Source organism: Streptomyces sp. NPDC022552 (assembly GCF_055561875.1).
This window is the reverse complement of the sequence record NZ_JBVHGJ010000012.1, coordinates 149,472-206,464: the sequence shown is the minus strand read 5'-3', so window position 1 is coordinate 206,464 and position 56,993 is coordinate 149,472. Positions and strand designations below refer to the sequence as shown.

Below are 56,993 nucleotides of genomic sequence, written 5' to 3'. Positions count from 1 at the left end.
TGGTCCTGCGGGCCCCCTTCCTGGTCGTCGTGGCCGCGGCTGTACTCGTGACGGCGGGGGTACGGGCGCTGGGCGGGTGACGGGGTGACGGGGTGACGGGGTGACGGGGTGACGGGCGGCCGGCCTCGCCGGACCGCTGGGCGGGTGACCGGCCGCCCGTCTCGCCGGACCGCTGTCCGGCGCCTGCGGGCGCGGCGGACCGGCCCTCCTGACGGCTGCGGCCCGGGCCGGTGGTCCGGTCCGGTGAGCCCGGCGCGGTGCCCCCGGCCCGGTGAGCCCGGCGCGGTGACCCCGACCCGGTGAGCCCGGCGCGGTGACCCCGACCCGGTGGCCCGGTCCGGCGGCCCTGTCCCGGCGAACCCCGTCCGGCGAGCCGTCCCGCCCCGTGGGGCCCGGCTGCCGCCTTCAGGCGATCGCGCGGCCGTGGGCGCGCAGGGTTCGTAGCGCTTCGATCGTTGCGATCGGGCGCGCCTCAAGGGCCGTGCCCGGGGCCCACTGCCGCCAGGTGATCGGCCAGCCGCCGTCCTCCTGCTGAGCGGCCGCCAGGTGGTCGAGGGAGCGCGCCATCTCCTCGTCCGTGAACCAGCGGCGGGCCAGCGAATCCGGCACGCGCGCGTAGTCGTACGGGAAGTGGTGCTCGCCCGGCGCGTACCCCGGCGCGACCGGGAACTCGTCGAGCCGCTCGGGATCCAGGGCCGCGAGCCCCTGCTCCCGCACCATACGCCCCAGTCGGTCGGCCACCGCCTGCGCGCGGGCCCGGTCGGGGACCCCGTCCAGGAAGGCGACGGCGGCCTCGATCTCGTACGGATGCGACTTCTCCAGCGACTCGACCGCAGACCAGCAGAACTCGGTCGCCCGGAACAGCCAGGCGTGCCAGACCTGGTTGCGGTGGAGCAGGCCGACCACGGGGCCCGTGGACAGCAGCGCGCTCGGCGGGTCGTCGACGACCGGCACGAACGGCGCGCTGGGATAGCCCCGCTGCGACGGGTGGATCGCAGGCAGTGCCCCGTCGAGCGTGGACACCTCGGTGAGGTAGCGGCAGATCCGTTCGATCCGCAGCCCGCCGCAGCGGCCGACGGAGTCCAGGACCCGCAGCGCGTGCCCGGTGTGCAGCGGCTGGCTGACCGGGCCGCGCAGATCCGGTTCGAGCGCGTGGCCGTAGCCGCCGTCCTCGTTGAGGTACGCCGCGAGCGCGACCTCGACGGGTTCCGCGCCGCCGCGGAGGAAGTGGTACGCGAACCGGCGCTGTTCGAGCACGCGGGCCGTCAGCCAGACGAACTGTTCGGCGCGCGCGAGCGGCGTGGGGTGCGGAGCCGCGAGAGGAGTTCCAGCCATGGTCCGACCGTAGGCCGCCCAGGGCGTGTGACAAGGCATACCGGCCCGGCTGCACTCTTGGGGGCGGGATACTGGGGTCATGCGGTTGACGATTTTCTGGGAGCGGATGGCGGACCACTTCGGTGGGTCCTACGCCGAGTCCTTCGCTCGGGACCACGTGATGTCCGAACTGGGCGGACGCACGGTGCACGAGGCACTGGACGCCGGCTGGGAGGCGAAGGACGTGTGGCGGGCGGTCTGCGCGGCCATGGACGTCCCGGCGGACAAACGCTGACGGGCCCCGGCGGGCAGGGAATGTCCGCGCGGTGAGCGAGACTGGCGGGGTGGCTCCGACAGACGAAACCGACGCGACCGGCAAGACGACCCCCGACGGGACCTTCGGCCGGGGCGTGACCGGGAGACCTCCGAAGGCGCGGTCGGCCGAGGACAGCCCCTCCGCGGCGTCCGGCGACGCGCCGTCCCGGGACGCCGCGACGAAGAAGAACGACGCCGCGACGAGGAAGAACACGGGCACGACCGCGTCGACGGGGCAGACCGCGTCTGCGCCGTCCGAGTCCGAGTCCGCGCCCGAGCCCGCGACCGCGGGGGGAGCGGGTGCCGCGGGCGGAGCGGGTACCCCAGGGGCGGGCACGACCGCGCCGGCAGCCCGGATGCCGCGCTGGCTGCCGCGGGCCCTGGTGCTGGCCCTCGCGCTCTACGCCTGCTTCCAGCTGGGCAGCTGGGCCTTCCACCAGCTCGTCGGGCTCCTCGTCAACATCCTGGTCGCCTTCTTCCTGGCCCTCGCCATCGAACCGGCCGTCGGGCGGATGGCCGCCCGCGGCATGCGGCGAGGACTCGCCACGTTCCTCGTGTCCCTGGCCGTCCTGGTCTTCGGCGTCGGCTTCGTCGTCCTGCTGGGCTCCATGCTCGCGAGCCAGATCGTCGACATGGTCGAGAACTTCCCGAAGTACCTCGACTCGCTCATCAACTGGACCAACCAGCACTTCCACACCGAGCTGTCCCGGGTCGAGGTGCAGGACAGCCTGCTGCGCTCGGACTGGCTGCAGAAGTACGTGCAGAACAGCGCCGCCGGTGTCCTGGACGTCTCCGCCACCCTCCTCGGGGGGCTGTTCAAGCTCCTGACGATCTTCCTGTTCGCGTTCTACTTCGCGGCCGACGGACCCCGGCTGCGCCGCGCGCTGTGCTCCGTCCTGCCGCCGGCCAAGCAGACCGAGGTGCTGCGGGCCTGGGAGATCGCCGTCGACAAGACCGGCGGCTATCTGTACTCGCGCGGCCTGATGGCGCTGATCTCCGGCGTGGCGCACTTCGTGCTCTTCGAGACCCTGGACGTGCCGTACGCGCCCGCGCTCGCCGTGTGGGTCGGCCTCGTGTCGCAGTTCATCCCGACCATCGGCACCTACCTCGCGGGCGCGCTGCCGATGCTGATCGCCTTCACCGTCGACCCCTGGTACGCGCTGTGGGTGCTGATCTTCGTCGTGATCTACCAGCAGTTCGAGAACTACATCCTCCAGCCGAAGCTGACGTCCAAGACCGTCGACATCCATCCGGCGGTGGCTTTCGGCTCGGTGATCGCGGGAACGGCGCTGCTCGGCGCCGTCGGCGCGCTGATCGCGATTCCGGCGATCGCCACGCTCCAGGCCTTCCTCGGCGCCTACGTGAAGCGCTACGCCGTGACCGACGACCCGCGCGTCCACGGCCACCGGCGGTACGGGGAGGCCGTCGTGGCCCGGCTCCAGAAGGCGCTCCACAAGAAGAAGCAGGGGCAGGCGTCGTCGGAGGATGACGACACCTGACCCTGCCCGCCCGCGTCTACGCGCGCATGCGCTCCGTCAGTGGTGCTCCAGCTGCACCTTCGGCAGCATCCGCTCCAGCGGGGCCGGCAGCCACCACGCGCGCCGCCCGAGCAGCTGCATGACGGCGGGCACGATCAGACAGCGGATGACCACCGCGTCCAGCAGGATCGCGACGGCGAGGCCGAGGCCGAACTGCTGGAGCATCCGGTCGGGGCTGAGGACGAAGGCCGAGAACACCACGATCATGATCGCCGCGGCGGCCGTGATGACCTTCCCCGTCGCCGCGAGGCCCTCCCGTACCGCGCCCTGCGGGTCCTTGGTGCGCTCCCATTCCTCGTGGATCCGGGAGAGCAGGAAGACCTCGTAGTCCATCGAGAGTCCGAAGACGATCGCGAAGATCATCACGGGGATGAACGCCTCGATCGGGCCGGGCTGCACGCCGAACCAGCCGTGCTGGAAGACCAGGGTGATCACCCCGAGGGCCGCTCCGATGCTCACCAGATTGAGCAGCGCCGCCTTGACCGGGATGAGTACGGACCGGAAGACGAGCAGCAGCAGGAGTGCGGAGAGTCCGACGACGATCGCGACGAAGAGCGGCATCCGGTCCGCGACGGTGGCGGCGAAGTCCTCCGTCGCCGCCGTCGGCCCACCGACAAGCAGATCGGCGCCCGTCGACCGCTCCACCGGCGGCAAGACCTCGGACCGCAGCCGGTCGACGAGTTCCGAGGTCGCCTCGGCCTGGGGAGCCGACTCGGGGAAGGCAATGACGGTCGAGACCGCGGCGTCCTTCGTCCGGATGGGCCCGCTCGCCGCCGCGATGCCCTCCGTGTTCTCCAGGGCCTGGCGCAGGGCGTCCGCGGCCCGCTCGCCGCCGCCGTCCACGACCACGATCAGCGGCCCGTTGAAGCCCGGTCCGAAGCCCTCGGCCAGCAGGTCGTACGCCTGCCTGCTGGACTTCGCCGGTGCGTCGTTGCCCGCGTCGGCGAAGCCGAGCCGCATGTCGAGCGCGGGCGCGGCGAGAGCGCCGAGCGCCGCGACCGAGACCAGCAGCGCCGCCCACGGCCGCTTCTGCACCGCCGTCGCCCAGCCGCGCCAGCGGGCGCCCTCCTCGCGCGTCGCCTTCGCGGCGCGCCTGGCGACCTGCCGCTGGATGCGCCGGCCGAAGATCCCGAGCAGCGCCGGGAGCAGGGTGAGCGAGGCGGCCATCGTGACGAGGACGGTCAGGGCGACGGCGAGCGCCACGCCCTGCAGCGAGCCCAGTCCGAGCGCGACCAGACCCATCAGCGCGATGATCACCGTGCAGCCCGCGAAGAAGACCGTGCGCCCCGCCGCGTCCAGCGCGGTCCGGGCCGCCCGCTCGGGCTCCGCGCCGTGCAGCAGCTCGCCGCGATAGCGGGAGAAGATCAGCAGCGCGTAGTCGATGCCGACGCCCAGACCGACCAGCATCATGATCGGCGGGGTGAAGTCCGCGACGTCCGCGAGATGTGAGGCGAGGGCGATCAGCCCGATCGAGCTGCCGACGGCGAAGATCGCGGTGACCACGGGCAGGCTCGCCGCGACCAGGGAGCCGAAGAGGAAGACCAGGATCACCAGCGCCCCCAGCATGCCCGCGCCCTCGGCCGCACCGCCGCCGCCCTCCTCGGCGCCGCGTGCCGCGTCACCGCCGACGGCGGCGGTCAGCCCGTCGCCCTGCGCCGCCCGTACGCTGTCGATGATCTTCAGGACCTCGGTGCGGTCGGTGTTCTCCGCCGCTCCGTCGAGGGTGACGGTCGCGTAGCCGACGGTTCCGTCCTCGGAGACCGCCGCCCCCTCCTCGTACGGACCACGCACGTCTGTCACGCCCGGGAGACCCTCGACCGTGTCGAGCAGTCCCTCCACGCGCGCGTGGACCGTCTTTTCGCGGACTCCCCGCTCGTCCTTGACGACGATCTGCAGGGTGGCGTCCGTGGCCTGGGCGGAGCCGTGCCGCTCCAGGACGGTCCGTGCGGCCTGGGAATCGGTGCCGGGCAGAGAGAAGTCGTTGTGGTACGCGCTGCCGACGGCCGTCGAGGCACCGGTCGCGGCGACCACGACCACGATCCACAGCAGCACGGCGGACCAGCGGTGGCGGTACGAGAAGGTGGCCAGGCGCTCGAAGACGCTGCCCCGCCGGGTCGGCGACTGCGGCGGGCTCACCGGGTTCGTCGTGGGACCTGTGTCCCGCGTGGTGGTCATGATCGTTTCTCCTTCTGGAAGTTACAGGTACGAGGGACGGGTCACCCGGTGCCGGAAGGTGCGCCAGGTCCACACCTGGGCGGCGACGATGAGCGGGGTGACGACGAGCAGTGCGGGGACGAGCAGCGCGAGCGTGGCGCCGTCGGCGGCCCGCTCGGTCAGCGGAAGGGCGATCCCGGCGAGGAGCGGAAGCGCCCCGAGGAGGACCGCGGTGAGGGCGAACGACTGCCAGGGCCCGGTCCGCCCCACCAGCAGCCGGGCGCGTTCGTACGGCTTCCCCGTCAGCCGGAGCGTGGCGAAGCCGAGCCCGTGCGCGGCGAACAGGGCGGCCACGGCGAGGGCGACGAGGACGGCGGTGGGGCCGGTGGCCCGCTCGTACGGCAGACCGGCCAGCGGCGCGGCCAGCAGCCACCCCCAGGCCAGCGCGACCGTCCAGCTGCCGCACACCACCGCCCCGTCGCAGACCGCCCGCCACCGTGGTCCCGGCCCGCGTCCGCGCGACCACAGCCCGACGTCACGGACGATCCAGCCGGTCAGAAGGGGTACGAGCACCGCGAACTGGCCGGTCAGCAGCTCCCCTTCGAGGTCGGGGAAGCAGCCGACGAGGACGCCCGCGGTGGCGATCAGCCACACCTCGTTGCCGAGGAAGAAGGGCGCGAAGGAGGTGATGACCAGGCGGCGCTCGTGGTCGGTGCGGCCGAGGTACGGGGTGAGCATCCCGGTCCCGATGTCCGCGCCCGCGAGCACGAAGTAACCGGTGGCGAAGAAGGCGAGCAGGGCGATGGCGAGGGTTTCCACGGCCGGGCTCCTCAGTAGCTGGTGGCGGGCAGGGAGTCGGCGGGGTCCTCGGGGCGGTCCCGCTCGTCGTGGCCGAGGCCGGATTCGACGGGGCCCCGGCGGGCGTGGCGGGCGAGCAGCCAGGCGTTGAGGACGACGAGCAGGCCGAAGAGGGTGGTGAAGACGATCAGGGAGGCGCGCATGGCGCCGGGGGAGAGGTCGGAGACCGCGTCCTCGGTCTTCAGCAGCCCGTACACGACCCAGGGCTGGCGGCCCGCCTCCCGGAACACCCAGCCGCTGATCATCGCGAGATAGGGCAGCGGCACGGTGGCCATCAGGGCCAGATGCCAGAGGCGGAAGCGGAAGACGACGGTCTTGAAGCAGGCGAGGATCACGCCGGCGAAGGTGAAGTACATCATCAGCGCGAAGCTGAGGAGCATGACCAGACCGCTGCCGCGGGTCCACGCCTCGGAGGGGACGTAGTCGCCCGGGCCGAAGCGGGCGACCATGTCCGCCTGGATCTGCGCGATTTCGGCTGTCTTCTGGCTGAATACGGCCGATTTCATGGGCTGCAGGGTCCTCAGCGCGGCCAGCTGGACGCCTCCGAAGACCGCTGTGACCATCAGCGCGGGGAAGGAGAGGAAGACTCCGATCCGCAGGCTCCGGCCGAAGAACTCCCCCTCGGACGACCTCCGGAACAGGTGGTACGCGCTGACGCCGGCCACGAAGAACCCGGCCGTGAGCAGCGCCCCGGCGAGGATGTGGCCGAAGGCGAGGAGTGCCGAAGGATTGGTCAGCACGGCGATCGGATCGTCCAGGACGAGCTTCCCGCCCTCGGTCCGGTACCCGACCGGATGGTTGAGGAAGCCGTTGGAGACGAGGATCCAGTACGCCGAGAGGTAGGCGGTCAGCGTGACGATCCAGATCATCGCCAGGTGGACCCAGCGGTTGAAGCGATGCCAGCCGAAGATCCACAGACCGAGGAAGGTCGATTCGACGAAGAACGCCACGATCGTCTCGACCGCGAGCGAGGCGCCGAAGACATTGCCCGCGTAGTGCGTCAGCCCGCTCCAGCTCATCCCGAACTGGAACTCCATCACGATGCCGGTGACGATCCCGACCGCGTAATTGATCACGTACAGCCGGCCCCAGTAGCGGACCATGCGCGCGTGCAGCGGCTTCCGCCCGATGGTCGCCACCGTCTGGACGACGGCGACCACGGTCGCGAGCCCCAGCGTCAGGGCGACGAAGAGGAAGTGGCCGCCCGCCGTGAGGGCGAACTGCAGCCGGGCGAGATCGAGGACGTCTGGATTCACGCTGCCAGCGTCGGCGTACGGCTCCGGGGCCCGCGTCGCCCGGCGGTGGTCAGTGGGTCTACCCCCGCGGTTGCGCCGCCCCACGCGCGCGTACCCCAGGAGTTGCGCCCACGCGCGTGTGCCCCCTAGGGGACGCCGGGTGTCACCCCAGCCAGCCGGGCGTGATCATCCCCGACTCGTACGCCAGGATCACCAGCTGAGCCCGGTCGCGCACGTCCAGCTTGGTCATGATCCGGCTGACATGTGTCTTGGCGGTGGCCGGGGAGAGCACGAGGCGCCGGGCGATCTCGTCGTTGGAGAGACCGGCCCCCACCAGGCCCATCACCTCGCGTTCCCGCTCCGTGAGGGCGTTCAGGCGCGGGCTGGGGTCCGGCTGCTTGGAGCGGCCGGCGAACTCCGCGATCAGACGGCGGGTGATCGCCGGGGCGATCAGCGCGTCGCCGCGGGCCACCACCCGAACGCCGTGGAGCAGCTCCATCGGCTCGGTGTCCTTCACGAGGAAGCCGCTCGCCCCGGCGCGCAGCGCGCCGTAGACGTAGTCGTCGACGTCGAAGGTGGTCAGGATGACCACCCGGACGCCTTCGAGCCGGGCGTCGGCGGTGATCCGGCGGGTGGCCTCCAGACCGTCGAGCCCCGGCATCCTGATGTCCATCAGGACCACGTCCGGGCGCAGTTCGCGGGCGAGGGCGATCGCCTGCTCGCCGTCCGCGGCCTCCCCGACCACCTCGATGTCGTCCTCGTCGGCCAGGATCGAGCGGAACCCGGCCCGTACCAGTGTCTGGTCGTCGGCGAGTACGACGCGGATCATCAGGAGTCCCCCTCGGACGTGGTGGCCGTGGACGCGGGTGCGTCGATCGGCAGCCGGGCGTCGACCCGGAAGCCCTCGGTGGTGCTGTGGGCGGTCAGTTCGCCGCCGAACGCCCGGGCGCGTTCGGCCATGCCCCGGATGCCGCTGCCCAGCGGCCGCTCCTCCGGAGCACCCTCGCCGTCGTCCTCGATCCGCAGGCGCAGCTCGTCCGCGCGCCAGTCGAGCGCGACCGTGGCCGTACGCGCACCGGAGTGCCGGGTCACATTGGTCAGCGACTCCTGCACGATCCGGTACGCGGCGAGGTCGACCGGCGGCGCCAGCGGTACGGGGGCACCCGTCTGCTCCGTGCGGACGTCGAGGCCCGTGCCCCTGGCCCGCTCCACCAGATCCCCCAGCAGGGCGAGGCCGGAGGTCGGCCCGGTGGGCGCGGCCTCGTCGGCCTGGCGCAGCACCCCGAGAGTGGCGCGCAGCTCGCGCAGGGCGTCCTTGCTGGTGGCCTTCACCGCTTCGAGGGCCTCCTCGGCGGCGGCCAGCGCGACCTGCGGCTCCGGCTTCTTGCTCAGCCGGTGCAGCACGGCCCCCGACTGCACGTTGATCAGCGAGATGCTGTGGCCCAGCACGTCGTGCAGCTCCCGGGCGATCCGCAGCCGCTCCGCCGTGGCGCTCTGCAGGGCCCGCGCCTCCTGCTCCCGCTCGGCGGCGTGCGCCCGCTGCTCCACTTCGTGGAGATAGGCGAGCCGGGTCCGCTGGGCGCGGCCCACGGCGACGAGGCTGATCAGCCAGCCGGCCAGCATCGCGAGAGAGGTGTCGTCGATCTGCCGGTGGCCTTCGTCCTGCCGGATCTCGCCGAGCCCGACGGCGAGCAGCGTGACCGAGGCGAGCGCGACGGCGGCGACGAACCGTCCCTCCGCCGCCGTGGTGTACAGCGCGAGGGCGAAGGTGATCATCAGCGGACCGTCCTGCGCGGACAGCGGGTAGTAGACCGCGCAGGCGAGGAGGGTGACGGCGGCGACGACGACGGGTGCCCGCCGCCGGAAGCAGAGCGCCCCGCAGCCGACCGCGATCAGTGACCAGGCCGCGACCGTACGGCCCGCGGACTCGCCCTCGTACCCCGCGGAGAGCAGCGTCCAGACGGCCACGACGAGGGCCACGACGAGTGCCACGACGGCATCGGCGACCCGCGGGGACACGCGGCCGCCACGGTCGCGGGAGGGGAGGGCCATGCGAGGAAGGATAGGCGGGCGCGGGGCGGCGGGCGCCCGTCGACCGGTGACCGCGGCACCGCGTGGTGCGCTTGACACTAAAATCGAACATCCATTCTTATGGGGTTCCGGCCCTTGGAATCGCGGGGTTGTGGGCGAGTTATCCACAGGTCGGAGGGACGCCGGGGCCCATTGTCAGTGGCAGGGGTTAGCGTCTTTCACATGAAGCGATCGACTCAAGCAAACCGGGTGGAACCCATGGCAGGTACCGACCGCGAGAAGGCACTCGAAGCCGCGCTCGCGCAGATTGAACGGCAATTCGGCAAGGGTGCCGTGATGCGCATGGGCGACCGCACCCAGGAGCCGATCGAGGTGATCTCCACCGGCTCGACCGCCCTCGACGTCGCGCTCGGCGTCGGCGGACTGCCCCGCGGCCGTGTCGTGGAGATCTACGGTCCGGAGTCCTCCGGTAAGACGACCCTGACGCTGCACGCCGTGGCGAACGCCCAGAAGGCCGGCGGTCAGGTCGCCTTCGTCGACGCCGAGCACGCCCTCGACCCCGAGTACGCGAAGAAGCTCGGTGTCGACATCGACAACCTCATCCTGTCCCAGCCGGACAACGGCGAGCAGGCCCTCGAGATCGTCGACATGCTGGTCCGCTCCGGCGCCCTCGACCTCATCGTCATCGACTCCGTCGCGGCGCTCGTCCCGCGCGCGGAGATCGAGGGCGAGATGGGCGACTCGCACGTGGGTCTCCAGGCCCGCCTGATGAGCCAGGCGCTCCGGAAGATCACCAGCGCGCTGAACCAGTCCAAGACCACCGCGATCTTCATCAACCAGCTCCGCGAGAAGATCGGCGTGATGTTCGGCTCGCCGGAGACCACGACCGGTGGCCGTGCCCTGAAGTTCTACGCCTCGGTGCGCCTCGACATCCGCCGTATCGAGACCCTCAAGGACGGCACGGACGCGGTCGGCAACCGCACCCGCGTCAAGGTCGTCAAGAACAAGGTCGCGCCGCCCTTCAAGCAGGCCGAGTTCGACATCCTCTACGGCCAGGGCATCAGCCGCGAGGGCGGTCTGATCGACATGGGCGTGGAGCACGGCTTCGTCCGCAAGGCCGGCGCCTGGTACACGTACGAGGGCGACCAGCTCGGCCAGGGCAAGGAGAACGCCCGCAACTTCCTGAAGGACAACCCCGATCTCGCCAACGAGATCGAGCGGAAGATCAAGGAGAAGCTGGGCGTCGGCGTCCGGCCGGGAGCCGCGACGGCCGAGGCGGGCACGGACGCCGCGGGCACCACGGAGCCGGCCGCCGCGGACGACACGGCCAAGTCCGCCCCGGCGGCCAAGGCCACCAAGGCGACCAAGGCCCCGGCGGCCAAGAGCTGAGCCAGTGACCGGTCGCACCGAATGGCCGGGCGACAGCGCCGACTCGTCGAGGGCCGAGAAGGAGCTGTCGCCCCAGGATCCGGCTGAGCGGGCGCGGGCGATCTGCCTGCGCCTGCTCACCGGGACCCCCCGCACGCGTAAGCAGCTCGCCGACGCCCTCCGCAAGCGCGAGATCCCCGACGACATCGCCGAAGAGGTCCTCTCGCGCTTCGAGGACGTCGGGCTGATCGACGACGCCGCCTTCGCCGACGCGTGGGTGGAGTCCCGGCATCACGGGCGCGGACTCGCCCGCCGCGCCCTCGCCCGCGAACTGCGCACCAAGGGCGTCGACGCCTCGCTCATCCAGGAGGCGGTGGGGCAACTGGACTCCGAGCAGGAGGAGATCACCGCGCGCGAGCTCGTCGATCGCAAGCTCCGCGCCACCCGCGGCCTCGACAGGGACCGCCGGCTGCGACGGCTCGCTGGGATGCTCGCCCGCAAGGGCTATCCGGAGGGCATGGCGCTACGGGTCGTCCGCCAAGCCCTTGAGACCGAGGGCGAGGACACCGACGGCCTGGAGGAACCCTTCTAGCCGGGGCAGCGGATGGAGGCGGGGTGCGGCGCGCGCCGCTGTCCTCGCCCCGCGCCGTACCGCTAGGTCGTCGTGCCCGGCGGGACGACCGGGAGGCCCGCCGCCTTCCACGCCTGGAAGCCGCCGATCACGTCCGTAGCCCGGTGCAGCCCCAGCTGCCGCAGCGAGGCCGCCGCCAGCGAGGACGCGTACCCCTCGTTGCAGAACACCACCACCCGCAGGTCATGGCCGACCGCCTCCGGCGCGCGGTGGCTGCCCCACGGGTCGAGCCGCCACTCCAGCTCGTTGCGCTCCACGATCAACGCGCCGGGAATCAGCCCGTCCCGCTCCCGCAGCGCCGCGTACCGGGTGTCGACCAGAAGCGCGTCACCCGCCTCGTACGCCTCATGGGCCGCGCGCGGCTCGATCCGGTCCAGGCCGGACCTGACCCGCTCGAGAAGCTCGTCGATTCCCACCCGTTCGGCCGCCTCGTACGCGCTCACTGCCAGTCCTCCGGACGCTCGACCTGCTCAAGACGGAGCACCGCGCCCGACCGGCTGAAGCGCCGGATCAGTGGGAGCGGCGGATAGTACGCGTGGACCGACACCGCGTGCGTGTCGCCGGACCCGTTGAGCACCTCGTGCACATGGTGCTGCCCGAACGCACGCCCCTTGCCCGCCGGCAGCCGCCGCTCACGGTCGACGCCGTCGGCCAGTTCCAGGGTCTTCCAGCCACCCGAAGGAAGCCGGACCGTGAGGGAGTTCTCCGTCAGGGTGCCGCGCGCCGTGGTGAACGCGCCCTGGGACTCGGCGTGGTCGTGCCACCCCGTGCCCGTGCCGGGCGGCCAGCCGATGAGCCAGGCCTCGCTGCCGCCGGGGCCCTCCAGCCGTACCCAGGTCCGGCCCTCGGGGTCGAGCGGCAACGAGTCGATCAGTTCGGTGTCCGCTGCCGTCCGACGGACGAAGTCCAGAAGGTCGGCGGCGGTGGGCGCGGCGGTGGACGCGGAGGCGGACACGCCGGATGGCGCGGGGACATGCTGGGGCACGGAGGACCGTCCTGAGGTTCGCGGGAGAAGCGCGAGACGGCGCACCGACCTGGTCGGCGGCGGAGTTCACGCGAAGGAGGGCGAATTCAGCAGGACGGGCGACACACGCAGCCCGCGAAACGGAGGAGATCCATATGGACCCTCCGCCACAGGCGCACATCGGTGTCGGTCACGCTCCGGAGTACACCATGCGCGCCCGCGAGGGTCAATCGATGTCCGCGGTACGGTCGCTCTTCGCCACCCCAGAAGCGACCCCGCTCGCCGCGGTCTCCGCCTTCCCTCCCCGGGTCGCGTCCGCCGCCGCGTACAGCTCGTCGGGCCGGACCCCGGGGAACGAGGCGACCAGATGCCCGTCCGGACGTACGAGCAGGACCGTGTGGGCCACGGCCCCCGGATACGCCTCCGTGACCAGCAGCTCCGCCTTCACCGGCAGGGCCCGGACCGCCTCCACGAGCCGTGGCATCACGCCCGCGCTCATCCAGTGCCGCCGGTCCCACACACCCGTGCCGGGCGCGACGAGCACCACCAGGAGCCGCCCCCGGCCGAGCCGGTCCCGGAGCCGTACCGTCGTGCCGTCCGGCGCCGTCACGCGGACGTCCTCGACCGGCGCGCCGGCCCCCGTGCCCACCGCGTTCCGTGACGCCCCGGCGTCCTGGGGTGCGAGGGGGGAGTGCGGGTACGCGGGGGGCGCGCCCAGTGGGCCGCGCCCCAGATGGCCATCCGTCAGCAGGGTGTCGTGACCACGTGAGCCACCGGGCAGATACGTCCGCAGCCCGCCACCCCCGCGCAGCACCGGCAGCGACTGGTCGGCGGCCCGCAGTCGGGAGGCGACGGCGGCCCGCCGCTCGCTCTGGTAGCTGTCGAGGAGCGTGTCCGAGGCGCCGTGGTGCCAGGCGTAGGCGAGCTTCCACGCCAGGTTGTCGGCGTCCCGCAGCCCCTCGTCGAGGCCCTGCGTCCCGACCGCGCCGAGGAGATGGGCCGCGTCGCCCGCCAGGAAGACCCGGTCCACGCGCCAGCGCCGCGCGAGCCGGTGGTGCAGCGTGTGGACACCGGTGTCGATCAACTCGTACGGGGGTGTCTCGCCGCCGCACCAGCCGGCCAGGGTCTCGCGGATCTTGGAGACGAGCGCATCCGGGGTGACGAGATCGCCGCGCGGCGGCAGCAGCCAGTCGATCCGCCAGACCCCGTCCGGCAACGGGCGGGCCGTGACCTCTTCGCCGCCTCCTCGCCATGGCGGCTGACGGTGCAGCAGGGCCTCGCCCGGCCAGGGGAGTTCCACGCGCAGCGCCGCCACCGCGTGCCGCTCCACCGCCGTACGGCCGGGGAAGCGGATCGAGAGCAGTTTGCGCACCGTGGAGCGGGCGCCGTCGCAGCCGACCAGATGGCTGCCGCGCCACCACGTCCCGTTGGCCCCGGTGCCGGAACCACGGGTGTGCGCCGTGACACCGCTCGCGTCCTGCTCGATCGTGTCGAGGCGGGCGTCGCCGACGAGCTGGATCAGCTCCTGCCCGGCGATCGCGTCGCGCAGTCCCCGGGCGAGGGCGTGCTGGGGGATGTGGAGCGGAGCCGCCGGGCCCTCGTCGTCACTCTCCGTACCGCCGAGGCCGAGACTCAGCTCGATGTGCCTCATCTGTTGCTTGCGGCGCAGAGAGCGCCACCCGACCCAGCGGACCCCCTCGTCACGCAGAGTGGCGCAGCCCAGCCGCTCCACCATCGCGGCCATGTCGGCCCGCAGCACGACGGTTCGTGCGGGCCGCGGTTCCTCCTTGCCGGGGCCCTCGTCGAGCACGACGGTGGGCACACCCTGCGAGGCCAGGGCAAGGGAGAGCGCGAGGCCCACGGGCCCCGCGCCGACGATGATCACCGGGTCCACGGCGCGGCTCCTGAAGGCCGTTCGGTCATGCGGGTAGCACAGCGAAGTGTGGCGCGAGCCCGGTGCGTGATCACAGAACGTATGCAACCCATTGCGGGTGCTTGCGTCAAGCGACGGGGGCAGCGGCGCGACCGCCACTGCCCCCGGATGATGTCACATACTGTCAGTTCTTCGTGATACCGGGCCCGTCGGCCCCGTCGCCGCGGTGCGACCCGTCTCCGCCGGGCGCCACACCGTCGAAGCCTCCCGGGGCCTCGGTGCGGGTCGGCGGGATCAGCACGGCCTCGTTGCCCTGGGCGACCCCCGTAACGCCGGCTTCGGAGACGGCGATCCCGGTCTTCGCCCGGCGGCCCCGCTTCTCGATCCATGTGGCGAGCGCGGAGAGCGCCAGGCAGAGCGCGATGTAGATGGCGCCGAAGACCACGATGGTGGAGACGTACGGGTACTGGCCGTTGACCTGCGTGTTGGAGGCGATCAGCCGGGCCGAGTAGAGCAGCTCGGGGTAGAGGATGACGAAGCCGAGCGAGGTGTCCTTCAGCGTGACCACCAGCTGGCTGATGATCGTCGGCAGCATGGCCCGGACGGCCTGCGGCATCAGGACGGTCGTCATGACCTGCGTCTTGCTCATGCCCAGGGCGTACGCGGCCTCGCGCTGCCCCTTCGGCACGGAGTTCACGCCGGCGCGCAGGACCTCGGCCTGGACACAGCCGTTGTAGATCGACAGGCCGATGGCCAGGGCCCACATCGAGTAGTCGGTGAGGAAGGCGACCCAGACGGCGTAGATCGTGATCAGCAGCGGGATCGACCGGAACAGCTCGATGAAGCCGGTGGCCACGACGCGGATCGGCGCGTGGTCGGAGAGCCGGGCGACGGCGAGCAGGACACCGAGCACGAGCGAGCCGACCGCCGCGAGGCCGAAGGCCTTGAGGGTGGCGAGGAGGGCGTCGGCGATGTTCTGCCGGATGCCCGCGTAGTTGAAGATGTCCCACATCGCGGGGTCGAGATGACCCTTGTCGGCCAGCCGGAGCACGCTCACGGCGAGCAGCGCGACGATGGCGACGGTGCCCACGACGGCGAAGATCCGGTTGCGGACACGCGCCTTGGGGCCCGGGGAGTCGTAGAGAACGCTGGCACTCATCGGGCGACCTCCATGCGGCGCTCAAGGAGACGGAAGATCCCGCTGATGGTGAAGGTGACGACCAGGTACGCGGCGGCCACCCAGGCGAAGATGGGGCCGATGGCGTAGCCCTGCTCGCTCATCAGCGTCTGCCAGCCGAAGAGCTCGGTGACGCTGAAGGCGCCCGCGATGGCCGAGTTCTTGGTGAGCGCGATGAAGATCGAGCTCAGCGGCGGCAGCACGGTCCGGGTGGCCTGCGGCAGCACGATCATCCGGAGCGTCTGCGAGAAGGTCATGCCCAGCGAGCGGGCGGCCTCCGCCTGACCGATCGGCACCGTGCTGATGCCGGAGCGGACGGCCTCGCAGATGAACGCGGAGGTGTAGAACCCGAGCGCCAGCGAGCCGAGCACGAAGGGGCTCATGCCCGGGAACAGGATCTCGGGGATGACGAAGAACGAGACGAGGAAGAGCAGCGTCAGCGGGGTGTTGCGCAGAAGCGTGACCCAGGCGGTCCCGAAGAAGCGCAGCGGCGGGACGGGCGAGACCCGGAAGCCGGCGACGACGACGCCGAGGACCAGCGCGATGACCGAGCTGACGGCGGTGATCGACACGGTTCCTATGAAGCCGTCGCGGAACTCCGGGAAATGGTCGAGCAGTACGTTCATGAGGTCTCCGCGTCGGCTGTCAGCGGCTTACGGGCAGGAGGAGGGGCGCCCCGTACTCCCGTACGGGGCGCTCGACTTCGGGCGAAGGATCAGTAGCGGACGAGCGCCGGCGGCTCGACGTACGCGGAGCCCGAGAGACCCAGGGTCGCCTCGTAGATCTTCTTGTACGTGCCGTCCTTGATGTGCGCGTCGAGGATGTCGCTGATCTTGTCGCGCAGGACCTTGTCGTCCTTGTTCATGCCGACGCCGTAGGGCTCCTCGGTGAAGGGCTTGCCGACGACCTTGAGCTTGCCGGCGTTGGCGGCGGCGTAGCCCTTGAGGATCGCGTCGTCGGTGGTGACCGCGTCGACCTGCTTGGTGAGCAGCTGCTGCACGCAGTCCGAGTACTTCGCCAGCTCGGTGGTCTGGGCGCCGTACTGGGGCTTCTTGATCTCCTGCAGCGGGGTCGAGCCCGTGATGGAGCAGACCTTCTTGCCCTTGAGGGTCTCCGGACCGGTGATCGCGGTCTCGTCCTTGCGGACCAGGAGGTCGGCGCCGGCCTTGTAGTACGGACCCGCGAAGCCGACCTGCGCCTTGCGCTTGTCGTTGATCGTGTACGTGCCGACGTAGTAGTCGACCTGGCCCGTCGAGATCGCCGTCTCACGGAGCTTGGAGTCGACGGTCTTCCACTCGATCTTGTCCTCGGTGAAGCCGAGGTCGGCCGCGATCATCTTCGCGATCTCGATGTCGAAGCCGGACCGCTCCTTGGTGGCCTGGTCCTCGAAGCCGAGGTACGGCTGGTCGGCCTTGGAGCCGATGATCAGCTTGCCGCGCTTCTGCGCCTCCTTGAAGGTGGGCGACTCCAGCTTCACATCGGTGGCGACGATGTACTTGGGGAGCTGGGGGGCGCTCGAGTCGCCGGGCTTCACGGCGGGCTTGTCGCCGGCGGAGCCCTCCTTGCCACCACAGGCGGTCGCGGTGAGAGCCAGAACGGCGACGGCCACGGCCGCGGACTTGCGGAGCTTCATGGTGAACATCCCTTGGTTCGTGGGTTGTTGGTCGGCAGGGTGAATCATGAGGGCTGACCGTCGTCAGTGGTGCAGGATTTTCGAGAGGAAGTCCTTCGCCCGGTCGCTTCGCGGGTTGCTGAAGAACTGGTCGGGCGTGGCCTGTTCGACGATCTTGCCGTCCGCCATGAACACCACGCGGTTGGCGGCGGAACGCGCGAAACCCATCTCATGGGTGACGACGACCATCGTCATGCCGTCACGCGCCAGCTGCTGCATGACCTCGAGAACCTCGTTGATCATCTCGGGGTCGAGGGCCGACGTCGGCTCGTCGAACAGCATGACCTTGGGGTCCATCGCCAACGCCCGCGCGATCGCGACACGTTGCTGCTGACCCCCGGAGAGCTGAGCCGGGTACTTGTCCGCCTGGGTGCCGACACCCACGCGGTCCAGCAGGGCGCGGGCCTTGGCCTCGGCGGCGCCCTTCGTGCTCTTGCGAACCTTGATCTGGCCCAGCATCACGTTCTCGAGCACGGTCTTGTGCGCGAAGAGATTGAAGGACTGGAACACCATGCCGACGTCGGCGCGCAGCCGGGCCAGCTCCTTGCCCTCCTGGGGCAGCGGCCGGCTGTCGATCGTGATGGTGCCGGAGTCGATCGTCTCCAGGCGGTTGATGGTGCGGCACAGTGTGGACTTACCGGAACCCGAAGGCCCGATGACGACCACGACTTCGCCCCGGGCGATCGTCAGGTCGATGTCCTGGAGCACATGCAACGCGCCGAAGTGCTTGTTCACGTTGGACAGCACGACCAGGTCGCCCGCCGCCGCAACGGCGTCTTCCGAGCCCTTGGTCACTGACACTCCGCTCATCGGCTTTTTGCTCCGTCCTCCTCGGTTGGGGAGGACACTAGGCACGCGGTGCGACGAGCGTCATTACATCTGAGCGGAAATTGAGGATAACGATACGGCCTCAACCGGACACACTGCGTGAACGGGGCGTGCGACGGCGTACCGGGTGCATAACAGAAACCCCCTCGTCACAGGGGGAGACTTGACTGTGACACCGACCATCGGCGTTCATGCCCTGGTACACCGATAGCCATCACGCGATCACGAAGCCACCGGAGGGGGGCCATGAGACTCCTGCTCGTCGAAGACGACGATCATGTCGCTGCGGCCCTGTCCGCCGTACTGGCGAAGCACGGGTTCGCGGTCACGCACGCCCGGAACGGCGAGGAGGCGCTCCAGGCGGTGCTGCCCGCCGCGCACGGCGAGCGCCCCTCGTACGGGGTGATCCTGCTCGACCTCGGTCTGCCCGACCAGGACGGCTACCAGGTCTGCGGCCGGATCCGTAAGCTCACCGCGACCCCCGTGATCATGGTGACCGCGCGCGCCGACGTACGGTCCCGGATACACGGCCTCAACCTCGGGGCCGACGACTACGTGGTCAAGCCGTACGACACCGGGGAACTGCTCGCCCGGATCCACGCCGTCAGCCGGCGCAACGCGGGCGGCGACGAGGCCGGCACGGCAGGCGACGACGCGGCGCTGCGGCTCGGCTCCGTCGTCATCGAGCTGCCCACCCGCCGCGTCAGCGTGGACGGCACGCCGGTCCAGCTCACCCGCAAGGAGTTCGACCTGCTGGCCCTGCTCGCGCAGCGCCCCGGTGTGGTGTTCCGGCGTGAGCAGATCATCAGCGAGGTCTGGCGCACCAACTGGGAGGGGACCGGCCGCACGCTCGAGGTGCATGTCGCCTCGCTGCGCTCCAAGCTGGCCATGCCCGCCCTCATCGAGACCGTGCGCGGCGTGGGCTACCGCCTGGTCCCCCCGGCCGCGTAGCAGCCCGGGCCCCGCGTGCGCACACGTCTCCTCCCGCTTCTCCTCGTCCTGATGGCCGGGGTGCTGCTCGCCCTCGGCTTCCCGCTCGCCGCGAGCCTCGCCGCGGCCGAGCAGCAGCGCGTGGTCGTCGACCGTCTCGACGACGCGGCGCGGTTCGCCGCGCTCGCCCAGTTCGTCAGCGAGTCCGAACCCACGGTGGACGAGCGCCGCACCACCCTCAGGGGTGAACTCGCCAGCTACCACGACGTGTACGGCATCAGGACCGGCATCTTCTACCGCGACAACCGGGCCATGGCTGCCGCGCCCCAGGACTGGGTCGTCCCGTACGAGGGCGAGGGCCGCCGCGCCTTCAACGAGGCGCTGCTCGGACGCCGCAGCCACGACCCGCCGCAGGTGTGGCCGTGGCAGCCGCACGCCCGTCTCACTATCGCCTCTCCGGTCGTACGGGACGGTGACGTCGTCGCCGTCGTGGTGACCGACTCGCCCACCGGACAGCTGCGTTCCCGCATCCTGAGCGGCTGGCTGATCATCGCGGCCGGGGAGTCGGCCGCGATGCTGCTCGCCGTCGGCGCCGCCTTCCGGCTCACCGGCTGGGTGCTGCGGCCGGTCCGCGTCCTGGACGCGGTCACCCACGACATCGCCACCGGCCGGATGAAGTCCCGGGTCGCCGCGGCCGGCGGACCGCCCGAACTGCGCCGTCTGGCCCGCTCGTTCAACGAGATGGCCGACAACGTCGAGGACGTTCTCGAGCAGCAGCGGGCCTTCGTCGCCGACGCCTCGCACCAGCTGCGCAACCCGCTCTCGGCGCTGCTGCTCCGTATCGAACTGCTCGCCCTGGAGCTCCCCGAGGGCAACGAGGAGATCGCCTCCGTCCGCACCGAGGGCAAGCGGCTCGCCCAGGTCCTCGACGATCTGCTGGGCCTCGCGCTCGCCGAGCACGCCGCCGCCGACCTGCGGCTCACCGACATCGGCGCGCTCGCGGCCGAGCGGGTGGCGGCGTGGCGTCCGCTCGCCGAGGAGAAGGGTGTACGGCTCGGGGGAGAGCGGCGGGCGGTGACGGCCTGGGCGGACCCGGTGGCGCTCTCCAGCGCGCTCGACGCGGTGATCGACAACGCGCTGAAGTTCACCCCGGAAGGGGAGGAGGTCACGGTCGCCGTGGCGTCCGAGGGCGACAGCTGCACGGTCGTGGTGGCGGACGCGGGGCCGGGGCTCACGCCGGAGGAGCTCGACCGGGTCGGCGACCGCTTCTGGCGCAGCAACCGCCACCAGAACATCAAGGGCTCGGGGCTCGGTCTGTCGATCGCCCAGGTCCTGCTCGCGGCGGGCGGCGGCTCGATCGCCTACGCGCCGAACGAGCCGCACGGGCTGCGCGTGACGGTCACGGTACCGAGGACGGGGCCGCAGGGGCGTTGAGGGTGCTCGGCGGGTGCTCGTCGGCGCCTGTCAGCCGCTCGGGGTGCCGTGAGGCAGAGGCGTTCGGGGGCTACGGCCGACGGGTATGCCTGACGGCTGCGGCTGCGGCTGCGGCTGCGGCTGCGGCTACGGCTTCACGGAGCGGTAGTAGCGGCGTGCGCCCTCGTGCAGGGACAGCGGTTCCGTGTAGATCGCGGTGCGCAGATCCACCAGCTGGGCGGGGTGGACCTGGCCGCCGATCCGGTCCCGGCTTCTGATCACCGTACGGGTCAAACCTTCCACCAGCGCCGAATCGGCCGTGTCCGTCGTCACGAGCAGGTTGGCCACGGCCACCGTCTCCACCGGCTGACCGTCCTGCGCCTGCTTGTACGCGTCCGCCGGGATGACCGCTGACCGGTAGTGACGGGTCGACTCGCCCACGTCGTGCAGCTTGTCCACCAAGGCCATGTCCATCGAGACCAGCCGCACCGGCATGCGCTCGGACAGCGCCTGGACGGCCTGTGTGGGCAGACCGCCCGACCAGAAGAACGCGTCCAGCTCCCCGCGCTCCAGCAGGTCCGGCATGGTGTCGATACCGGCCGACACCGGCTTGATGTCGGTGCCGGGGGCGAGTCCGCCCGCCGCGAGCACCCGATCCGCGATGAGCCGGACGCCGGATCCCTCCTGACCGACTCCGACGCGCAGCCCGCGCAGATCGGCGATGGACCGGACGGGCGATGTCTTGGGGACGACGAGCTGGACGTAGTCGTCGTAGAGGCGGGCGGAGCCCCGGAGCCGGTCGAAGCCGGGCTTCCGGTCGTGCTGGTACTGGGCCACGGCGTCGGCCGTCGCGATGGTGAAGTCCGCCTCGCCCGAGGCCAGCCGCGCGAGGTTCTGCTGGGAGCCCTCGCTGTTCTTGAGCGTTATCGAGACATCCGGCAGATCGGTGGCGAGGGCCTGCCGCAGCAGCTCGCCGTACCGCTGGTACACCCCGGTGGGCACGCCCGTACTGACGGTGACCCGGCCACTCGGCGCCGGGGGACCGAAAGGAACCAGCCACCACACCAGCAGCCCGCACACCACCAGAAGCGCCGCCGACACCTGGAACAGGCGGCGGCGGGCGGCACGGGAGAGGGCGGTGAGCATGGCGCGATCCTGCCAGTTCCCTCCCCGCTCTGGCCAGGCCCGCTTCCGAGCCGCCGGCCGTGAGGGCGGGTGGGCACGCGCGCGTGGGGGTGGGCTGTGCCGGTGCCCTGCCGGTGTTCCGCTCGTCAGAGGCCGGTCGCCTGGGTCCGCAGCCACGCGAGCAGCGCGGCGATCCGGGCGTCCCGCTCCGGCGGTCGCGGGCTGAGCAGGTGGTATCCCGTGCCGTCCTCGACCAGTCCGAAGGGCGCCACCAGCTGGCCGCGCACGAGGTCGTCATGGACGAGGGCGTACGGACCGATGGCCACGCCGACGCCGGCGACGGCCGCCTGGAGCGCCAGATAGAAGTGCTCGAAGGTCTGCTCGCCGGCGGGCTCGACGCTTCGACGCGTGATGCGCTGCCAGTCGGCCCACGCCCGGGGCCGTGTGCTCGTGTGCAGGATCGTCACTCCGGCGACCCCGGCCCCGTCCCCGAGCCGCTCCGCCAGGTCGGGGCTGCAGACCGGACCGATCCGTTCCAGAAAGAGGGGAGAGCGGCACACGTCCGCCGGTACGGGAAAGTCGTCGCGGCGCACGGCGACGTCGACGGGGTCCCGCTCGAAGGAGACGGGTCCCCCGCCCGCCGACAGATGCACCGTGAGGTCCGGCACCTGGCTCGCGAGGTCCGGCAGCCGGGGAATGAGCCAGCGCATGAGGAGCGTCGGTTCGCAGGACAGCGCGAGCGGCCCTCCGAGCTCGCGCCGCGCCACCTCTCGGGCCGCCGCGTCGACCTGGTCGAGGGCGTCATGGACGGCGGCCGCGAGGCTACGGGCCTGAGGGGTCGGCCGCAGGGAGCGGGTCCCACGCTCGAAGAGCGTGACACCCAGGGACTTCTCCAGGTTCTGGATCTGGCGGCTGACCGCGCCGTGGGTCACATGGAGCTCCTCGGCGGCCCGGGTCATGCTCGCGTGCCGCACCGTCGCCTCGAAGGGCAGCAGCGAGTTCAGCGGGGGGAGGTCCGGCCAGCGCATGTGTGAAATCTACTCACAGGTGGGGTGAGAAGGAATCGCTTGTCCAGCGGCTTTCCCGGCGTCAGGGTTGACGTCAGTGGCGATCGCGTCACGAGAACGACCTGAGGAGGACGAGGCATGAGGCGGCTACCCCCGGCGGATCCCGTGACGAGCGTCGCGGTCCTCGCGGACGACCTCACGAGCGCGGGCGACGCCGCGGCACCGTTTCGCGGGACCGGGCACCGGGCGCAGGTCCTGCTGCCGAGAGTCGGCGCGGACGTCGCGGCCCGGGACGGGGTCGTCGCCGTCGACCTCGGCAGCCGCCTGCTCGACGAGGCCACGGCCGTGGCCCTGACCTGGCGGGCCGCGGGCGCCTTCGCGGGTGCCGACCTGCTGATCAAGACCGTCGACTCCACGCTCCGGGGCCATGTGGCGGCCGAGATCCGCGCCGCCCACTCCGGATCCGGCCGACAGGCCGTCGTCGTCGCGCCCGCGTTCCCCGCCGAGGGCAGGACGACGGTCCACGGGATCCAGCACGTCCAGGGCGTGCCCGTGCACGATACGGAGTTCGCCCACGACCCGGTGCACCCGGTCCGCACCTCGGACCTGGCCCGTCTGCTGCCCGAAGCGGAGCTGCTCGGACCGGAGCAGTTCGGGAAGCTGCCCGAGCTGATCGAGGCGGGAGGCGTGTTCGTCTGCTCGGCGGCCACCGACGCCGACCTCGGCCTCCTGGTCTCCTCCGTGCCCCGACCGGACGACGTCCTCTGGGTGGGCTCCCCGGGCCTCGCCGCGGCACTGGCCGCCCGCCACACCCGTGACCCCGCGGTCCCCGCGGCCGAACTCCCGTCTTCCCGCCGTCCGTTGGTCGTGGTCGGCAGCGCGCACCCGGCCACGCGCCGCCAGCTGGACCGGTTGCGTACGCGCGGGGACGTGGGCACGGCCGATACCGGCAACGGCCCGGCCGCGGCCGTCGAGGTCCTGCGGCGATCGGCCGCGCCCATGCTCGCCGTCCACACGCCCGACGCCCGCCGTACGGCATCCGACGCGCTGACGGGCGATCTCGCCGCCGTCGTGAGCGCCTTGGTGGAGGAAGGCCTCGTCGACGGAGTCGTACTGACCGGCGGCGAGACCGCGGTCACCGCGCTCGAAGCCCTCGGGGCCGCCGGTGTCGACCTGGTGGACGAGCCCGAGCCGGGGGTTGCACGGGGCCTGCTGCTCGGCCGGCCCCGCATCCCCGTCCTGATCAAGGCGGGCGGCTTCGGCGACGACGGAACGCTCGACCGTCTCTGTCGCCTCCTCATGGAGGGCGGGCCGGTCTCATGACGCGACCCATCGCCATCACGATGGGCGACCCGAGCGGCGTCGGTCCCGAGATCACCGTCAAGGCGTACGCCGACCCCCGGCGCCGCCCTCCGGTCGTGGTCATCGGCGATCCGGACACCCTCGCCCGGGCCTGCCGCGTCACGGGTACCGAACTGACCCCGCGACCGATCTCCGCCGTCGCCGAAGCGGCCCACAGTCCGGGAGTGATGGACGTCCTCCCCGTAGGCGCGCTCCCCGCGGACCTACCGCTCGGCACGGTGGACGCCCGTTCCGGAGCCGCCTCGTTCCAGTACGTACGCCGAGGCATCGAGCTCGCCCTCGAAGGCGAGATCCGGGCGCTGACCACGGCACCGATCAACAAGGAGGCGCTCAGGCTGGCAGGGCTGCCCTACCCGGGCCACACCGAGATCCTCGCCGAGCTCTCGGGCACCGAGGACTACGCCATGATGATGGCCAACGACGAGCTCCGCGTGGTCCTGGTCACCGTCCACCGGTCACTGCGCTCGGCACTCGACTCCCTCACCACCGCCCGTGAGCTGGAGATCATCCGGATCACGCACCGGACGCTCCTGGCCGGCCGCGCCAAGGGCGCCCGTCCCCGCATCGCCGTCGCCGCCCTCAACCCCCATGCCGGTGAGAACGGGCTCTTCGGCCGAGAGGACCTCGACATCATCGAACCGGCCGTGCGCGCCGCTCGGCGGGAAGGCATCGACGCCAGCGGCCCCTGGGCCGCCGACACGGTCTTCATGCGCGCCCGTGCGGGCGAGTTCGACGTGGTGGTCGCGCAGTACCACGACCAGGGGCTCATACCGGTCAAGTACCTGGGCCTGGAGCACGGCGTCAACATCACCATCGGCCTGCCGTTCGTGCGGACCAGCGTCGACCACGGCACCGCCTTCGACCTCGTCGGTCAGGGCACCGCCGACCACACCAGCCTGCTGACCGCCCTGCACCAGGCGGACGAACTGGCCCAGCCACCCGCACCCGAGCCGGAGGACCCCCGTGGACTTCATCTTCATGCTCACCCGTGACGACAGGACCGTCACGGACTGCCTCGACGTCCTCGACACCGTCCGGGATCTCGGCATCGGCCACCTCGGTTTCAAGGACGTCGGAGTCGAAGCGGCCACCCTCGACCGGCTCCACCGGCAGATCAAGGACATGGGCGCCACCAGCTACCTCGAAGTGGTCAGCACCACCCGCGACGAAGCCCTCACCTCCGTCCGGCACGCCGTCGACCTCGGCGTCGACCGGCTCATGGGCGGCACCTGGATCGACGAGACGCTGGCACTCCTCGCCGGCACCGGCATCGAGTACCTCCCCTTCGCCGGTGAACCGGCCGGCCACCCCACCCGCCTCGCGGGTGGCCCCGACCGGGTCGCCGAGGACTGCCGCCGGGCCGAGGCCGCAGGCTGCGCCGGCGTCGACCTCCTCGCCTACCGGGCCACCGACGCGGACCCCCTCGACCTCGTCCGCGCCGCCCGAGCGGCCACCACGGGGCGCCTGGTCGTGGCCGGCAGCATCGCCACCAGGGCCCGGATACAGGACCTGGCGGCCGCCGGAGCCGACGCCTTCACCATCGGATCGGCCGCCTTCGACGGCTCCCTGCGCCCCGACGCGGGCACGCTCGCCGCCCAGCTCAGGGAGGCCCTCGAAGCCGCCGGGAGCGCCCCCGTACCGTCGCGATGGCAGCGTGGGCCGGGGCAATCCCCGGCACCGCATACCCTTGTTCCATGACCAGCAGCGACCGGAGCCAGGCAGTGGACGTCCAGCGAACCTACGAAGTACGCACCTATGGGTGCCAGATGAACGTCCACGACTCCGAGCGGCTCTCCGGTCTGCTGGAGGACGCCGGCTACGTCCGCGCCCCCGAGGGCTCGGACGGCGACGCCGACGTCGTCGTCTTCAACACCTGCGCGGTCCGTGAGAACGCCGACAACAAGCTCTACGGCAACCTGGGCCGGCTCGCCCCCAGGAAGACCTCGCGCCCGGGCATGCAGATCGCCGTGGGCGGCTGCCTGGCCCAGAAGGACCGCGACACCATCGTCAAGAAGGCCCCCTGGGTCGACGTCGTCTTCGGCACGCACAACATCGGCAAGCTGCCGGTCCTCCTGGAGCGCGCCCGCGTCCAGGAAGAGGCCCAGATCGAGATCGCGGAGTCGCTGGAGGCCTTCCCCTCCACGCTGCCGACCCGTCGCGAGTCCGCGTACGCCGCCTGGGTCTCGATCTCCGTCGGCTGCAACAACACGTGCACCTTCTGCATCGTCCCGGCGCTGCGCGGCAAGGAGGAGGACCGCCGCCCCGGCGACATCCTCGCCGAGATCGAGGCCCTGGTGGCCGAGGGCGTCTCCGAGATCACCCTCCTCGGCCAGAACGTCAACGCGTACGGCTCCGACCTGGGCGACCGCGAGGCGTTCTCCAAGCTGCTGCGTGCCTGCGGCGGGATCGAGGGCCTGGAGCGGGTCCGCTTCACCTCGCCGCACCCCCGCGACTTCACGGACGACGTCATCGCCGCGATGGCCGAGACCCCGAACGTGATGCCGCAGCTCCACATGCCGCTTCAGTCCGGCTCGGACACGGTCCTCAAGGCCATGCGCCGCTCCTACCGGCAGGAGCGTTTCCTCGGCATCATCGAGAAGGTGCGCGCCGCCATCCCGCACGCCGCCATCTCCACCGACATCATCGTGGGCTTCCCCGGCGAGACCGAGGAGGACTTCGAGCAGACGATGCACACGGTCCGTGAGGCCCGCTTCGCCAACGCCTTCACCTTCCAGTACTCCAAGCGGCCCGGGACCCCCGCGGCCGAGATGGACGGGCAGATTCCCAAGGAGGTCGTGCAGGCGCGCTACGAGCGCCTCGTCGCGCTCCAGGAGGAGATCTCCTGGGAGGAGAACAAGAAGCAGGTCGGCCGGACGCTGGAGGTCATGGTCGCCGAGGGCGAGGGCCGCAAGGACGGCACCACGCACCGCCTCTCCGGGCGCGCCCCCGACAACCGGCTCGTCCACTTCACCAAGCCGGACCAGGAGGTCCGCCCGGGCGATGTGGTGACCGTCGAGATCAGCTACGCCGCCCCGCACCACCTCCTCGCCGAGGGCCCGACGACCTCCGTCCGCCGTACCCGCGCGGGCGACGCCTGGGAGAAGCGCAACGCCGAGGCTGCCGCCAAGCCCGCGGGCGTCCTGCTCGGACTTCCGAAGATCGGTGTTCCGGACCCGCTCCCCGCGGCTGCGGCCCCCGCCTGCGGAAGCCACTGACACCGACAACCGACACATCCGGAGCGGGGGGCCGTCATGGGAAAGTGGATCATCGTCGCGCAGCGCGGCAGCAATGGGGACACGTACCGCTGCGAAGTGGTCCGGAGAGTCGCCGGATCACGGGAGGACGCGCAGGAGGCGATGCGCGCCGTCTCGCTCACCTTCTGCGAGCCGTGGCGCGAGAAGTCGCGCGAGGTGTACCAGTACCCCAGTGGTGACAGCTGTCTGCTGATCGTCAGGGGGCTCATGTCGGAGACGCTGATCACGCTGAGCATCGCCGAACAGGTCCACGATTCGGCCGACCCCGCGCCCGCGTCGCCGGAACCGCGGGACAGCGTCCCGCCCATGGACCGGAGCCCGTCGCAGTAGGCTGCGGATCATGCTTGTCGCCGCAGCCGTCTGTCCCTGTCCTCCCCTGCTCGTGCCCGACGTGGCGGCAGGGGCCGCCGGTGAGCTCGACGCGGCCCGGACGGCCTGCGTCGATGCCCTCGGGCTGCTCGCCGCGTCCCGGCCGGACCGGCTCTATGTCGTCGGCCCCGCGGACGAGGGAGCGCACGGAACGTTCCCCGCCGGTTCGACCGGCAGCTTCGCGGGCTTCGGTGTCGACCTCTCCGTACAGCTCGGATCCGGGCCGGCGGGGGAGCGCCGACTGCCCACGTCCCTCGCCGTCGCCGCCTGGCTGCTGCGGCGTGCGGACTGGGCCGACGCTCCCGTCGAAGGGCTCGGGGTCGGAGAGCCGCTGGAGGCCGGCCGATGCGCTTCCACCGGCCGCCGGCTGGCCGTCGCGGCCGACCGTGTCGCGCTCCTGGTCATGGGGGACGGCAGTGCCTGCCGGACCCTCAAGGCGCCCGGCTACCTGGACGAGCGTGCCGCCGCCTTCGACGTGGAGGCCGCCCGGGCGCTGGGCGCGGCGGATGTGGACGCCCTCCTCGGGTTGGACGAGAAGCTGGCGTACGAACTGAAGGCGGCCGGCCGGGCCCCCTGGCAGGTCCTCGCGGGCGCGGCCGAGGGCGCCGGTCTCGACGGCAGGCTGCTGTACGAGGCCGCCCCGTACGGCGTCGGCTACTTCGTCGCCGCCTGGTCGTAGCGACCCGAGCACCCATCACGGAGCGCGCGCAGAACGGCGGACGGCCGCGGAGCATCGCGCGCTCCGTGGCCGTCCGCCGTGTGGGAGGGACCGTCGGGTGACGCCGGGCGGTGAGGCCGGCGGTGATCCCGGACGTCAGGCGTCAGGCGGCCGGCGGGGTGGGCGGCGTCGGCGGGGTCGCCGGACCCTGGCCGCCGCCCGGAACCGTGCCCGGGCCCGCGGTGCCGCCGTGAGCCGTGCCCGGGCCCGCGGTGCCGCCGTCGTCCTTGTGGGCGATCCGCCCCAGGGCGCCCTTGGCCTTGCCGGTGCCCGATTCGATCTTGGCGCTGTACTTGCCCTTGGTCTTCTCGTCGACCACCCTCGCCGCCTTCTCCAGCCCGTGGTCGATCTTGGCCTCATGCTGCTGCGCGAGGTCCGAGACCTTCTCCTTCGCCGGGGCGAGCTTGGCCTTCAATGAATCCAGGAGACCCATGGGTCACCTTCCCTCCGGTGAGTCCGTCTGCCGGGCCCTGTCTCCAGGAACCGCTACTTCCGGGCGCTTTCTCCGGCCTCGTTGTCCGCGGCCTCGTCCGCCGACTGCTGCTTCGGGATCTCGACGGCCTCGACCACCTCGACGGCCTCCACCACGCCTTCCCCGTCGCCCGGTTCCGACACCTCGGCCGGCTCGGCGGTCGAGCCCGCCCCGGTGCCGTCCTTCGTCTCGGCCTCGGTGGCCTCGCCGCTCGGTGCTCCGGCCTCCGCCTCCTCCGGCGCGTCCGTCACGACGACAGCCTGGGCCTCCTCCGTCGACGCCTCGGCAGCTTCCTTGCCCTTCCGCCGAAACATTGCAAAAACGCCCATTTCCACTCCATAGCGTACTCGTGTGGGAAAAGCCCCGCGGCGCCCGGGGCGCCCTGTTGCGCCACCCGGCGCAGCCGGTACGGAAACCGGCGGTCGGAACCTCGCAACTGGCAACGAACCCGGTTGCGCGCCGTCACGTCGCTCATTCGGGGACCTGCCGGGAGGTTTGCGAGACTGTGACGGTGAGAAGTGCAGCTCCCGCCCCGCGGGTCATCGCCGTCGTCGGTCCCACAGCGGCCGGAAAGTCCGATCTGGGCGTATTCCTCGCCCAGCAACTGGGCGGCGAGGTCGTCAACGCCGACTCGATGCAGCTCTATCGAGGGATGGACATCGGTACCGCCAAGCTGACGCTCGAAGAGCGCGGCGGCATCCCGCACCACCTCCTCGACATCTGGGACGTGACGGAGGCCGCCAGCGTCGCCGAGTACCAGCGCCTCGCGCGCGCCGAGATCGACCGGCTGCTCGCCGCGGGCCGTACCCCGATCCTGGTCGGGGGCTCCGGCCTGTACGTCCGGGGCGCCATCGACGCGCTCGAGTTCCCGGGCACCGACCCGGTCGTCCGCGCCCGCCTGGAGGCCGAGCTCGAGGAGCGGGGCTCCGGCGTCCTGCACACCCGCCTCGCCGAGGCCGACCCGGAGGCGGCGCGCGCGATCCTGCCGAGCAACGGCCGCCGCATCGTCCGGGCCCTGGAGGTCATCGAGATCACCGGCAAGCCGTTCACGGCCAATCTGCCCGGCCCGGACTCGGTCTACGACACCGTGCAGATCGGCGTCGACGTGGCCCGCCCCGAGCTCGACGCGCGGATCACCACGCGCGTGGACCGGATGTGGGAGGACGGACTCGTGGACGAGGTGCGCGCCCTGGAGGCGCGCGGACTGCGGGAGGGGCGTACGGCCGCCCGCGCACTCGGCTACCAGCAGGTGCTCGCGGCGCTCGCGGGGGAGTGCACGGAGGACGAGGCGCGCGCGGAGACCGTACGCGCCACCAAGCGCTTCGCGCGCCGCCAGGACTCCTGGTTCCGGCGCGACCCGCGGGTCCACTGGCTGAGTGGAGCGGCGGAAGACCGCGGGGAACTCCCGCGGGATGCGCTGACGTTGGTCGAACGAGCGGTCACAGCCTGATCACGTGATGGCATCGGGACGCCATGCCCGTCATTCCAGGGGTCTCTGGCGTGCCATCATCGAGCATCGATCGACCAAGTGGAGTCCGAGTGGGAGGGCGCGTGGCGATGGAGGCCGGCCCTCGCGACAGAGAACAGCAGGAAGCCGCCCCGGGCGAAGCTCCGGGTGACACGCCCGGTTTGAGCCCGGACGGTCCGGACGAGGCCGAAGGCACGTCCGTCGAGGTCGACGCCGACGAGGTCGAGGTCGAGCTGCGGCCGCAGCGCCGCCTGCGGATCTGGCAGCTCGCGCCCATCGTGGGCCTCGCCGCCCTCGGCTCGCTGATGTTCGCCTTCCCCCTCGCCTTCGGGTCCGGTGACGGCGGTGCCGTCGTCGCCATGCTCGGCCTGCTGATCAGCTCCTGCGCGGCCGGCTGGGGCATGATGGCCGCCCGCAGGGTCGGCTCCGCCTGGCCGGGGCTCCCGGCCCGCGGCTCCGGCGAGCGGCCGAACTGGCGCGTGATCGCCCTGTACGTGTTCTTCAGCGCGCTCCTGGTCGCCCTGGCCGTCTGGCGCGTGGCCCGCCTCCGCTGAGGCGGCCCCGCCTGAGGGGTGGATCTTCCGGGCGACTGTCGGACCCGGCCCGTACAGTTGATCCCGTGACCACGACACAGACCTCAGGCATCGCATTCCTCAAGGGCCACGGAACCGAGAACGACTTCGTGATCCTCCCGGACGCCGACAACGCCATCGAGCTGCCGGCCGCCGTCGTCGCGCGGATCTGCGACCGACGGGCCGGTATCGGCGGCGACGGTGTGCTGCACGTGGTCCGCAGCGCGGCCCACCCCGAGGCCCGCGCCATGGCCGAAGAGGCCGAGTGGTTCATGGACTACCGCAACGCGGACGGCTCGGTCGCCGAGATGTGCGGCAACGGTGTCCGCGTCTTCGCCCGCTATCTGGAGCACGCCGGACACATCACCGCCGGCGAGGTCGCCGTCGCCACGCGTGGCGGGGTCAAGCGCGTCCACCTGGACAAGGACGGCTCCGTCACCGTCGCCATGGGCCGCGCCCGGCTCCCCGAGGACGGCGTCACCGTCACCGTCGACGGCCGCAGCTGGTCCGCCCGCAACGTGAACATGGGCAATCCGCACGCCGTCGCGTTCGTCGAGTCCCTCGACCACGCCGGTGATCTGTTCACCGAGCCCCCGTACGCTCCGGCCGAGGTTTTCCCGGACGGTGTGAACATCGAGTTCGTCGCCGACCGCGGCACGCGCCACGTGGCCATGCGCGTCCACGAGCGCGGTGCCTCCGAGACCCGTTCCTGCGGCACGGGCGCCTGCGCCGTCGCCGTTGCCACCGCCCGCCGTGACGGCGTCGACCCCTCGGTGAGCGGTGAGCCCGTCGCGTACACCGTGGACGTCCTCGGCGGGTCGCTGACCATCACCGAGCACCCCGACGGTGAGGTGGAGATGACCGGTCCGGCCGTCATCGTCGCCGAAGGCACCATCGACCCCGCCTGGCTCGCCGACCACTGAGCCTCCGGCACGCTCACCGATAAGACCGGTAAGCACCAAAAGCACCCGACGGACAGATTCGAAACAGTCAACGACTGATCCTTCGCTCGAATGGGTGATCCGTTTCACGCTGAGCGAGAGCAGCACTGCGCCACGTGGTGGGGTCGGTAGCATCAAGCACCGGCCCCGCGGGCACGCCTTGCCCGTCCACCGCCGGTCGACGTCGCCGGAGGTGCCCCATGAGTGCAGAGGCCACCAACCCTGTGAGCGCAGCGGAGGCCACGGGCTCCGACGCTCCCCGCAGTCGCGGCCGCGCCCGTGCGAGGCTCGACCTCCGTCGGCTGGGCCGCGCCGCACTGCTCGGACCCACCACCAGGGACCGGCTGCCCGACGCCATCGGGCATGTGGCGGAGGCCCATCGGGCCCACCATCCCGACGCCGATCTGGCCGTGCTGCGCCGCGCGTACGTCCTGGCCGAGTCCTCCCACCGCGGACAGTTCCGCAAGAGCGGTGAGCCGTACATCACCCATCCGCTCGCGGTCACCCTGATCCTCGCCGAACTCGGCGCCGAGACGACGACGTTGACCGCCGCCCTGCTCCACGACACCGTCGAGGACACGGAGGTGACGCTCGATCAGGTGCGGGAGCAGTTCGGCGACGAGGTCGCCTATCTCGTCGACGGCGTGACCAAGCTGGAGAAGGTCGACTACGGCGCCGCCGCCGAACCAGAGACCTTCCGCAAGATGCTCGTCGCCACCGGCAACGACGTCCGCGTCATGTCGATCAAACTCGCCGACCGGCTCCACAACATGCGCACCCTCGGTGTGATGCGCCCCGAGAAACAGGTCCGGATCGCCAAGGTGACCCGTGACGTCCTCATCCCGCTCGCCGAACGGCTCGGCGTCCAGGCGCTGAAGAGCGAGCTGGAGGACCTCGTCTTCGCGATCCTCCACCCCGAGGAGTACGAGAACACCCGTGCCCTCATCGCCGGGAACACCGGCGCGGGCGACGCCCTCGCCACCATCGCCGACAGCGTCGCAGCGGTCCTGCGCGAGGCGGACATCAGCGCCGAAGTCCTCGTCCGCCCCCGGCACTTCGTCTCCGTCCACCGCGTCCGCCTCAAGCGCGGCGACCTGCGGGGCAGCGACTTCGGACGGCTCCTCGTCCTGGTGGCCGAGGACGCCGACTGTTACGCCGTCCTCGGCGAACTCCACACTTGTTTCACCCCGGTGATCTCCGAGTTCAAGGACTTCATCGCGGCCCCCAAGTTCAACCTGTACCAGTCGCTGCACACCGCTGTCGCCGCCCCCGACGGGGCCGTCGCCGAAGTCCTCATCCGTACGCACCAGATGCACAAGGTCGCGGAGGCCGGTGTCGTCGCGCTGGGCAACCCGTACACGCCCCCGACGGGAGGCGACGGCGTCGAACCCGCCGAGGACGGCGAGCGCGCCGACCCGACCCGCCCCGGCTGGCTCTCCCGGCTCCTCGACTGGCAGCAGTCCACCCCCGATCCGGACACCTTCTGGACTTCGCTGCGCGCCGACCTCGCCGAGGACCAGGAGATCACCGTCTTCCGCGCCGACGGCGGCACACTCGGCCTGCCCGCCGGTGCGAGCTGTGTCGACGCCGCGTACGCCCAGCACGGCGCCGCGGCCCACGGCTGCCTGGGCGCGCGTGTCAACGGCCGCCTGGCGACGCTCAGTACGGTCCTGAACGACGGCGACACCGTTCAACTGCTCCTCGCCCAGGACTCCTCGTCCGGGCCCTCTCCGGAGTGGTTGGAGCACGCCCGTACACCCGCCGCGCGGATCGCGATCACGGCCTGGCTGCAGGCCCACCCGGAAGTCGTCGGAGCGCCGGAGGCCGACCCGAGGCCACCCGTCTCCGTCACGGCCGACCGGCGCTCGGGCGCCAAGCTCCACGCCGACCTACCCGGCGCTCCGGCCGCCGCCGTACGCCCGGCAGGCTGCTGCACCCCCGTACCCCCCGACGCGATCACCGGCTTCCAGGTGCGGGGCGGCTCCGTCACCGTGCACCGCATCGGCTGCGCGGCCGTCGGCACGATGAGACGGCTGGGGCGCGCACCCGTCTCCGTCCGCTGGGGCGACACCGCCGAGTGCCGCGTCACGCTCGTCGCCGAGGCCTTCGGCCGGCCGCGCCTCTTCGCCGACCTCACCGAGGCCATCGCCGGCGAGGGTGTCGCCGTCGTGTCGGCGACCGTCGAGCCCCCGAGCGAACAGCGTGTCCGGCACACGTACACCCTGCAACTTCCGGACGCGGCAGGTCTGCCCGCCCTGATGAGGGCCATGCGTGACGTACCGGGGGTGTACGACGTCAGCCGCGCCCGCCACCCCGCCACGCACGACGAGTGACGAGCGACGTCAGCCGTGGTGGCGGGGTGACCCCTTCGGGTGGCGGGTGAGCGCGCCGTCCGGGGGAGTGGCGAACGCACTGGTAGCCGTAGCCCATGCCGCTCACACCCCGAACCCCCTCCCCACGCGCGCGATGGCTGCGCGCCGCCGTCCTCGTCGCCGCTTCGGCCGGGCTCGTCGCCGCCGCCCTCCCCGCGCCGACACCGCTCGGCATCGGAGACCCGCTCTTCCCCCACCTCGGCAATCCCGGCTACGACGTCCTCACGTACGACATCTCGCTCACGTACCCCGGTGAGAACACCGAACCGCTCGCCGCCGTGACGCGGATCGAGGCGCTGGCCACGGCCGACCTGGAGCGGATCAACCTGGACTTCACGCACGGGACGGTCGCCTCCGTGACCGTCGACGGGGAGCCGGCGACCTTCGAGTCCAGCGGCGAAGACCTGGTGATCACCCCCGCCACGGCGACCGAGAGCGGCGACGCGATGACCATCGCCGTCACCCACACCAGCGATCCCACCGGCCCCGCCGACGCCGGCGGCTGGGTCCGGACCGGCGACGGCCTCGCCATGGCCAACCAGGCCGACGCCGCCCACCGGGTCTTCCCCTCCAACGACCACCCCGCCGACAAGGCGTACTTCACCTTCCGGATCACCGCCCCGGGCGCGCTCACGGCCGTCGCCAACGGTCTGCCCGCGGGCCGGACCTCCGACGGGTCCACCACCACCTGGACCTACCGCACGGCCCACCCCATGGCCACCGAACTCGCGCAGGTCTCCATCGGCCGCACCACCGTTGTCCACCGGACGGGGCCGCACGACCTGCCGCTGCGGGACGTGGTCCGCACGGCCGACCGGGACGTCCTGGAGCCCTGGCTCAAGCGCACCCCTGCCCACCTGGAGTGGATGGAGGGCCAGGTCGGCCGCTACCCCTTCGAGACCTACGGGCTGCTGATCGCCGACGCGACCACCGGTTTCGAGCTGGAGACCCAGACCCTCTCCCTCTTCGAGAGAAGACTCTTCACCGAGCCCGGGTTCCCGGAGTGGTACGTCGACTCGATCATGGTCCACGAGCTGGCCCACCAGTGGTTCGGCAACAGCGTCTCGCCCCGCACCTGGTCCGACCTGTGGCTCAACGAGGGGCACGCCAGCTGGTACGAGGCGTTGTACGCCGAGGAGACCGCGGGGCAGTCCATGGAACGGCGCATGAAGGCCGCCTACGCCGCCTCCGACGGCTGGCGCGCGGACGGCGGGCCGCCCGCCGCCCCGGAGCCGCCCACGCCCGGCCAGAAGATCAGCCTCTTCCGTCCCGTCGTGTATGACGGGAGCGCCCTCGTCCTCTACGCGCTGCGCGAGGAGGTCGGCGCGGAGGCCTTCCAGCAGCTGGAGCGTCGCTGGGTGAGCGAGCACAAGGACGCGACCGCCACCACCGCCGACTTCACCGCGCTCGCCTCCGACGTCGCGGGGCGTGACCTCACGTCCTTCTTCGCCGGCTGGCTGTACGCCGAGAAGACCCCGCCGATGCCCGGCCACCCGGACTGGCGCTCCCGGCCCGTCGAGAAAGTCCGGGGCGCGGTGAAACCCGGATGACGGGCTCGTGCCGACCGTGTCACCATCGTCAGGTCGACGACGCGGTCGGCCCGGGAATCTTTCCGTGCCGTCACACGTTGTGATCGACGCAACGACTTTCCATCGACGTAAGGATCAAATGACCTCCTCTTCATCCCCTTCCCAGGACGAGCAGAGCTTCGCGGACACGAGCCGCACCGAGAGCCTTCGGGCCGATGCCCTGATGGAAGAGGACGTCGCCTGGAGCCACGAGATCGACGGAGAGCGGGACGGCGATCAGTTCGACCGCTCCGAGCGCGCGGCCCTGCGGCGCGTGGCGGGCCTCTCCACCGAGCTCGAGGACGTCACCGAGGTCGAGTACCGGCAGCTGCGCCTGGAGCGCGTCGTGCTGGTAGGCGTATGGACCTCGGGGACCGTGCAGGACGCGGAGAACTCCCTCGCGGAGCTCGCGGCCCTCGCCGAGACGGCGGGTGCCCTCGTGCTCGACGGCGTGATCCAGCGCCGTGACAAGCCCGACCCGGCGACCTTCATCGGCTCGGGCAAGGCCCGTGAGCTGCGGGACATCGTGCTCGAGTCCGGCGCCGACACCGTCGTCTGTGACGGCGAACTCAGCCCCGGCCAGCTCATCGCCCTCGAAGACGTCGTCAAGGTCAAGGTGGTCGACCGGACCGCCCTGATCCTCGACATCTTCGCCCAGCACGCCAAGTCCCGAGAGGGCAAGGCGCAGGTCGCGCTCGCGCAGATGCAGTACATGCTGCCGCGACTGCGAGGCTGGGGTCAGTCGCTCTCCCGTCAGATGGGTGGCGGCGGCGGTGGCGGCATGGCCACCCGTGGTCCCGGTGAGACCAAGATCGAGACCGACCGGCGTCGGATCCGCGAGAAGATGGCGAAGATGCGCCGGGAGATCGCGGAGATGAAGACCGGCCGCGACATCAAGCGGCAGGAGCGGCGCCGTCACAAGGTTCCGTCGGTCGCCATCGCCGGATACACCAACGCGGGCAAGTCCTCGCTGCTCAACCGACTGACCGGCGCGGGTGTGCTGGTGGAGAACGCCCTGTTCGCCACCCTCGACCCGACCGTGCGCCGGGCCGAGACGCCCAGCGGCCGGGTGTACACCCTGGCCGACACCGTCGGGTTCGTACGGCATCTGCCGCACCACCTCGTCGAGGCGTTCCGCTCCACCATGGAGGAGGTCGCTGACTCCGACCTGATCCTCCACGTGGTGGACGGCTCGCACCCGGCCCCGGAGGAGCAGCTCGCCGCCGTGCGCGAGGTCTTCCGGGACGTCGGCGCGGTGAACGTGCCGGAGGTCGTGGTCGTCAACAAGGCGGACGCGGCCGACCCCCTCGTTCTGCAGCGGCTGCTGCGGGTCGAGCGGCACGTGATCGCGGTCTCCGCCCGCACGGGCGAGGGCATCGCGGAGCTGCTCGCGCTCATCGACGCCGAGCTGCCGCGGCCGCAGGTCGAGATCGAGGCACTCGTGCCGTACACGGAAGGCGGTCTCGTCTCCCGGGTGCACGCCGAGGGCGAGCTGCTCTCCGAGGAGCACACGCCCGAGGGCACGCTGCTCAAGGCGCGTGTGCACGAGGAGCTGGCGGCGTTCCTCACGCCGTACGTGCCGGCCGCTCACTGACCGGTTCGCCCACGCGACAGACGGAAGGCCCCGCCCCCCTCATCGGGGGCGGGGCCTTCCGCATGTCGTAGGCCGGTCTCCGCCGGAGCCCGGTACCTCGAGCGCGTCGGGTCAGCGGGCGAACTTCTTGCTCACCATCTCGTGCGCGTTCTTCGCGTCGCGGCCGAGCAGCGGTCCCGCCAGCCAGCCGTTGCCGCCGGCCGGGCCGATCGAGGTGTTCGACACCAGCGCGGTCGTACCGTTCGGCAGGGCACGGAACCAGCCGCCGCCGGACGAGCCACCGGTCATCGTGCAGCCGATGCGGTACATGGTCGGCGTGGCCGGTGCCGTGGTGAGCCGCGTCGCCCGGTCCAGGCACTTGTGCATGATCAGACCGTTGTACGGCGGCGCCGCCGGGTAGCCCCACGCGCCCACCGTTCCGGCCTGTGCCGGCGTCGGTGCCGAGAAGTCGACCGGCAGCGCCGCGCCGACGGTCTCCTCCAGGGACTTCTTGCCCTGGGCCGGCTTCACGTGCAGCACGGCGTAGTCGTACGGCCACGCGCCCTGTGACCCACCGCGCTGGATCCACTCGCCCGAGGTCACGGCCCAGTCGGCCCAGTACTGGCCGTACGGCGCCTCCTCGTGCGGCTTGGCGTTGCGCAGCGCCGCCGGCGACTTGCCGAGGTCGTTGTAGGCGGGGACGAAGGTGATGTTGCGGTACCAGCCGCCGCGCTGACCCGCGTGGACGCAGTGGCCCGCGGTCCACACCATGTTCGACTTCCCGGGCCGGCGGGGGTCCTTCACGATCGTCCCGGAGCAGACCATGTGGCCCTGGGGCGAGTCGAAGAAGATCTTGCCGACCGGCGCCGCGTTGCGGTGGTACGGCGTCTTCTCCCGCTGGGCCTGGACGGGCCGCGGCGTGGGGTCGCTGCCCCCGGAGCCCGCCGTCGTGGCCATCGACTGGTCCGGGCTCTTCGCGGACTGCATCCGCTGGGAGTCCCAGAGCCCCTCGATCACCGGGTTGACGAAGTCCTCGGCCTCACGGAGCCATGTGTCCGTGTTCCAGTTCTTCCACTCGCCGTTCTTCCACTTGTCCGGGTCGACGCCGTGCTTCTTCAGCTTGTCGGCGAGGTCCTGGGGAAGCCCGGCATCGCCGCCTCCGGTGGCGGGCGCGCTCGTCTCCGCCGCGGGCTTGTCGGCCGCCGGTGTCTCGGTCGGGCCGCAGGCGGTGGCGGTCAGCGCGAGTGCCGACGCCAGCGCGGCGAACGTCGGTATGAGTCGTGTGGAACGCATGAGTTGAGATCCCCCAGATGATGTTTCCCGCGTCCGGGCGACGCCACGGACCGAATACCACGGTCGCGTTGCCATGGACGCGTCACTTGCGGTGGACAGTATGCCCGTAGGAAGGGGCGGGACCCCGCAGGGTCCCGCCCCTCGGACCGACCGCCTAGCGGCCGGCGAACTTCTTGCTGACCTCGTCGTAGATGCCCTTGGCCTCGGCGCCCAGGCGCGGACCGGCCAGCCAGCCCGCCGTCACCGGGCCGATCGAGGTGTTGGACACCAGCGCCGGCTGACCGTCCTTGCCCGCGGCCACCCAGCCACCACCGGACGAACCACCGGTCATGGTGCAGCCGATGCGGTACATCGTCGGCTGATCCGCCTTCACCGAGAGACGGCCCGGCTTGTCCTTGCACTGGTACATCTTCTGGCCGTCGAACGGCGGGCCCGCCGGGTAGCCGGTCGCCTGCATGTTCGCGATCTTCGACACCGCGGGAGCGTTGAAGTCCACCGGGAGCGCCGAACCGACCGTCTCCTCAAGCGACTTGCCCGTGCTCCCCTTCTCCGGCGTCACATGGATCACCGCGAAGTCGTACGGAGCACCCTGACCGCCCGTCGCCGCGCCCTCGGAGATCCACTGCTCGGAGGTCTGGGCCCAGTCGCCCCACCACACGCCGTACGGCGCGACCTGCTCGCGGGTCGCGTTCTCCAGCTGCGCGGTCGGCAGCGCCTTGTCGTTGTACGACGGCACGAAGGCGATGTTGCGGTACCAGCCGCCCTTCTTGCCGGCGTGCACACAGTGGCCCGCTGTCCACACCATGTTGGACTTGCCGGGGTTGGCCGGGTCCTTCACGACCGTGGCCGAGCAGACCATCGATCCTTCGGGGCCGTCGAAGAACACCTTGCCCGCCTCGGGGGCGTTGGAGTGGTACGCCGCAGGTACACCCTTGGCCTTCACCGGCGCGGGGGTCGGGTCGGTCACTCCCTCGTCACCCGAGATGTCCTCCTCCTCGACCGGCTTGTCGGGGCGCTGCGCGTCCCGCATCCGGTCCGGGTCCCAGAGGTCCTCGATGATCGGGTTGACGTAGTCCTTCGCCTCACGCAGCCACTTGTCGCGGTCCCAGTTCTTCCACTCGCCGTTCCTCCACTTGTCCAGATCGATCCCGTGCTCCTTGAGCCGGTCCTTGAGATCGTCCGGAATCGTGATCTTGTCGCCGGTGGACGGGCTCGCGGGCGCGCTGGGCTTGTCGCCCGCGTTCTCCTCGGTCGGGCCGCAGGCCGTCGCCGTCAGCGTCAGCGCCGCGACGGCGGCTGCCGCGGCCAGCAGCGGACGAATCGATCGCATCTCGTGATCCCCCTGGGACTACGTCAACTTGTGCATGAGTGAACTGTGGTGGCGCCGTGACCGGCGCCGAAGTGCGGCCCCCACTATGCCGGTGCCGGAGGGGACGGTACCGAACAGGTCCACGGTTCCGGTCGGCGTGCGGTCGTTGCCCGGCCGTGATCCCCGCCACGTAAAGGATCTTGAGATTCTCCCGTGATCCTTGGGAGTTCCCGTCGTTGGTACGTACGGGGGACACAGAGGAGGCGTTCAAGGCTGCCCTTCGCAGGGCGGAGCAACGTACCGATGTGCAACGCAACTGTTACAGCGGGAGGACACCGAGCCGTGGCCGTGACCGAACCAGCTCCGGCCGTACCGGCGGCCGTGCAGGCGCACCAGGGCGAACGGAGGACCGGCGAGGCGGGCGCGCTCGAAGGCATCCTGCGCCGCCAGTCGTTGCGCGAATCGGCGGCGCGCACGTACGCGCGCTCGCTGCCGATCGTGCCCGTGCGGGCCAGAGGCCTGACCATCGAGGGCGCCGACGGCCGGCGCTACCTCGACTGCCTCTCCGGCGCGGGGACCTTGGCGCTCGGACACAACCATCCGGTGGTCCTCGAAGCCATCAAGAAGGTGCTCGACTCGGGGGCCCCTCTCCATGTCCTCGACCTCGCCACGCCGGTCAAGGACGCCTTCACCACCGAGCTGTTCGCCACGCTGCCCGCCGGACTCGCCGACAACGCGCGCATCCAGTTCTGCGGACCGGCCGGTACGGACGCGGTCGAAGCCGCGCTCAAACTCGTCCGCACGGCCACCGGCCGCAGCGGACTGCTCAGCTTCACCGGCGCCTACCACGGCATGACGGCCGGTGCGCTGGACGCGTCGGGTGGAGCGACGGACGTACGCGTCGCCCGGCTGCCGTACCCGCAGAACTACCGCTGCCCCTTCGGCGTCGGCGGCGACCGCGGGGCCGAACTGGCGGCGCGCTGGACGGAGAACCTCCTCGACGATCCCAAGAGCGGGGTGACGAGCCCCGCCGCGATGATCCTCGAACCCGTGCAGGGGGAGGGCGGTGTCATCCCCGCCCCCGACGACTGGATGCGCCGCATGCGGGAGATCACGGCGGCCCGGTCGATCCCGCTCATCGCGGACGAGGTCCAGACGGGCGTCGGCCGCACCGGCGCCTTCTGGGCCGTCGAGCACAGCGGCATCGTCCCCGACGTGATGGTCCTCTCCAAGGCCATCGGCGGCTCTCTCCCGCTCGCGGTCATCGTCTACCGGGCGGAGCTCGACGCCTGGGAGCCCGGGGCCCACGCGGGCACCTTCCGCGGCAACCAGCTCGCCATGGCCGCCGGCGCCGCCACCCTCGCGTACGTACGGGAGAACCGGCTCAGCGACCGCGCCGCCACCCTGGGCGCGCGGATGCTGGGCCGCCTCCAGGGCCTGGCCGCCGCCCACCCCTGCATCGGCGACGTACGCGGCCGGGGGCTCATGATCGGCGTCGAGCTCGTGGACCCGGACACCCCCGGCGCCGGCGCCGGCGCACCACCGGTCGACCAGGCCCTCGCCGTGGCTGTCCAGCAGGAGTGCCTGCGCCGAGGTCTCATCGTCGAACTCGGCGGCCGTCACTCGGGTGTCGTCCGCCTCCTGCCGCCGCTCACCCTGACCGACGAGCAGGCCGAGGCCGTCCTCGACCGCTTCGCCGACGCCCTGGCCGCCGCCGAACGTGGCCACCGCCCGCGCCCCCACGCGCACGCCGCTCACCTCTGGAACGCCACAGGAACCACCGGAACCACTGGAAACCCCGCAACCACTGGAACCACCGGATCGGCCGGGCCGACCGGGCCGTCCCACTGACCCCGGACCGATCCCGGACACCCTCACAAGGAAGCCCCTCCCGTGAACGCCAGCCCCTCCGAAGCGTCCGACACCGGCAGCGCCGCACGCGGCCCGCTCACCGTCGAGCAGGCCACCGTCCCGCGCCAGCACTCCGGCCCGTACGACACCCAGCCCTCGACCGCGCCCACGGTCGCGCGTGGCGCGGGCATCCTCGAGGACCCGCTCGACGACCCGGATCCGCGGCGCGCCGCCGATGCGGCGACGATCGAGAACCTGCTGCGCTGCTGGGTACGGGAGAAGAACCTGCCCGCCCCGGGCTCCACCACCCTGCGCATCCCCCTCGAAGCCAGCGGCACCGCCCTCCTCGTTCCCGTCCTCTACTGGTCGCACACGGGATGGCACCGCTTCGGCCCGCCCGCCCTGGAGGGGCTGCATCCCACCGCCCCCCGCGCCGACGCCGTCACCGTCGCCGCCCTGATCAGCCGCGAGACCGGCCGTCCCGAGGGCACCGAACTCGTCGGCCGCGTCGCCGACTCGGCCCACCGCACCGCCGACTTCATCACCGACCGGCGCCGCCGCCCGATCCCCGGACCCGAAGCCGACCTCTTCCTCACCGCCGAGCAGTCCCTGCTGCTCGGCCACCCGCTCCACCCCACCTCCAAGAGCCGCGAAGGACTCTCCGACGCCGAGGCCCGGCTCTACTCACCCGAGCTGTACGGCTCCTTCCCGCTGCACTGGATGGCCGTCGACCCCAAGGTCCTGACCTCCGACTCCGCCTGGACCGAACAGGGCCGCGCCGTCACCGCCGCCCAGCTCGCCACCGGCCTCGCCGACGGACTCGACGTGCCCACGGGCACCGTCCCCCTGCCCCTGCACCCCTGGCAGGCGCGCGAACTGCCGCACCGGCCCGCCGTCGCCTCCCTTCTCGCATCCGGCCTCCTCCATGACCTCGGCCCCGCCGGAGCCGTCTGGCACCCCACCTCCTCCGTCCGTACCGTGCACCGGCCCGGCGCCCGGACGATGCTCAAGCTGTCCCTCGGCGTCCGCATCACCAACTCCCGCCGGGAGAACCTCCGCAAGGAACTCCACCGCGGCGTCGAGGTCCACCGGCTCCTGCGCACCGGCCTCGTCGACCAGTGGCAGGCCGCCCACCCAGGCTTCGACATCGTCCGCGACCCCGCCTGGCTCGCCGTCGACACCCTGGACGGCGAACCCGTCCCCGGCCTCGACGTGATGATCCGGCACAATCCCTTCACCGCAGGGGACGACGCCGTCTGCATCGCCGCACTCACCGCCCCGCGCCCCTGGCCAGGCACCACGCGGATGCGCTCCCGCCTCGCCGACATCGTCACCCGCCTGGCAGCCCGCACCGGCCGCCCCACGACGGCCGTCGCAGCGGAGTGGTTCCTGCGCTACCTCGACCAGGTCGTCCGTCCCGTCCTCTGGCTCGACGGCGTGGCCGGCGTCGCCCTGGAGGCCCACCAGCAGAACACCCTGGTGCTCCTCGACCCCGACGGCTGGCCCATCGGCGGCCGCTACCGCGACAATCAGGGCTACTACTTCCGCGAGTCACGCCGCGACGAGCTGGAGAGCCGCCTCCCAGGAATCGGGTCCGTCAGCGACACGTTCGTCTCCGACCAGGTCACCGACGAACGCTTCGCCTACTACCTCGGCATCAACAACGTCCTCGGACTCATCGGCGCCTTCGGCGCCCAGCACCTCGCCGACGAACGCGTCCTGCTCGCCGCATTCCGCCAGTTCCTCACCTCCGCCACGAGCCTCGGCTCCCCGCTGCCGCACCGGCTTCTGGAGGCCGAGACCCTGCGCTGCAAGGCCAACCTCCTTACCCGTCTGCACGGCCTCGACGAACTCGTCGGTCCCGTCGACACCCAATCCGTCTACGTCGCCATCACCAACCCCCTCCGTTCCTGAAGGCCACACCCCGATCGCACGGCTGAGGTCACCGGCCGTGGACCGCCATCCGAACGAACCCGCCGAGAGGAGACCACCACCGTGCCTCCCGCCGATGCGCGTCCCGGCACCGACGCGAGCCCCGATGCCGGCGCCGGTGCCGGCACCGCCTGCCCGGATACCGACGCGGACCCCGTAACCCGAACCGGAGGCGCCCTGCCCGCTTCCGGAACGGGCAGCGAGGACACCCTGGACCTGCACCTCTCGGACGAACTCGTCGCCCTCATCGCGGCCGGCGAGGGCACGGCAACCACCGACGGCGACCTCCTCGACGCGGTCGCCACCTGGGGCCCCGCCACGACCCCCGTCGGCACGTTCCGCCTCGTGCCCGTCAGGCTCGAGCGCGACCTGGCCCTCATCACACGGTGGATGAACGACCCGGCCGTCGCCGCTTTCTGGGAGCTCTCCGGCTCCGAGACCGTCACGGCCACCCACATCCGCGCCCAACTCGACGGCGACGGCCGCAGCGTGCCCTGCCTCGGAGTCCTCGACTCCACCCCGATGAGCTACTTCGAGATCTACCGCGCCGACCTCGACCCGCTGGCCCGGCACTATCCCGCCCGTCCGCACGACACCGGCGTCCACCTCCTCCTCGGCAGCGTCGGTGACCGAGGCCGAGGTGTCGGCACAACGCTCCTCCGCGCCGTCGCCGATCTCGCGCTCGACCACCGTCCGCACAGCACGCGGGTCATCGCCGAACCCGACCTGCGCAACACCCCTTCCGTCTCAGCCTTCTTGAGCGCCGGCTTCCGCTTCTCCGCGGAAGTCGACCTCCCCGACAAGCGAGCCGCCCTCATGGTCCGCGACCGGGCCCTTCGTCACGTCCTGTGAACGCCTCTCTGCCTTACATACACCGCTCGACCCACAGCGGTTCCCACCCCGAGGAGTCCCCGTGCCGATGTCCCCTGCCACCCATGACTCCACACTGCTCTCACCCGCCGAGCTGACCCCCGAGGCCTGGACCCGCGCCGCCTCGCGCCTGCTCGTCAAGACCATCGCCGAGTTCGCGTACGAGGAGATCGTCGAGCCCGTCCCGGCGCCAGGCACGGAGCCCGACGTCCCAGGGGCCACCGGCACCCCAGGTGCCCCGGAGGGTCTCCGGCCCTACCTCCTCCGCCTCGACGACGGCTCCGCGCTGACCTTCACGGCCCGCCGTGGTGCCTACGGAAGCTGGCGGCTCGACCCCGGCTCCCTGGTGCGCGACGGACGGCCGCTCACCGACCCCCTCGACTTCCTCGTCCGGGCCCGTCGCCTGCTGAACCTCGACGGCGCCACCCTCGGTCATCTGATCCGCGAGCTCACCACCACCCTCGCCGCCGACGCACGCCTCGACCGGACGGCCCTCACCGTCGATCAGCTCGCCGACCTCGGGTACGCCGAACTCGAAGGCCACCAGACCGGCCACCCCTGGCTCGTCCTCAACAAAGGCAGGATCGGCTTCTCCGCCACCGACGCCGCGCGCTGGGCCCCCGAGGCCCGCCGCCCGGCCCGGCTCCCCTGGATCGCCGTCAGCACCGACCTCGCCGCCTACCGCGGAGTCGCCGGCCTCGACACCCCCGACCAGCTCTACGACCGCGAACTGGACGCCGAGGTCCGCGAGGCCTTCCTGGCGGAGCTCCGGGACCGCGGGCTCGACCCCGACAGGTATCTCCTCCTGCCGGTCCACCCCTGGCAGTGGGACGAGGTCATCCTTCCGCTCTACGCCCCCGCGGTCGCCGCAGGGACGATCGTGCCGCTTCCCGCCGACGGCGACCTGCGCATGCCGCAGCAATCCATCCGTACGTTCCTCAACACGAGCAGGCCCGACCGGCACACCGTGAAGCTGCCGCTCTCCGTGCTCAACACCCTCGTCTGGCGCGGGCTCCCCACGGAGCGGACCCTCGCCGCGCCCGCCGTCACCTCCTGGGTCCACGGCCTCCGCGACGCCGACCCGTTCCTGCGCGACGAGTGCGGCGTCGTCCTCCTCGGCGAGATCGCCTCGGTCACCGTCGAGCACCCTCTCTACGACCGGCTGCCCGAGGTCCCGTACCAGTACAAGGAACTCCTCGGCGCGATCTGGCGTGAACCGCTCAAGCTCCCGCCCGGCGAACGCGCCCGGACCCTGGCCGCACTGCTGCACACCGATCCGCACGGCCGTGCCTTCGTCGCCGAGCTCGTCGAACGATCCGGACTCGCGCCCACCGTCTGGCTCCAACGGCTCTTCGCCGCGCTGCTGCCCCCGCTGCTGCACTTCCTCTACCAGTACGGCACCGTCTTCTCCCCGCACGGCGAGAACGCCATCGTCGTCTACGACGACCGTGACGTCCCCGTACGCCTGGCGATCAAGGACTTCGTCGACGACGTCAACATCAGCGACCACCCGCTGCCCGAGCACGAGTCGATGCCGGACGACGTCCGGGCCGTCCTGCTCACCGAGGAGCCCGAGTTCCTCACCCAGTTCATCCATTCAGGGCTGTTCGTCGGCGTCTTCCGCTACCTGGCTCCGCTCTGCGAAGAGCAACTCGCCGTGCCGGAAGGTGATTTCTGGGCCCTCGTGCGGGCCGAGATCCTGCGCCATCAGGCACGCTTCCCCGAGCTGAAGGAACGGTTCGAGCTGTTCGATCTCCTCACGCCGCGCATCGAGCGGCTCTGTCTCAACCGCAACCGTCTGCACCTGGACGGCTACCGCGACCGCCCCGAGCGGCCGCACGCCGCCGTCCACGGAACGGTCCCGAATCCGCTCGCGTGATCCGACTGTCAGTGCCGCGCCGTAGGGTGGACGCGCTATGACGAAGCCATCCCTCCCCGACCTCCTGCACGCCGCCGTCACCGCCGTCGGCGGTATGGAGCGGCCCGGCCAGGTCACCATGGCCGAGGCTGTTGCCGAGGCCATCGACGACAGCTCCCACCTGCTGGTCCAGGCCGGTACCGGCACCGGAAAGTCCCTCGGCTATCTGGTGCCGGCCCTGGCGCACGGTGAGCGCGTGGTGGTCGCCACGGCCACTCTGGCGCTCCAGCGCCAGCTGGTCGAGCGCGATCTTCCCCGCACGGTCGACGCCCTGCACCCGCAGCTGCGACGGCGCCCGGAGTTCGCGATGCTCAAGGGGCGGTCGAACTACCTCTGCCTCCACCGCCTCCACGAGGGGGTGCCGCAGGACGAGGAGGAGGGCCTCTTCGACCCGTTCGAGGCCGCCGCCCCGACCAGCAAGCTGGGGCAGGACCTGCTGCGGCTCCGCGACTGGTCGGACGAGACGGAGACGGGCGACCGGGACGATCTGACGCCCGGTGTCTCGGACCGCGCCTGGGCCCAGGTGTCGGTCTCCTCGCGGGAGTGCCTCGGCGCCAGCAAGTGCGCGTACGGGGCGGAGTGCTTCGCCGAGGCGGCCCGTGAGAGAGCCAAGCTCGCCGAGGTCGTCGTCACCAATCACGCGCTGCTGGCCATCGACGCGATCGAAGGCGCCCCCGTGCTGCCGCAGCACGAAGTGCTGATCGTCGACGAGGCCCACGAGCTGGTCTCCCGGGTCACGGGCGTCGCCACGGGCGAGCTCACCCCCGGCCAGGTGAACCGCGCGGTCCGCCGCGCCGCGAAGCTGGTCGACGAGAAGGTCGCCGACCAGCTGCAGACCGCCGCGGAGGGCTTCGAGCGGCTCATGGAGCTGGCGCTGCCGGGCCGCCTGGAGGAGATCCCGGAGGACCTGGGCTACGCCCTGATGGCGCTGCGCGACGCCGCGCGCGCGGTGATCTCGGCGCTCGGCTCCACCCGGGACAAGTCCGTCCAGGACGAGGACGCCGTCCGCAAGCAGGCCCTGGCCTCCGTGGAGACCGTGCACGGCGTCGCCGAGCGCATCACGCAGGGCTCCGAGTGGGACGTCGTCTGGTACGAACGCCACGACCGGTTCGGTGCCTCGCTCAGGGTCGCCCCGCTCTCCGTGTCCGGGCTGCTCCGCGAGAAGCTCTTCGCGGACCGGTCCGTCGTCCTCACCTCGGCCACCCTGAAGCTGGGCGGCGACTTCAACGGCGTCGGGGCCTCGCTGGGCCTGGCCCCCGAAGGCACCCAGGGCGACGACATGCCGGTGTGGAAGGGCATCGACGTCGGATCACCGTTCGACTACCCCAAGCAGGGGATCCTCTACGTCGCCAAGCACTTGGCCCGCCCCGCCCGGGACGGCGACCGTACCGACATGCTCGACGAGCTCACGGAACTCATGCAGGCGGCGGGCGGCAGGACGCTCGGTCTGTTCTCGTCGATGCGCGCCGCCCAGCTGGCCGCCGAGGAGCTGCGCTCCCGGATCCCCGAGTTCCCGATCCTGCTCCAGGGCGAGGACACGCTCGGTGAGCTGATCAAGAACTTCTCCGCGGATCCGCAGACGTGCCTCTTCGGGACGCTCTCCCTCTGGCAGGGAGTGGACGTCCCGGGCGCCAGCTGCCAGCTGGTCGTGATGGACAAGATCCCCTTCCCGCGCCCTGACGACCCGCTGATGAGCGCCCGCCAGAAGGCGGTCGAGGACGCGGGCGGCAATGGCTTCATGGCCGTCGCCGCCACCCACGCGGCCCTGCTGATGGCCCAGGGCGCGGGACGTCTCGTACGGGCCACGGGTGACCGTGGCGTCGTCGCCGTACTCGATCCGCGGCTGGCCACGGCGCGGTACGGCAGCTACCTCAAGGCCTCGCTGCCCGACTTCTGGTACACGACGGACCGTAACCAGGTGCGGAAGTCCCTGGCGGCGATCGATGCCGCCTCGAAGGCGGCAGGGGTCTGACGAGTCCGGCCCGAGCGAGACCGGGCCAGGGGTCCTGCGGCGATACGGCAGGACCCCAGGACGAGACAGGAACGCAGGAAGCCGGCGCAGGCCCGCGGGCCGGGCGAGGCCCCCATGAACAGAGCAGGGCCCCGGAACCGGCGCAGTGGGTTCCGGGGCCCGGTCAGTGCCGGCGGGGTGGTGTCACACCCGCCGCAGTACCGCCACGACCTTGCCGAGGATGGTGGCCTCGTCACCAGGGATCGGCTGGTACGCCGCGTTGTGCGGCAGCAGCCAGACATGGCCGTCCTCGCGCTTGAATCGCTTGACCGTGGCCTCGCCGTCGAGCATGGCGGCGACGATGTCGCCGTTCTCCGCGACCGGCTGCCGACGGACGGTGACCCAGTCCCCGTCGCAGATCGCCGCCTCGATCATCGAGTCACCGACGACCTTCAGGACGAAGAGCTCGCCGTCGCCGACGAGCTGCCGGGGGAGCGGGAAGACGTCCTCGACGGACTCCTCGGCGAGGATCGGGCCACCGGCGGCGATCCGGCCGACGAGGGGAACGTACGACGCGGCGGGCTTACCCGTCGTGTCCGTCGGCTGGGTGCTCGGCTGGTCGGAGCCGCGCACCTCGTACGCCCGGGGGCGGTGCGGGTCACGGCGCAGGAAGCCCTTGCGCTCCAGCGCCATCAGCTGGTGAGCCACGGAGGAGGTGCTGGAGAGGCCCACCGCCTGACCGATCTCCCGCATCGACGGCGGGTAGCCGCGCCGCTGGACCGAGTCCCGGATGACCTCGATCACCCGGCGCTGCCGGTCGGTGAGGCCGGAGCTGTCGGCCCTGATGCCTGGAGGTCGGCCGGGCAACGAGCGCGTAGGTCGCCCAGGCTCGCCGTCTCCGGTCATGGCTGCGTCATTCATGGCATGCACCGCCTCGAGTCGGCCCTGGGAGCGGTCCTGGGCAGTGATGGTGGCACTGTCTGCGGTGGTGGTCACGTCGGCGGCCCCTCTCGAATGGTCTCCCTGGCTGGCACAACGGTAGTGGCTTTCGAAAGGTTGCGCCAAACACACGTTCGAGTGAAAAAACGCAGATTGCCTTACGTATATGCGCGGCTGGGTGTATACGCAGGCCCGGGCGCCAGTAGCAATTCGGTCATTACGGTACCGTTCAGCGTCGGCCCGTATGTGGGCGGGGGGTGCCCTCCCAGTCTCGCACCCGCGGGGTCCGAATCTGCGGAACCGCGCGGTTCCCGTACCCTCGTGGCCGGTCCTCCGCGCACGGGTCGCGCGACACGCGCGAAGTGCCGGAAATCGGGCCCAACCCCAGATCTAGTGGTTGGATTGCATCAGCCACCTACAAGTTGTGGTCCCCCGTCGGCCGGGGGTGCCCGCATCGCCTATGCTGGTGGTCGCTTCGAGGGGCCTTGACGGGCTCGGCGAGGCTATTCAGTCGTGCCGTGAGGGAGGGTCGGAACCATGCATTGCCCCTTCTGCAGGCACCCCGACAGCCGTGTCGTCGACAGTCGCACCACCGACGACGGGACGTCGATCCGACGCCGCCGCCAGTGCCCTGACTGCTCCCGTCGTTTCACGACGGTCGAGACGTGCTCGCTCATGGTGATCAAGCGCTCGGGCGTCACCGAACCCTTCAGTCGCACCAAGGTCATCTCCGGCGTGCGCAAGGCGTGCCAGGGGCGCCCCGTGACCGAGGACGCCCTCGCCAAGCTCGGCCAGCGGGTCGAGGAGGCGGTGCGCGCCACCGGAAGCGCCGAGCTGACCACCCACGACGTGGGGTTGGCCATCCTCGGCCCGTTGCAGGAGCTCGACCTGGTCGCGTACCTGCGCTTCGCATCCGTTTACAAGGCTTTCGACAGCCTCGACGACTTCGAGGCCGCCGTCGCGGAGCTCCGCGAGCGACGGCCCTCCGGGGAGAACAGGGCGACCGGGGCGACCCCCGAGGTCCCCGTTCCCGCCACCGCCGCCGACTGACCGGCGGACCGGACCGAGGGGTCCGGTCGTGGCCGGTCGCTTCGCGGCCGAAAAAGACGTGTCACGAGCGTCCCGAGTGGGGCTCGCGACAGCAGACAAAGAAGACAGTGCCCTGGGATTATCTGGGCATTTAAGTGTGTTTTGCCCGTATATGGGAGGCGGCATGACAGAGACGGCGAGCGGTCCGGCACGAGGTTCCCGCGCCAAGGGAGCCAAGGCGAGCAAGGGCCTGCGTATCGAGCGCATCCACACCACCCCTGGCGTGCATCCGTACGACGAGGTGGTCTGGGAGCGTCGTGACGTCGTCATGACCAACTGGCGCGACGGCTCGGTCAACTTCGAGCAGCGTGGCGTCGAGTTCCCCGACTTCTGGTCGGTGAACGCGGTCAACATCGTCACCAGCAAGTACTTCCGCGGGGCCGTCGGCACCCCGCAGCGCGAGACCGGTCTGAAGCAGCTCATCGACCGGATCGTGAAGACCTACACGAAGGCCGGGGAGGAGTACGGCTACTTCGCCTCGCCCGCCGACGCCGAGATCTTCGAGCACGAGCTGGCGTACGCCCTCCTGCACCAGATCTTCAGCTTCAACTCGCCGGTCTGGTTCAACGTCGGCACGCCGCAGCCGCAGCAGGTCTCCGCCTGCTTCATCCTGTCCGTCGACGACTCCATGGAGTCGATCCTCGACTGGTACAAGGAAGAGGGCATGATCTTCAAGGGCGGCTCCGGCGCCGGCCTGAACCTCTCCCGCATCCGCTCCTCCAAGGAGCTCCTCTCCTCCGGCGGCAACGCCTCCGGCCCGGTCTCCTTCATGCGCGGCGCCGACGCCTCCGCAGGAACGATCAAGTCGGGCGGCGCCACCCGCCGCGCGGCCAAGATGGTCATCCTCGACGTCGACCACCCCGACATCGAGGACTTCATCCAGACCAAGGTCAAGGAGGAGGAGAAGATCCGCGCCCTGCGTGACGCGGGCTTCGACATGGACCTGGGCGGCGACGACATCACGTCCGTCCAGTACCAGAACGCCAACAACTCGGTCCGCGTGAACGACACGTTCATGAAGGCGGTCGAGGAGGGCGGCAAGTTCGGCCTGACGTCCCGTATGACCGGCGAGGTCATCGAAGAGGTCGACGCCAAGGCGCTGTTCCGCAAGATGGCCGAGGCCGCGTGGGCCTGCGCCGACCCGGGCATCCAGTACGACGACACGATCAACCACTGGCACACCTGCCCCGAGTCCGGCCGCATCAACGGCTCGAACCCGTGCAGCGAGTACATGCACCTGGACAACACGTCCTGCAACCTCGCGTCGCTGAACCTGATGAAGTTCCTGAAGGACGACGGCAAGGGCAACCAGTCGTTCGACTCCGAGCGCTTCGCCAAGGTCGTCGAGCTGGTCATCACGGCGATGGACATCTCCATCTGCTTCGCCGACTTCCCCACCCAGAAGATCGGCGAGAACACCCGCGCCTTCCGTCAGCTGGGCATCGGTTACGCCAACCTCGGCGCCCTGCTCATGGCCACCGGCCACGCGTACGACTCCGACGGCGGCCGCGCCCTGGCCGGCGCCATCACCTCGCTGATGACCGGCACCTCGTACAAGCGCTCCGCCGAGCTCGCCGCGGTCGTCGGTCCGTACGACGGCTACGCCCGCAACGCCGAGCCGCACCAGCGCGTCATGAAGCAGCACGCCGACGCGAACACCGTGGCCGTCCGCATGGACGACCTCGACTCGCCGATCTGGGCCGCGGCCACGGAGGCCTGGCAGGACGTGATCCGCCTCGGCGCCAAGAACGGCTTCCGCAACGCGCAGGCCTCGGTCATCGCCCCGACCGGCACCATCGGTCTCGCGATGTCCTGCGACACCACCGGCCTCGAGCCCGACCTCGCCCTGGTCAAGTTCAAGAAGCTCGTCGGCGGCGGCTCGATGCAGATCGTCAACGGCACCGTCCCGCAGGCCCTGCGCCGCCTGGGCTACCAGGAGGAGCAGATCGAGGCGATCGTCGCCCACATCGCCGAGAACGGCAATGTGATCGACGCCCCCGGTCTGAAGACCGAGCACTACGAGGTCTTCGACTGCGCCATGGGCGAGCGTTCCATCTCCGCGATGGGCCACGTCCGCATGATGGCCGCCATCCAGCCGTGGATCTCCGGCGCCCTCTCCAAGACCGTGAACCTGCCGGAGACGGCCACGGTCGAGGACGTCGAGGAGGTCTACTTCGAGGCCTGGAAGATGGGCGTCAAGGCGCTCGCCATCTACCGCGACAACTGCAAGGTCGGCCAGCCCCTCTCCGCGAAGAAGAAGGAAGAGGAGAAGACCGAGGTCACCGCGAAGGCCGAGGCGACGATCCGCGAGGCCGTCGAGAAGGTCGTCGAGTACCGCCCGGTCCGCAAGCGTCTGCCCAAGGGCCGCCCGGGGATCACCACCTCCTTCACGGTCGGTGGCGCCGAGGGGTACATGACCGCCAACTCCTACCCGGACGACGGTCTCGGCGAGGTCTTCCTGAAGATGTCCAAGCAGGGTTCGACGCTCGCCGGCATGATGGACGCCTTCTCCATCGCCGTCTCCGTCGGTCTGCAGTACGGCGTCCCGCTGGAGACGTACGTCTCGAAGTTCACCAACATGCGCTTCGAGCCGGCCGGCATGACGGACGACCCGGACGTGCGGATGGCCCAGTCGATCGTCGACTACATCTTCCGCCGTCTCGCGCTGGACTTCCTGCCCTTCGAGACCCGCTCCGCGCTCGGCATCCACTCGGCCGAGGAGCGTCAGCGTCACCTGGAGACGGGCTCCTACGAGCCCGCCGACGACGAGATGGACGTCGAGGGCCTCGCCCAGTCCGCCCCGCGTCAGACGGAGACCCTGAAGGCCGTCTCGACCCCGCCGAAGGTGGAGGTCCCGGCCCCGAAGCAGGCGCACACCTCGGCGGAGCTCGTCGAGATGCAGCTGGGCATCAGCGCGGACGCCCCGCTGTGCTTCTCCTGCGGTACGAAGATGCAGCGGGCCGGCTCCTGCTACATCTGCGAGGGCTGCGGCTCGACCAGCGGCTGCAGCTGATCCTGCGGCTGACCCCGGGCTCAGCTCCGGGTGATGCTCCCGCATGAGGGCGGTGGTGCCGATTCGTCGGCGCCGCCGCCCTCGGCGTTCGTGGTGCCCCGCTGGCTCGCTGCCGCACTGCGCGCACGACCAGAGCGCACCAGCCGGCCGCCCGCCAGGCCTTGTGCCGGGAGGGCGGCGGTAACAGGGTTCTGGGCATGACCAAGAGAATCGAGTCGTCCGTCCGCCTGTGAGCGAGACGTCCGGGACAGCAGAGCCCGGATCCCCGACCACGCTGTTCGAGCATGCACTCCGGCTGCATCGTCTGACGCCGGACGCGTCTCTTCGCCACTACCCGCACGCGGTCACGGTGCTGGAGGCGTACGTCCGCCACCTCGGGCACCTGGGGCCGATGGTCGAGCGCTACTGCACGGCGACGACGGTCGCTCGCTACCTGGGTACGGAAGTTCCCGCCTGGTCGGACGACGCCGGTCTCGCGGCACGCTGGGGCGAGGCCAGGAGGTCGTATCTCGACCTGCTCGTGCGGAGTGGCGTGACACGGCCCGGGAGGGGCCGGCGGCCGGCCACGAACGGCTGACGTGGCTCGTCGACTCCGTCGCGCCGGAACTCGATCTACGGGGCTCCCTCGCCGGCTCTCAGCTGCCCTCCGTCAGCGGCCGCGGGCCGAACGGCGAATGAGAGGGGGACCGGCCTCGGGCCGGTCCCCCTCCTGCTGCGTCATGACGCGCTCCTGTGCGTCATGACGCGCCTGTACCGGGCGGGGTCAGGCGGTCCTGGCGCCCATCTGCGCCGCGAAGGTCTGCGGGTCCGCGTCGAAGCCACGACGGATCGACCGGTAGGACCAGCCGTCCGGCCCGTCGCGCGTGAACTCCACGACCGTCGCCGCCGTGGACCCGGCGACATCCTCGAAGCCGTGAGCGGCCAGCTCGGTGTACCCCTCACGCACCCGTACACCGGTGTTGGCGATGGCGCCGAACGTCAGCTTTCCGGTGCCCTGCTGGATGGCGACTCCCACCACCACGCGCGCGTAGCGCGGCGCGAGACGGTCGAGTTCGAGGATCATCGCCTCGTCGTAGCCGAAGCCCTGGCCCGTACGGCTGTCCCGGCTGAGCGTGATCGTGCCGTCGGGGGAGCGGCTGTCGAAGTGCACCAGATAGGCGGGCGAGCCGTACGGATCGTCCGCTGTGTAGACCCCGGCGATGATGTCGAGATCGTGCGCCGCGGCGCCGATCGGACTGGGGTCCCACTTGAGCGTCACCTCGACCTTGCCGACCCCCTTGTTGAGTCCGCTCACCGTGAATCCCCTCTCTGTGTACGACTGATAACCCTGGGCCCGGTCAACTGCCCAGGATCTCGGACCGGTTGTTCATGGTGTCATGCGCACTCCGCCGGAGAACGGGGTGGCGGACGGTGAATGCCCCGTACGATGGCGCCGTGCTGGTCAAGTGGATTCGCTGCACCGTGGTGGACCGTCGCGGGTTCGAGCGGGGGCAGCGGAAATGGGCGGGTTTGCTGGGTGAGCCGGGATTCCGGGGCCAGGGCGGTGGGTGGAGCCGGGCGCGTCCCGATGTCGCCCATGTCTTCTCGTTCTGGGAGAGCCGCGCGTTCTACGACTCGTTCATGGCGCGCTCCCACGACCGGCTGGCCGCCACGCAGTCGGGCTCGTTCAAGGACAGCCAGGTCAAGCTCTTCGACCACCGCTTCGACGTGAAGACCGGCTTCGAGCCGAAGTTCGCGGACGCCGATGTGGCGAGGGTGGCGCACTGCCGTGTCCACGAGGACCGGGTCGAGCACTTCGCGCTGATGCAGGAGAAGGTGTGGAACCCGGCGATGGCCGGCTCCCCGGGCATGCTGCGCGGGGTCTTCGGCGAGGCGCCGGGGAACGAGTTCGTGGTGCTGTCGATGTGGCGGTCCGCCGCGGAACACGGCAAGTACCGGGTGGAGCGGGTCGAACGGCTCGGGCTGCGTGCCCAGACGGAGGCCGACGTGGCGGCGCTCAGCGGGGACGTGGTGCAGCTCGAGCCGTCCTGGACGGTCTGATCACGCCTCGCCCGGACCGGCCGCGCCGGGGGTCGACGGGGTGACGAAGGCTCCCGCCGCGACGGCGGCCGCCGTCGCCCGGGCCGACTGGTCGGCCAGTGCCGTGTCGACCGGCTCGCGGGTGACGAACAGGCGCAGGAACAGAGGCGCGGAGGCGGCGCGCACGACCGCGCCGGCGTCCGTGCCCTCGGGTGCTTCACCGCGAGCCAGGGCCCGTTCGACGACCCCTTCGCAGCGGGTGAAGCGCTCCGAGTAGAAGGCGCGCAGCGCCTCTGCGGCGCGCTCCGACTGGAAGGCGGCGCCGACGAAGGCGGTGGGAGCCGCAGAGGCCGCAGGATCGGAGAAGGAGTCGACCACCTCACGGGCCAGTGCCCGCAGGTCGCCCTCCAGGCTGCCGGTGTCCGGCGGGGTCCAGCTGTCCTCGCCGGCGAGCATCAAGGCGTCCGCGAGGAGCCCTTCGAGGCTGCCCCATCGGCGGTAGAGCGTCGTCTTGTGCACTCCGGAATGCTCCGCCACGTACTCGACGGTGAGCGCCGGATAGCCGTGTTCGGCCAGCCCTGTCAGCACGGCGTCGCGCACGGCGGCCCGGGTGCGCGCGGTGCGGCCGCCGGGGCGGCGGCTGCCGGGTGGGGGCGTCTGGTCACCCTCGATCGAGGCGTTCAATTGCTACTCCCGTTGCGTTAGTCAGTCGAGTGTGCCATAGTCGTCGTAATGCCACTCGCGTTGCGTTTGCGTGAGCGGGCTGTGTCCTGTCGACCGTCACCGGAGGCGCCCTTGCCCACACAGATCTCTCTGCATGACGTGACCGCGTCCCGCGGCGAACGCCTGCTGCTCGACCGGATCTCGCTCACCGTGCGCCCCGGTGAGCGGATCGGGATCGTGGGGGAGAACGGGGCGGGCAAGACCACCCTGCTCCGACTGCTCGCGGGCCTCGAAGCGCCCGACGAGGGGGAGATCACCACCCTTGTCGAGGGCGGTACGGGAATGCTCGCGCAGACCCCACGCCTGTCGGCCCACCACACCGTCGCCGACGCGATCGACGACGCGCTGGCCGAGCTTCGGACCATGGAACGGCGGCTCCGCGAGAGCGAAGCGGCTCTCGCCACGGCCGGAGCGGACGAGCTCGACGCGTACGGCGAGTTGCTCACGGCCTTCGAACTGCGCGGCGGGTACGAAGCGGACGCACGCGTGGACAAGGCCATGCACGGCCTCGGGCTCGCCTCCATAGGCCGGGAGTGCCGGCTCGGCAGCCTGTCGGGCGGGGAGCAGGCCCGGCTAGGCATCGCCTGCGCCGTCGCCGCCGCGCCCGAGGTGCTCCTGCTGGACGAGCCGACCAACCATCTCGACGAACAGGCCCTGGACTGGCTGGAGGAGGCCCTGCTCGCCCACCACGGCACGGTCGTGGCCGTCTCCCACGACCGGGTCTTCCTGGAACGGGTGGCCACCGCCGTCCTGGAGGTCGACGCCGACCGGCGCACCGTCGTGCGGTACGGCGACGGGTACGCCGGCTTCCGCGCCGAGCGGGCCGCCGCCCGGCAGCGCTGGGAGCAGGCGTACGAGACGTGGCGCGAGGAGACGGCCCGGCTCGATGCCTACGCCACGACCACCGCCCATGGAGTCGCCGCGGGCCGCTCGATCAAGGACAACAACAAGATGGCGTACGACCGGGCCGGCGGCCGGGTCCAG

51 protein-coding genes (2 of these 51 cut by a window edge) are annotated in these 56,993 nt (G+C 71.3%); 29 read left to right on the top strand and 22 right to left on the bottom strand.

Annotated features, from left to right (window positions below):
* A protein-coding gene (locus ACZ3OF_RS27800; protein ID WP_361680734.1) for an AzlD domain-containing protein crosses the window boundary here: on the top strand, positions 1–80 show its 3' portion. The gene continues 229 nt to the left of window position 1, outside the view; only the last 80 of its 309 coding nucleotides appear in the window; its start codon lies beyond the left edge, outside the window; it ends in the stop codon at positions 78–80.
* A gap of 325 nt (positions 81–405) precedes the next feature.
* Here the strand turns inward: ACZ3OF_RS27800 and ACZ3OF_RS27795 are convergent, their stop codons facing one another.
* Positions 406–1,335 carry a hypothetical protein gene (locus ACZ3OF_RS27795; protein WP_467307435.1) on the bottom strand — a complete coding sequence of 310 codons (930 nt, stop codon included), beginning with the start codon at positions 1,333–1,335 and terminating at the stop codon, positions 406–408.
* A gap of 79 nt (positions 1,336–1,414) precedes the next feature.
* Between ACZ3OF_RS27795 and ACZ3OF_RS27790 the strand changes: the two genes are divergently transcribed.
* Both ACZ3OF_RS27790 and ACZ3OF_RS27785 read left to right on the top strand, forming a co-directional pair.
* Positions 1,415–1,609, top strand: a complete 195-nt coding sequence (locus ACZ3OF_RS27790; protein WP_361441542.1) for a DUF3046 domain-containing protein — start codon at positions 1,415–1,417, stop codon at positions 1,607–1,609.
* A 376-nt stretch (positions 1,610–1,985) separates the two neighbouring features.
* Entirely contained in the window at positions 1,986–3,128 is a 1,143-nt protein-coding gene (locus ACZ3OF_RS27785; protein ID WP_467307455.1) for an AI-2E family transporter, read from the top strand.
* Positions 3,129–3,164: 36 nt separating this feature from the next.
* On the opposite strand, the gene ACZ3OF_RS27780 is transcribed toward ACZ3OF_RS27785, so the two are convergent.
* The 5 genes from ACZ3OF_RS27780 to ACZ3OF_RS27760 form a co-directional block, all read right to left on the bottom strand.
* Positions 3,165–5,342, bottom strand: a complete 2,178-nt coding sequence (locus tag ACZ3OF_RS27780) for an MMPL family transporter (RefSeq protein ID WP_467307434.1) — start codon at positions 5,340–5,342, stop codon at positions 3,165–3,167.
* Positions 5,343–5,363: 21 nt separating this feature from the next.
* Positions 5,364–6,140 carry a cytochrome d ubiquinol oxidase subunit II gene (locus ACZ3OF_RS27775; RefSeq protein WP_361680721.1) on the bottom strand — a complete coding sequence of 259 codons (777 nt, stop codon included), beginning with the start codon at positions 6,138–6,140 and terminating at the stop codon, positions 5,364–5,366.
* An 11-nt stretch (positions 6,141–6,151) separates the two neighbouring features.
* Entirely contained in the window at positions 6,152–7,435 is a 1,284-nt protein-coding gene (locus ACZ3OF_RS27770; RefSeq protein ID WP_467307432.1) for a cytochrome ubiquinol oxidase subunit I, read from the bottom strand.
* 142 nt (positions 7,436–7,577) lie between these two features.
* Complete coding sequence (locus tag ACZ3OF_RS27765; protein WP_361680715.1) at positions 7,578–8,243, bottom strand: response regulator transcription factor; 666 nt, start codon at positions 8,241–8,243, stop codon at positions 7,578–7,580.
* Positions 8,243–9,466 carry a sensor histidine kinase gene (locus ACZ3OF_RS27760; RefSeq protein ID WP_361680712.1) on the bottom strand — a complete coding sequence of 408 codons (1,224 nt, stop codon included), beginning with the start codon at positions 9,464–9,466 and terminating at the stop codon, positions 8,243–8,245. The genes ACZ3OF_RS27765 and ACZ3OF_RS27760 overlap by 1 nt, the downstream gene beginning before the upstream one ends.
* Positions 9,467–9,703: 237 nt before the next feature.
* On the opposite strand from ACZ3OF_RS27760, the gene recA reads away from it, so the two are divergent.
* Positions 9,704–10,834, top strand: coding sequence for a recombinase RecA (recA, locus tag ACZ3OF_RS27755; RefSeq protein ID WP_361680709.1), 1,131 nt, complete (start codon positions 9,704–9,706; stop codon positions 10,832–10,834).
* Positions 10,835–10,838: 4 nt separating this feature from the next.
* On the top strand, positions 10,839–11,405 hold the full coding sequence (recX, locus tag ACZ3OF_RS27750; RefSeq protein ID WP_361680706.1) for a recombination regulator RecX: 567 nt from the start codon (positions 10,839–10,841) through the stop codon (positions 11,403–11,405).
* Positions 11,406–11,467: 62 nt separating this feature from the next.
* Here the strand turns inward: recX and ACZ3OF_RS27745 are convergent, their stop codons facing one another.
* The 7 genes from ACZ3OF_RS27745 to ACZ3OF_RS27715 all read right to left on the bottom strand — a co-directional run bounded on the left by ACZ3OF_RS27745 (position 11,468) and on the right by ACZ3OF_RS27715 (position 17,940).
* On the bottom strand, positions 11,468–11,887 hold the full coding sequence (locus ACZ3OF_RS27745) for a rhodanese-like domain-containing protein (RefSeq protein WP_361680703.1): 420 nt from the start codon (positions 11,885–11,887) through the stop codon (positions 11,468–11,470).
* On the bottom strand, positions 11,884–12,429 hold the full coding sequence (locus ACZ3OF_RS27740; RefSeq protein ID WP_361680700.1) for a cupin domain-containing protein: 546 nt from the start codon (positions 12,427–12,429) through the stop codon (positions 11,884–11,886). Before ACZ3OF_RS27740 ends, ACZ3OF_RS27745 begins: the two co-directional genes overlap by 4 nt.
* Before the next feature lie 205 nt (positions 12,430–12,634).
* The gene (locus tag ACZ3OF_RS27735) at positions 12,635–14,302 is read right to left on the bottom strand and encodes an FAD-dependent monooxygenase (RefSeq protein ID WP_361680697.1); all 1,668 of its coding nucleotides are present in this window, start codon (positions 14,300–14,302) and stop codon (positions 12,635–12,637) included.
* Positions 14,303–14,465: 163 nt separating this feature from the next.
* Positions 14,466–15,440, bottom strand: coding sequence for an amino acid ABC transporter permease (locus ACZ3OF_RS27730; RefSeq protein WP_361680694.1), 975 nt, complete (start codon positions 15,438–15,440; stop codon positions 14,466–14,468).
* A complete protein-coding gene (locus tag ACZ3OF_RS27725; RefSeq protein WP_361680691.1) occupies positions 15,437–16,084 on the bottom strand; it encodes an amino acid ABC transporter permease in 648 nt (215 codons plus the stop codon). Before ACZ3OF_RS27725 ends, ACZ3OF_RS27730 begins: the two co-directional genes overlap by 4 nt.
* 89 nt (positions 16,085–16,173) lie before the next feature.
* Positions 16,174–17,091 carry a glutamate ABC transporter substrate-binding protein gene (locus tag ACZ3OF_RS27720; RefSeq protein WP_361441577.1) on the bottom strand — a complete coding sequence of 306 codons (918 nt, stop codon included), beginning with the start codon at positions 17,089–17,091 and terminating at the stop codon, positions 16,174–16,176.
* 63 nt (positions 17,092–17,154) lie between these two features.
* On the bottom strand, positions 17,155–17,940 hold the full coding sequence (locus ACZ3OF_RS27715; protein WP_361441580.1) for an amino acid ABC transporter ATP-binding protein: 786 nt from the start codon (positions 17,938–17,940) through the stop codon (positions 17,155–17,157).
* A gap of 264 nt (positions 17,941–18,204) precedes the next feature.
* On the opposite strand from ACZ3OF_RS27715, the gene ACZ3OF_RS27710 reads away from it, so the two are divergent.
* Positions 18,205–18,909: a response regulator transcription factor gene (locus ACZ3OF_RS27710; RefSeq protein ID WP_467307424.1), complete on the top strand. Its 705-nt coding sequence runs from the start codon at positions 18,205–18,207 to the stop codon at positions 18,907–18,909.
* 15 nt (positions 18,910–18,924) lie between these two features.
* Positions 18,925–20,322 (top strand): sensor histidine kinase, encoded by a 1,398-nt coding sequence (locus ACZ3OF_RS27705; RefSeq protein WP_361680685.1) that lies wholly within the window; start codon positions 18,925–18,927, stop codon positions 20,320–20,322.
* A 126-nt stretch (positions 20,323–20,448) separates the two neighbouring features.
* On the opposite strand, the gene ACZ3OF_RS27700 is transcribed toward ACZ3OF_RS27705, so the two are convergent.
* Together ACZ3OF_RS27700 and ACZ3OF_RS27695 are read right to left on the bottom strand one after the other, a co-directional pair.
* Complete coding sequence (locus ACZ3OF_RS27700) at positions 20,449–21,447, bottom strand: TAXI family TRAP transporter solute-binding subunit (RefSeq protein WP_361680682.1); 999 nt, start codon at positions 21,445–21,447, stop codon at positions 20,449–20,451.
* Between the two features lie 125 nt (positions 21,448–21,572).
* Positions 21,573–22,454, bottom strand: a complete 882-nt coding sequence (locus ACZ3OF_RS27695) for a LysR substrate-binding domain-containing protein (RefSeq protein ID WP_467307421.1) — start codon at positions 22,452–22,454, stop codon at positions 21,573–21,575.
* 117 nt (positions 22,455–22,571) lie between these two features.
* Between ACZ3OF_RS27695 and ACZ3OF_RS27690 the strand changes: the two genes are divergently transcribed.
* From ACZ3OF_RS27690 to ACZ3OF_RS27665, 6 genes are read left to right on the top strand one after another with little or no spacing between them, the layout of a single operon-like run.
* Positions 22,572–23,756: a four-carbon acid sugar kinase family protein gene (locus tag ACZ3OF_RS27690; RefSeq protein ID WP_361680676.1), complete on the top strand. Its 1,185-nt coding sequence runs from the start codon at positions 22,572–22,574 to the stop codon at positions 23,754–23,756.
* Entirely contained in the window at positions 23,753–24,787 is a 1,035-nt protein-coding gene (gene pdxA / locus ACZ3OF_RS27685; RefSeq protein WP_361680673.1) for a 4-hydroxythreonine-4-phosphate dehydrogenase PdxA, read from the top strand. The genes ACZ3OF_RS27690 and pdxA overlap by 4 nt, the downstream gene beginning before the upstream one ends.
* The gene (locus tag ACZ3OF_RS27680) at positions 24,759–25,493 is read left to right on the top strand and encodes a beta/alpha barrel domain-containing protein (RefSeq protein ID WP_361680670.1); all 735 of its coding nucleotides are present in this window, start codon (positions 24,759–24,761) and stop codon (positions 25,491–25,493) included. Before pdxA ends, ACZ3OF_RS27680 begins: the two co-directional genes overlap by 29 nt.
* Positions 25,490–27,010 (top strand): tRNA (N6-isopentenyl adenosine(37)-C2)-methylthiotransferase MiaB, encoded by a 1,521-nt coding sequence (gene miaB, locus ACZ3OF_RS27675; RefSeq protein WP_361680667.1) that lies wholly within the window; start codon positions 25,490–25,492, stop codon positions 27,008–27,010. Before ACZ3OF_RS27680 ends, miaB begins: the two co-directional genes overlap by 4 nt.
* Before the next feature lie 36 nt (positions 27,011–27,046).
* Positions 27,047–27,379, top strand: a complete 333-nt coding sequence (locus tag ACZ3OF_RS27670) for a hypothetical protein (protein WP_361680664.1) — start codon at positions 27,047–27,049, stop codon at positions 27,377–27,379.
* 10 nt (positions 27,380–27,389) lie between these two features.
* A complete protein-coding gene (locus ACZ3OF_RS27665) occupies positions 27,390–28,097 on the top strand; it encodes a class III extradiol dioxygenase subunit B-like domain-containing protein (protein WP_361680661.1) in 708 nt (235 codons plus the stop codon).
* Positions 28,098–28,239: 142 nt separating this feature from the next.
* On the opposite strand, the gene ACZ3OF_RS27660 is transcribed toward ACZ3OF_RS27665, so the two are convergent.
* Both ACZ3OF_RS27660 and ACZ3OF_RS27655 read right to left on the bottom strand, forming a co-directional pair.
* Positions 28,240–28,569: an antitoxin gene (locus ACZ3OF_RS27660; RefSeq protein ID WP_361680658.1), complete on the bottom strand. Its 330-nt coding sequence runs from the start codon at positions 28,567–28,569 to the stop codon at positions 28,240–28,242.
* A 53-nt stretch (positions 28,570–28,622) separates the two neighbouring features.
* Positions 28,623–28,937, bottom strand: a complete 315-nt coding sequence (locus ACZ3OF_RS27655; protein ID WP_361680655.1) for a hypothetical protein — start codon at positions 28,935–28,937, stop codon at positions 28,623–28,625.
* 182 nt (positions 28,938–29,119) lie between these two features.
* Between ACZ3OF_RS27655 and miaA the strand changes: the two genes are divergently transcribed.
* The 6 genes from miaA to hflX all read left to right on the top strand — a co-directional run bounded on the left by miaA (position 29,120) and on the right by hflX (position 37,123).
* Positions 29,120–30,058, top strand: a complete 939-nt coding sequence (miaA, locus tag ACZ3OF_RS27650; RefSeq protein WP_361680652.1) for a tRNA (adenosine(37)-N6)-dimethylallyltransferase MiaA — start codon at positions 29,120–29,122, stop codon at positions 30,056–30,058.
* A 107-nt stretch (positions 30,059–30,165) separates the two neighbouring features.
* The gene (locus ACZ3OF_RS27645) at positions 30,166–30,630 is read left to right on the top strand and encodes a hypothetical protein (protein ID WP_361680787.1); all 465 of its coding nucleotides are present in this window, start codon (positions 30,166–30,168) and stop codon (positions 30,628–30,630) included.
* A 65-nt stretch (positions 30,631–30,695) separates the two neighbouring features.
* Positions 30,696–31,571: a diaminopimelate epimerase gene (dapF, locus tag ACZ3OF_RS27640; RefSeq protein WP_361680649.1), complete on the top strand. Its 876-nt coding sequence runs from the start codon at positions 30,696–30,698 to the stop codon at positions 31,569–31,571.
* Positions 31,572–31,789: 218 nt separating this feature from the next.
* Positions 31,790–33,922 (top strand): RelA/SpoT family protein, encoded by a 2,133-nt coding sequence (locus ACZ3OF_RS27635; protein WP_361680646.1) that lies wholly within the window; start codon positions 31,790–31,792, stop codon positions 33,920–33,922.
* 95 nt (positions 33,923–34,017) lie between these two features.
* The gene (locus ACZ3OF_RS27630) at positions 34,018–35,511 is read left to right on the top strand and encodes a M1 family metallopeptidase (protein ID WP_467307415.1); all 1,494 of its coding nucleotides are present in this window, start codon (positions 34,018–34,020) and stop codon (positions 35,509–35,511) included.
* Between the two features lie 118 nt (positions 35,512–35,629).
* Positions 35,630–37,123, top strand: coding sequence for a GTPase HflX (hflX, locus tag ACZ3OF_RS27625; protein WP_361680640.1), 1,494 nt, complete (start codon positions 35,630–35,632; stop codon positions 37,121–37,123).
* Between the two features lie 111 nt (positions 37,124–37,234).
* Here hflX and ACZ3OF_RS27620 read toward each other — a convergent pair whose 3' ends face one another.
* Complete coding sequence (locus ACZ3OF_RS27620) at positions 37,235–38,395, bottom strand: trypsin-like serine peptidase (RefSeq protein ID WP_361680637.1); 1,161 nt, start codon at positions 38,393–38,395, stop codon at positions 37,235–37,237.
* 154 nt (positions 38,396–38,549) lie between these two features.
* The gene (locus tag ACZ3OF_RS27615) at positions 38,550–39,725 is read right to left on the bottom strand and encodes a trypsin-like serine peptidase (RefSeq protein WP_361680634.1); all 1,176 of its coding nucleotides are present in this window, start codon (positions 39,723–39,725) and stop codon (positions 38,550–38,552) included.
* A 321-nt stretch (positions 39,726–40,046) separates the two neighbouring features.
* Between ACZ3OF_RS27615 and ACZ3OF_RS27610 the strand changes: the two genes are divergently transcribed.
* The 5 genes from ACZ3OF_RS27610 (at position 40,047) to ACZ3OF_RS27590 (ending at position 48,247) form a co-directional block, all read left to right on the top strand.
* On the top strand, positions 40,047–41,555 hold the full coding sequence (locus tag ACZ3OF_RS27610; RefSeq protein WP_467307411.1) for a diaminobutyrate--2-oxoglutarate transaminase family protein: 1,509 nt from the start codon (positions 40,047–40,049) through the stop codon (positions 41,553–41,555).
* Positions 41,556–41,597: 42 nt separating this feature from the next.
* A complete protein-coding gene (locus ACZ3OF_RS27605) occupies positions 41,598–43,469 on the top strand; it encodes an IucA/IucC family protein (RefSeq protein ID WP_467307409.1) in 1,872 nt (623 codons plus the stop codon).
* An 81-nt stretch (positions 43,470–43,550) separates the two neighbouring features.
* The gene (locus ACZ3OF_RS27600; RefSeq protein WP_467307407.1) at positions 43,551–44,339 is read left to right on the top strand and encodes a GNAT family N-acetyltransferase; all 789 of its coding nucleotides are present in this window, start codon (positions 43,551–43,553) and stop codon (positions 44,337–44,339) included.
* Positions 44,340–44,406: 67 nt separating this feature from the next.
* Complete coding sequence (locus ACZ3OF_RS27595) at positions 44,407–46,236, top strand: IucA/IucC family protein (RefSeq protein ID WP_467307452.1); 1,830 nt, start codon at positions 44,407–44,409, stop codon at positions 46,234–46,236.
* A 37-nt stretch (positions 46,237–46,273) separates the two neighbouring features.
* Complete coding sequence (locus tag ACZ3OF_RS27590) at positions 46,274–48,247, top strand: ATP-dependent DNA helicase (RefSeq protein WP_361680625.1); 1,974 nt, start codon at positions 46,274–46,276, stop codon at positions 48,245–48,247.
* Between the two features lie 183 nt (positions 48,248–48,430).
* Here the strand turns inward: ACZ3OF_RS27590 and lexA are convergent, their stop codons facing one another.
* Positions 48,431–49,222, bottom strand: a complete 792-nt coding sequence (lexA, locus tag ACZ3OF_RS27585; RefSeq protein WP_361441655.1) for a transcriptional repressor LexA — start codon at positions 49,220–49,222, stop codon at positions 48,431–48,433.
* Between the two features lie 480 nt (positions 49,223–49,702).
* On the opposite strand from lexA, the gene nrdR reads away from it, so the two are divergent.
* The 3 genes from nrdR (at position 49,703) to ACZ3OF_RS27570 (ending at position 53,844) form a co-directional block, all read left to right on the top strand.
* Positions 49,703–50,215, top strand: a complete 513-nt coding sequence (gene nrdR / locus ACZ3OF_RS27580; protein ID WP_361680622.1) for a transcriptional regulator NrdR — start codon at positions 49,703–49,705, stop codon at positions 50,213–50,215.
* Between the two features lie 163 nt (positions 50,216–50,378).
* Positions 50,379–53,267 (top strand): vitamin B12-dependent ribonucleotide reductase, encoded by a 2,889-nt coding sequence (locus tag ACZ3OF_RS27575; RefSeq protein WP_467307403.1) that lies wholly within the window; start codon positions 50,379–50,381, stop codon positions 53,265–53,267.
* 229 nt (positions 53,268–53,496) lie between these two features.
* Entirely contained in the window at positions 53,497–53,844 is a 348-nt protein-coding gene (locus ACZ3OF_RS27570; protein WP_467307401.1) for a hypothetical protein, read from the top strand.
* Positions 53,845–54,030: 186 nt separating this feature from the next.
* On the opposite strand, the gene ACZ3OF_RS27565 is transcribed toward ACZ3OF_RS27570, so the two are convergent.
* Entirely contained in the window at positions 54,031–54,561 is a 531-nt protein-coding gene (locus ACZ3OF_RS27565; RefSeq protein ID WP_361680326.1) for a TerD family protein, read from the bottom strand.
* Positions 54,562–54,701: 140 nt separating this feature from the next.
* Between ACZ3OF_RS27565 and ACZ3OF_RS27560 the strand changes: the two genes are divergently transcribed.
* Positions 54,702–55,307, top strand: coding sequence for a YdbC family protein (locus ACZ3OF_RS27560; protein ID WP_361441670.1), 606 nt, complete (start codon positions 54,702–54,704; stop codon positions 55,305–55,307).
* Here the strand turns inward: ACZ3OF_RS27560 and ACZ3OF_RS27555 are convergent, their stop codons facing one another.
* Complete coding sequence (locus ACZ3OF_RS27555) at positions 55,308–55,970, bottom strand: TetR/AcrR family transcriptional regulator (protein WP_361680329.1); 663 nt, start codon at positions 55,968–55,970, stop codon at positions 55,308–55,310. It abuts the gene before it with no gap.
* A gap of 111 nt (positions 55,971–56,081) precedes the next feature.
* Here ACZ3OF_RS27555 and abc-f point away from each other — a divergent pair, with 111 nt between their 5' ends.
* Positions 56,082–56,993 carry the 5' portion of a ribosomal protection-like ABC-F family protein gene (abc-f, locus tag ACZ3OF_RS27550; RefSeq protein ID WP_467307397.1) on the top strand. Its footprint extends 699 nt past the window's final position, so the window shows 912 of its 1,611 coding nt (coding positions 1–912); it begins with the start codon at positions 56,082–56,084; the stop codon falls past the right edge of the window.

Coding starts and splice junctions, on each gene's coding strand:
- ACZ3OF_RS27795 (WP_467307435.1), bottom strand. CDS start 1,335: ATGGCTGGAACTCCTCTCGCGGCTCCGCACCCCACGCCGCTCGCGCGC.
- ACZ3OF_RS27790 (WP_361441542.1), top strand. CDS start 1,415: ATGCGGTTGACGATTTTCTGGGAGCGGATGGCGGACCACTTCGGTGGG.
- ACZ3OF_RS27785 (WP_467307455.1), top strand. CDS start 1,986: ATGCCGCGCTGGCTGCCGCGGGCCCTGGTGCTGGCCCTCGCGCTCTAC.
- ACZ3OF_RS27780 (WP_467307434.1), bottom strand. CDS start 5,342: ATGACCACCACGCGGGACACAGGTCCCACGACGAACCCGGTGAGCCCG.
- ACZ3OF_RS27765 (WP_361680715.1), bottom strand. CDS start 8,243: ATGATCCGCGTCGTACTCGCCGACGACCAGACACTGGTACGGGCCGGG.
- ACZ3OF_RS27760 (WP_361680712.1), bottom strand. CDS start 9,466: ATGGCCCTCCCCTCCCGCGACCGTGGCGGCCGCGTGTCCCCGCGGGTC.
- recA (WP_361680709.1), top strand. CDS start 9,704: ATGGCAGGTACCGACCGCGAGAAGGCACTCGAAGCCGCGCTCGCGCAG.
- ACZ3OF_RS27730 (WP_361680694.1), bottom strand. CDS start 15,440: ATGAGTGCCAGCGTTCTCTACGACTCCCCGGGCCCCAAGGCGCGTGTC.
- ACZ3OF_RS27725 (WP_361680691.1), bottom strand. CDS start 16,084: ATGAACGTACTGCTCGACCATTTCCCGGAGTTCCGCGACGGCTTCATA.
- ACZ3OF_RS27720 (WP_361441577.1), bottom strand. CDS start 17,091: ATGAAGCTCCGCAAGTCCGCGGCCGTGGCCGTCGCCGTTCTGGCTCTC.
- ACZ3OF_RS27715 (WP_361441580.1), bottom strand. CDS start 17,940: ATGAGCGGAGTGTCAGTGACCAAGGGCTCGGAAGACGCCGTTGCGGCG.
- ACZ3OF_RS27710 (WP_467307424.1), top strand. CDS start 18,205: ATGAGACTCCTGCTCGTCGAAGACGACGATCATGTCGCTGCGGCCCTG.
- ACZ3OF_RS27700 (WP_361680682.1), bottom strand. CDS start 21,447: ATGCTCACCGCCCTCTCCCGTGCCGCCCGCCGCCGCCTGTTCCAGGTG.
- ACZ3OF_RS27695 (WP_467307421.1), bottom strand. CDS start 22,454: ATGCGCTGGCCGGACCTCCCCCCGCTGAACTCGCTGCTGCCCTTCGAG.
- ACZ3OF_RS27690 (WP_361680676.1), top strand. CDS start 22,572: ATGAGGCGGCTACCCCCGGCGGATCCCGTGACGAGCGTCGCGGTCCTC.
- pdxA (WP_361680673.1), top strand. CDS start 23,753: ATGACGCGACCCATCGCCATCACGATGGGCGACCCGAGCGGCGTCGGT.
- miaB (WP_361680667.1), top strand. CDS start 25,490: ATGACCAGCAGCGACCGGAGCCAGGCAGTGGACGTCCAGCGAACCTAC.
- ACZ3OF_RS27670 (WP_361680664.1), top strand. CDS start 27,047: ATGGGAAAGTGGATCATCGTCGCGCAGCGCGGCAGCAATGGGGACACG.
- ACZ3OF_RS27665 (WP_361680661.1), top strand. CDS start 27,390: ATGCTTGTCGCCGCAGCCGTCTGTCCCTGTCCTCCCCTGCTCGTGCCC.
- ACZ3OF_RS27660 (WP_361680658.1), bottom strand. CDS start 28,569: ATGGGTCTCCTGGATTCATTGAAGGCCAAGCTCGCCCCGGCGAAGGAG.
- ACZ3OF_RS27655 (WP_361680655.1), bottom strand. CDS start 28,937: ATGGGCGTTTTTGCAATGTTTCGGCGGAAGGGCAAGGAAGCTGCCGAG.
- ACZ3OF_RS27645 (WP_361680787.1), top strand. CDS start 30,166: ATGGAGGCCGGCCCTCGCGACAGAGAACAGCAGGAAGCCGCCCCGGGC.
- ACZ3OF_RS27635 (WP_361680646.1), top strand. CDS start 31,790: ATGAGTGCAGAGGCCACCAACCCTGTGAGCGCAGCGGAGGCCACGGGC.
- ACZ3OF_RS27630 (WP_467307415.1), top strand. CDS start 34,018: ATGCCGCTCACACCCCGAACCCCCTCCCCACGCGCGCGATGGCTGCGC.
- hflX (WP_361680640.1), top strand. CDS start 35,630: ATGACCTCCTCTTCATCCCCTTCCCAGGACGAGCAGAGCTTCGCGGAC.
- ACZ3OF_RS27620 (WP_361680637.1), bottom strand. CDS start 38,395: ATGCGTTCCACACGACTCATACCGACGTTCGCCGCGCTGGCGTCGGCA.
- ACZ3OF_RS27615 (WP_361680634.1), bottom strand. CDS start 39,725: ATGCGATCGATTCGTCCGCTGCTGGCCGCGGCAGCCGCCGTCGCGGCG.
- ACZ3OF_RS27595 (WP_467307452.1), top strand. CDS start 44,407: ATGTCCCCTGCCACCCATGACTCCACACTGCTCTCACCCGCCGAGCTG.
- ACZ3OF_RS27590 (WP_361680625.1), top strand. CDS start 46,274: ATGACGAAGCCATCCCTCCCCGACCTCCTGCACGCCGCCGTCACCGCC.
- nrdR (WP_361680622.1), top strand. CDS start 49,703: ATGCATTGCCCCTTCTGCAGGCACCCCGACAGCCGTGTCGTCGACAGT.
- ACZ3OF_RS27575 (WP_467307403.1), top strand. CDS start 50,379: ATGACAGAGACGGCGAGCGGTCCGGCACGAGGTTCCCGCGCCAAGGGA.